46 protein-coding genes, 2 tRNA genes and 1 pseudogene are annotated in these 44,909 nt (G+C 27.3%); 25 read left to right on the top strand and 24 right to left on the bottom strand.

All coding sequences use genetic code 11. The features are described from left to right. The 3 genes and pseudogenes from O6B72_RS07960 to O6B72_RS07950 form a co-directional block, all read right to left on the bottom strand. A pseudogene (locus tag O6B72_RS07960) lies at positions 1–251 on the bottom strand (relaxase/mobilization nuclease domain-containing protein); the annotation flags it as partial. 411 nt (positions 252–662) lie between these two features. Beyond that, positions 663–1,664, bottom strand: a complete 1,002-nt coding sequence (locus O6B72_RS07955) for an AAA family ATPase (protein ID WP_269492782.1) — start codon at positions 1,662–1,664, stop codon at positions 663–665. Between the two features lies 1 nt (position 1,665). Then, a complete protein-coding gene (locus O6B72_RS07950; RefSeq protein WP_269492781.1) occupies positions 1,666–1,899 on the bottom strand; it encodes a helix-turn-helix domain-containing protein in 234 nt (77 codons plus the stop codon). 832 nt (positions 1,900–2,731) lie between these two features. On the opposite strand from O6B72_RS07950, the gene O6B72_RS07945 reads away from it, so the two are divergent. Further along, positions 2,732–3,106 (top strand): hypothetical protein, encoded by a 375-nt coding sequence (locus O6B72_RS07945; protein ID WP_269492780.1) that lies wholly within the window; start codon positions 2,732–2,734, stop codon positions 3,104–3,106. Then, positions 3,081–3,587, top strand: coding sequence for a hypothetical protein (locus tag O6B72_RS07940; protein WP_269492779.1), 507 nt, complete (start codon positions 3,081–3,083; stop codon positions 3,585–3,587). Before O6B72_RS07945 ends, O6B72_RS07940 begins: the two co-directional genes overlap by 26 nt. A 253-nt stretch (positions 3,588–3,840) precedes the next feature. On the opposite strand, the gene O6B72_RS07935 is transcribed toward O6B72_RS07940, so the two are convergent. Together O6B72_RS07935 and O6B72_RS07930 are read right to left on the bottom strand one after the other, a co-directional pair. Further along, a complete protein-coding gene (locus tag O6B72_RS07935; RefSeq protein WP_269492778.1) occupies positions 3,841–4,407 on the bottom strand; it encodes a hypothetical protein in 567 nt (188 codons plus the stop codon). After that, the gene (locus tag O6B72_RS07930; RefSeq protein ID WP_269492777.1) at positions 4,407–5,030 is read right to left on the bottom strand and encodes an IMPACT family protein; all 624 of its coding nucleotides are present in this window, start codon (positions 5,028–5,030) and stop codon (positions 4,407–4,409) included. The genes O6B72_RS07935 and O6B72_RS07930 overlap by 1 nt, the downstream gene beginning before the upstream one ends. Before the next feature lie 248 nt (positions 5,031–5,278). Between O6B72_RS07930 and O6B72_RS07925 the strand changes: the two genes are divergently transcribed. The 4 genes from O6B72_RS07925 (at position 5,279) to O6B72_RS07910 (ending at position 9,950) form a co-directional block, all read left to right on the top strand. After that, on the top strand, positions 5,279–6,070 hold the full coding sequence (locus tag O6B72_RS07925) for an HrcA family transcriptional regulator (RefSeq protein WP_114675221.1): 792 nt from the start codon (positions 5,279–5,281) through the stop codon (positions 6,068–6,070). After that, positions 6,067–6,642 carry a nucleotide exchange factor GrpE gene (gene grpE, locus O6B72_RS07920; protein WP_018713209.1) on the top strand — a complete coding sequence of 192 codons (576 nt, stop codon included), beginning with the start codon at positions 6,067–6,069 and terminating at the stop codon, positions 6,640–6,642. The genes O6B72_RS07925 and grpE overlap by 4 nt, the downstream gene beginning before the upstream one ends. Before the next feature lie 28 nt (positions 6,643–6,670). Next, positions 6,671–8,560: a molecular chaperone DnaK gene (gene dnaK, locus O6B72_RS07915; RefSeq protein WP_050334403.1), complete on the top strand. Its 1,890-nt coding sequence runs from the start codon at positions 6,671–6,673 to the stop codon at positions 8,558–8,560. 223 nt (positions 8,561–8,783) lie between these two features. Then, positions 8,784–9,950: an ankyrin repeat domain-containing protein gene (locus O6B72_RS07910; protein ID WP_269492776.1), complete on the top strand. Its 1,167-nt coding sequence runs from the start codon at positions 8,784–8,786 to the stop codon at positions 9,948–9,950. Between the two features lie 70 nt (positions 9,951–10,020). Here the strand turns inward: O6B72_RS07910 and ybeY are convergent, their stop codons facing one another. Further along, entirely contained in the window at positions 10,021–10,422 is a 402-nt protein-coding gene (gene ybeY, locus O6B72_RS07905) for an rRNA maturation RNase YbeY (protein ID WP_269492775.1), read from the bottom strand. Positions 10,423–10,489: 67 nt separating this feature from the next. Here ybeY and queC point away from each other — a divergent pair, with 67 nt between their 5' ends. Continuing rightward, positions 10,490–11,155 carry a 7-cyano-7-deazaguanine synthase QueC gene (queC, locus tag O6B72_RS07900; protein ID WP_269492774.1) on the top strand — a complete coding sequence of 222 codons (666 nt, stop codon included), beginning with the start codon at positions 10,490–10,492 and terminating at the stop codon, positions 11,153–11,155. Between the two features lie 3 nt (positions 11,156–11,158). Here queC and O6B72_RS07895 read toward each other — a convergent pair whose 3' ends face one another. The 4 genes from O6B72_RS07895 to O6B72_RS07880 all read right to left on the bottom strand — a co-directional run bounded on the left by O6B72_RS07895 (position 11,159) and on the right by O6B72_RS07880 (position 14,638). Beyond that, complete coding sequence (locus O6B72_RS07895; RefSeq protein ID WP_269492773.1) at positions 11,159–12,994, bottom strand: primosomal protein N'; 1,836 nt, start codon at positions 12,992–12,994, stop codon at positions 11,159–11,161. After that, positions 12,995–13,414, bottom strand: a complete 420-nt coding sequence (locus O6B72_RS07890) for a type II secretion system protein (RefSeq protein ID WP_269492772.1) — start codon at positions 13,412–13,414, stop codon at positions 12,995–12,997. 57 nt (positions 13,415–13,471) lie between these two features. Continuing rightward, positions 13,472–13,921, bottom strand: a complete 450-nt coding sequence (locus O6B72_RS07885; RefSeq protein WP_394803128.1) for a type II secretion system protein — start codon at positions 13,919–13,921, stop codon at positions 13,472–13,474. Between the two features lie 78 nt (positions 13,922–13,999). Next, on the bottom strand, positions 14,000–14,638 hold the full coding sequence (locus tag O6B72_RS07880; protein ID WP_269492770.1) for a Crp/Fnr family transcriptional regulator: 639 nt from the start codon (positions 14,636–14,638) through the stop codon (positions 14,000–14,002). Between the two features lie 128 nt (positions 14,639–14,766). Between O6B72_RS07880 and gltX the strand changes: the two genes are divergently transcribed. The 3 genes from gltX to O6B72_RS07865 are packed head-to-tail and all read left to right on the top strand — an operon-like array spanning position 14,767 to position 17,988. After that, positions 14,767–16,068, top strand: a complete 1,302-nt coding sequence (gene gltX / locus O6B72_RS07875; RefSeq protein ID WP_269492769.1) for a glutamate--tRNA ligase — start codon at positions 14,767–14,769, stop codon at positions 16,066–16,068. Continuing rightward, a complete protein-coding gene (locus tag O6B72_RS07870) occupies positions 16,062–16,358 on the top strand; it encodes a YggT family protein (protein ID WP_269492768.1) in 297 nt (98 codons plus the stop codon). Before gltX ends, O6B72_RS07870 begins: the two co-directional genes overlap by 7 nt. A 46-nt stretch (positions 16,359–16,404) precedes the next feature. Next, complete coding sequence (locus O6B72_RS07865; protein ID WP_269492767.1) at positions 16,405–17,988, top strand: lytic transglycosylase domain-containing protein; 1,584 nt, start codon at positions 16,405–16,407, stop codon at positions 17,986–17,988. A 9-nt stretch (positions 17,989–17,997) separates the two neighbouring features. On the opposite strand, the gene O6B72_RS07860 is transcribed toward O6B72_RS07865, so the two are convergent. After that, entirely contained in the window at positions 17,998–18,480 is a 483-nt protein-coding gene (locus O6B72_RS07860; protein ID WP_101637403.1) for a hypothetical protein, read from the bottom strand. A gap of 95 nt (positions 18,481–18,575) precedes the next feature. Between O6B72_RS07860 and mobB the strand changes: the two genes are divergently transcribed. The 7 genes from mobB (at position 18,576) to O6B72_RS07825 (ending at position 24,480) form a co-directional block, all read left to right on the top strand. Next, the gene (mobB, locus tag O6B72_RS07855; RefSeq protein WP_269492766.1) at positions 18,576–19,055 is read left to right on the top strand and encodes a molybdopterin-guanine dinucleotide biosynthesis protein B; all 480 of its coding nucleotides are present in this window, start codon (positions 18,576–18,578) and stop codon (positions 19,053–19,055) included. A 22-nt stretch (positions 19,056–19,077) separates the two neighbouring features. After that, a complete protein-coding gene (locus O6B72_RS07850) occupies positions 19,078–19,929 on the top strand; it encodes a class 1 fructose-bisphosphatase (RefSeq protein ID WP_269492765.1) in 852 nt (283 codons plus the stop codon). Beyond that, entirely contained in the window at positions 19,922–20,104 is a 183-nt protein-coding gene (locus O6B72_RS07845; RefSeq protein WP_258298394.1) for a hypothetical protein, read from the top strand. The genes O6B72_RS07850 and O6B72_RS07845 overlap by 8 nt, the downstream gene beginning before the upstream one ends. 20 nt (positions 20,105–20,124) lie before the next feature. Further along, positions 20,125–22,011: a methionine--tRNA ligase gene (metG, locus tag O6B72_RS07840; protein WP_269487581.1), complete on the top strand. Its 1,887-nt coding sequence runs from the start codon at positions 20,125–20,127 to the stop codon at positions 22,009–22,011. Beyond that, complete coding sequence (locus tag O6B72_RS07835) at positions 22,008–22,976, top strand: hypothetical protein (RefSeq protein ID WP_269492764.1); 969 nt, start codon at positions 22,008–22,010, stop codon at positions 22,974–22,976. Before metG ends, O6B72_RS07835 begins: the two co-directional genes overlap by 4 nt. Positions 22,977–22,991: 15 nt before the next feature. After that, a complete protein-coding gene (locus O6B72_RS07830; protein ID WP_269492763.1) occupies positions 22,992–23,594 on the top strand; it encodes a DedA family protein in 603 nt (200 codons plus the stop codon). Positions 23,595–23,673: 79 nt separating this feature from the next. After that, complete coding sequence (locus tag O6B72_RS07825; protein WP_269487579.1) at positions 23,674–24,480, top strand: transporter substrate-binding domain-containing protein; 807 nt, start codon at positions 23,674–23,676, stop codon at positions 24,478–24,480. A 33-nt stretch (positions 24,481–24,513) separates the two neighbouring features. Here the strand turns inward: O6B72_RS07825 and O6B72_RS07820 are convergent, their stop codons facing one another. Both O6B72_RS07820 and O6B72_RS07815 read right to left on the bottom strand, forming a co-directional pair. Beyond that, positions 24,514–25,287 carry a MetQ/NlpA family ABC transporter substrate-binding protein gene (locus O6B72_RS07820; RefSeq protein ID WP_258298398.1) on the bottom strand — a complete coding sequence of 258 codons (774 nt, stop codon included), beginning with the start codon at positions 25,285–25,287 and terminating at the stop codon, positions 24,514–24,516. Between the two features lie 198 nt (positions 25,288–25,485). Beyond that, complete coding sequence (locus tag O6B72_RS07815; RefSeq protein ID WP_269492762.1) at positions 25,486–25,734, bottom strand: TetR/AcrR family transcriptional regulator; 249 nt, start codon at positions 25,732–25,734, stop codon at positions 25,486–25,488. 311 nt (positions 25,735–26,045) lie between these two features. On the opposite strand from O6B72_RS07815, the gene O6B72_RS07810 reads away from it, so the two are divergent. From O6B72_RS07810 to O6B72_RS07795, 4 genes are all read left to right on the top strand, one after another. After that, complete coding sequence (locus O6B72_RS07810) at positions 26,046–27,359, top strand: anaerobic C4-dicarboxylate transporter (protein ID WP_269492761.1); 1,314 nt, start codon at positions 26,046–26,048, stop codon at positions 27,357–27,359. 23 nt (positions 27,360–27,382) lie between these two features. Continuing rightward, the gene (locus O6B72_RS07805; protein WP_269492760.1) at positions 27,383–28,321 is read left to right on the top strand and encodes an agmatinase; all 939 of its coding nucleotides are present in this window, start codon (positions 27,383–27,385) and stop codon (positions 28,319–28,321) included. A 247-nt stretch (positions 28,322–28,568) separates the two neighbouring features. After that, positions 28,569–28,793, top strand: a complete 225-nt coding sequence (locus tag O6B72_RS07800; RefSeq protein WP_269492759.1) for a hypothetical protein — start codon at positions 28,569–28,571, stop codon at positions 28,791–28,793. Further along, positions 28,786–29,058, top strand: coding sequence for a type II toxin-antitoxin system YafQ family toxin (locus tag O6B72_RS07795; RefSeq protein WP_269492758.1), 273 nt, complete (start codon positions 28,786–28,788; stop codon positions 29,056–29,058). The genes O6B72_RS07800 and O6B72_RS07795 overlap by 8 nt, the downstream gene beginning before the upstream one ends. Positions 29,059–29,085: 27 nt before the next feature. On the opposite strand, the gene O6B72_RS09585 is transcribed toward O6B72_RS07795, so the two are convergent. From O6B72_RS09585 to O6B72_RS07785, 3 genes are all read right to left on the bottom strand, one after another. After that, positions 29,086–29,394: a restriction endonuclease gene (locus O6B72_RS09585; RefSeq protein WP_415271063.1), complete on the bottom strand. Its 309-nt coding sequence runs from the start codon at positions 29,392–29,394 to the stop codon at positions 29,086–29,088. Between the two features lie 232 nt (positions 29,395–29,626). Then, a tRNA-Met gene (locus O6B72_RS07790) sits at positions 29,627–29,701 on the bottom strand. An 11-nt stretch (positions 29,702–29,712) separates the two neighbouring features. Then, positions 29,713–29,787: transfer RNA gene (locus tag O6B72_RS07785), tRNA-Gln, on the bottom strand. 159 nt (positions 29,788–29,946) lie between these two features. On the opposite strand from O6B72_RS07785, the gene O6B72_RS07780 reads away from it, so the two are divergent. Then, the gene (locus O6B72_RS07780) at positions 29,947–31,974 is read left to right on the top strand and encodes an ATP-dependent helicase (RefSeq protein ID WP_269492757.1); all 2,028 of its coding nucleotides are present in this window, start codon (positions 29,947–29,949) and stop codon (positions 31,972–31,974) included. Positions 31,975–32,188: 214 nt separating this feature from the next. Here the strand turns inward: O6B72_RS07780 and truA are convergent, their stop codons facing one another. The 7 genes from truA to O6B72_RS07745 all read right to left on the bottom strand — a co-directional run bounded on the left by truA (position 32,189) and on the right by O6B72_RS07745 (position 38,829). Then, complete coding sequence (gene truA / locus O6B72_RS07775) at positions 32,189–32,890, bottom strand: tRNA pseudouridine(38-40) synthase TruA (protein WP_269492783.1); 702 nt, start codon at positions 32,888–32,890, stop codon at positions 32,189–32,191. After that, the gene (locus O6B72_RS07770) at positions 32,887–33,915 is read right to left on the bottom strand and encodes an LptF/LptG family permease (RefSeq protein ID WP_156847353.1); all 1,029 of its coding nucleotides are present in this window, start codon (positions 33,913–33,915) and stop codon (positions 32,887–32,889) included. Before O6B72_RS07770 ends, truA begins: the two co-directional genes overlap by 4 nt. 23 nt (positions 33,916–33,938) lie before the next feature. Then, on the bottom strand, positions 33,939–34,715 hold the full coding sequence (locus O6B72_RS07765) for a prepilin peptidase (protein WP_269480127.1): 777 nt from the start codon (positions 34,713–34,715) through the stop codon (positions 33,939–33,941). Continuing rightward, the gene (uppS, locus tag O6B72_RS07760; RefSeq protein WP_269492756.1) at positions 34,715–35,392 is read right to left on the bottom strand and encodes a polyprenyl diphosphate synthase; all 678 of its coding nucleotides are present in this window, start codon (positions 35,390–35,392) and stop codon (positions 34,715–34,717) included. The genes O6B72_RS07765 and uppS overlap by 1 nt, the downstream gene beginning before the upstream one ends. Continuing rightward, complete coding sequence (gene coaBC / locus O6B72_RS07755) at positions 35,385–36,569, bottom strand: bifunctional phosphopantothenoylcysteine decarboxylase/phosphopantothenate--cysteine ligase CoaBC (protein ID WP_269492755.1); 1,185 nt, start codon at positions 36,567–36,569, stop codon at positions 35,385–35,387. Before coaBC ends, uppS begins: the two co-directional genes overlap by 8 nt. Further along, positions 36,566–37,867 (bottom strand): bifunctional UDP-N-acetylglucosamine diphosphorylase/glucosamine-1-phosphate N-acetyltransferase GlmU, encoded by a 1,302-nt coding sequence (gene glmU / locus O6B72_RS07750; protein ID WP_269492754.1) that lies wholly within the window; start codon positions 37,865–37,867, stop codon positions 36,566–36,568. The genes coaBC and glmU overlap by 4 nt, the downstream gene beginning before the upstream one ends. Before the next feature lie 83 nt (positions 37,868–37,950). Continuing rightward, the gene (locus O6B72_RS07745) at positions 37,951–38,829 is read right to left on the bottom strand and encodes a WYL domain-containing transcriptional regulator (RefSeq protein WP_269492753.1); all 879 of its coding nucleotides are present in this window, start codon (positions 38,827–38,829) and stop codon (positions 37,951–37,953) included. An 82-nt stretch (positions 38,830–38,911) separates the two neighbouring features. On the opposite strand from O6B72_RS07745, the gene O6B72_RS07740 reads away from it, so the two are divergent. The 3 genes from O6B72_RS07740 (at position 38,912) to O6B72_RS07730 (ending at position 44,169) form a co-directional block, all read left to right on the top strand. Then, on the top strand, positions 38,912–40,879 hold the full coding sequence (locus tag O6B72_RS07740) for an AAA family ATPase (protein WP_269492752.1): 1,968 nt from the start codon (positions 38,912–38,914) through the stop codon (positions 40,877–40,879). A gap of 70 nt (positions 40,880–40,949) precedes the next feature. After that, positions 40,950–42,248: a DUF262 domain-containing protein gene (locus tag O6B72_RS07735; RefSeq protein WP_269492751.1), complete on the top strand. Its 1,299-nt coding sequence runs from the start codon at positions 40,950–40,952 to the stop codon at positions 42,246–42,248. Next, positions 42,238–44,169: a DUF262 domain-containing protein gene (locus tag O6B72_RS07730; protein WP_269492750.1), complete on the top strand. Its 1,932-nt coding sequence runs from the start codon at positions 42,238–42,240 to the stop codon at positions 44,167–44,169. Before O6B72_RS07735 ends, O6B72_RS07730 begins: the two co-directional genes overlap by 11 nt. 38 nt (positions 44,170–44,207) lie before the next feature. Here O6B72_RS07730 and O6B72_RS07725 read toward each other — a convergent pair whose 3' ends face one another. Continuing rightward, complete coding sequence (locus O6B72_RS07725; protein ID WP_269492749.1) at positions 44,208–44,645, bottom strand: hypothetical protein; 438 nt, start codon at positions 44,643–44,645, stop codon at positions 44,208–44,210. Positions 44,646–44,909 lie beyond the last annotated feature (264 nt).

Raw genomic sequence — 44,909 nt, 5'->3', positions numbered from 1 at the left:
ATAGCAAGTCCATCAATAGAATTTTTTAAAGTATAATCAATACATCTTTTAATGGAAGTTTGTGGCAAATTTGAAATCATTTTTATAACTGATTGCTTTGAAAAATTATTTTTTGAAAAAGAAGTCCCAGCTTTTGAAAATCCACCATCACTAAAAGAAATATACTTGTGTTGACTTTTTGTGTATTTAGTTCGTCCAGCTCTAACTTTTTTTAGATTATCAAAAAACTCATCCCAATTAATATTGCTCACAATAAAAACTCCTAAAAATTTATAAAAAAATTAAAAAATTAAAAAATAAATTCTAAAAAAATAAAATCTTTTTAAAAAATATTTTTATCCCTTTTAAAAAAATCTTTGTAAATGTTAGTGTAGATAAGATTAAAAAAAGATTATGCGAGAAGTTAGGCAGGATAACCCCTTTTATATATAGTTTTTAGCCTTAAATACCGATATAATCAGCATTTAAGAGCAATTTTTAATATTTTAGCAAATATCAAAAATAAAAATAAAAATGAATTTTTATTTTTTTAGATAATGCTGGAAATTTTTTAAAAATTTGAAAAAAGTTTCGAAAAAAAAGAAATTTAGAAAAATATTTATAGAAAAGAAAAGGGAGAGAAAATTATTTTTATGTTGTATAATAATTTTCTCTAATTAAGGTCAAATTTTATAAAAAATTTTTTGATTTTTATGGCTATCTTTTGTGATTTTAAACAAAATGTTATTAAAATCATCAAGTAAACGCCATAAGGAATTTTTACCTATTATGTCGTAGGCTCTCTCATTTGCAAGTTGATTTAATTTTTTTGATAGATTGCTTTGATTTATTTCTTTTTGTAAATTAATAATTTCACAAACAAGGTCAATAGTTATTTTTTCTTTTTGATTTAGGTTTAAAATTTTAATATTTTTTTCATCCTTTATTGTTAAATTTAACTCGTTTGCGTTTAACTCAAAACAGTTTATTTTAGTTTCATCTCGGCGTTTTTGTGGCTCTAAACATAATATAAAATTTTGTGTTTTATCGCTTATGTTATTTAGCCAATACGCTTCATCTACGCTATCAATAAAACTAGTTGAGCCTTTATAAAGTTTGTTATTTTCGCCATCAACTTGCTTTGGTTGATGATGTAAAAATATAATCGTAGCTCCATTATTTCTCATTTCTTGCAAATCGCTTAAAAAAGCAAGAACCTCTTTATCAGAGTTAAAATTTACATTACTCATAAAGTTGCGAATACTATCAATTATGAATAATCTATTTGAAAGGTTATAAGATTTTAATTTATTAAATATATCATAATCTTTAACGCCATTTATTAGCCAGTGCGTAAATTTTACATTATCTAAAATTTTACTAATATTTCTATTTTTTAGAGTTACTTTGCCATTGTCGGCATCTAAGTAAATGATTTCTTCAAAATTTGAATTATTTTTTAAAATATAATTTGATAAAGAATATGCAAACCAGCTTTTACCACTTCCAGCAGATGAGTAAATCATCACAAGACTATTTTTGTATAAAAAATTAGGAATTACCCATTCATTTTCAAACAAATTTAATTCTTTTTTTGTGGTCTTGATTGCACTTTTGGATATTTGTGATATAATGTCACTGATACTCTTTTTTGGGGCATTAGCCCCTTCTTTATTTTTAAGCATTTTATTCCCCTTTTAGCTCTTTATTTTCATTTTTATCCAACCATTCCAAAATAGAACTTTTCTTATAAAAAACTCTACCACCTAATTTTATAAAAGGTAGTGGATTTGGATCATTTGCAAAGCAACCTTTTCTATATCTCATCTTAGCTTGAGTTGGAATACTAAGTCCTAAAAAATTTTTTAAATCCAAAGGACTCATAAACTCATTATTTATGTTATTTAAAACATTTTGCATTTTTTCTCCTTTTTAAAATTTGTTTCATATATTTTTAAAATTTTAAAAGCAATGTTAGCTTGGATAAGCTTATTGTTTGCTGTGCTGATAAAAAAAGTTGTTTTTAAAGATCTTTTCTCTCACCTTTTTTTATTAAAAAAAAATAAAAATAAAAAAATAATATTTTAATAAAGTGATTGAAATATTTAAAAACTTAAAAAAGTATTTAAATATTGATTTTATCGGACTTTTATAGATATTTTTTAAAAGTCTACGTCTATATTTAAAAAATACACAGAATTTTCTTTATATAATTATATTTAAACCCATAAAATAGGGCATTATTTAGTTTTTTATTCCAACTAAAAAACTGTAAAAAACTGTAAAAAACTGTAAAAAACTGTAAAAAACTGTAAAAAACTGTAAAAAACTGTAAAAAATACCATTGTAGCGATATTTTAAAGGCATTACAGTGCTATATATTTATTATTTATTTACTTTATTTTTTTTAAGCAAAATATAACCTTAATTATGTAGTTTTATTAATGTAGTTAGTAATTATTTTAAATAAAATAACGATAGTATCAAAGCTTGAGCTTATAAAAATTGAGTTGCACACCTCCACCAAGTGATAATATTAAGGCTTTGCTATTTTTAAGTTAAATTTATAAAATATGCCTCATATCACATCTAGCGTTATGCAAAAACATAAGTTATCAATATGTTTTGAAACTATAAAAAATTTCTAAATTTAAAAATTAATATGTTTTAATATAAACAATATTTTAAATCCAAATTTGATGCAATATCCCAAAATTTAAGATTTAGGTTTTATTTGCAAAAAGGCTAAAATTTGAGTGATGATAAAAGAGAAGAACTTAGAGAGTATTTAGGAAATAATCGACCTAAGAATAGAGTAAATTTAGGCAATAACTCTAATAATAAAGAAAATTATAATAAAAATTTGAAAAATAATTTAAATTTAGATAATGAAACAAATTCAAGCAAAAGAGATTATGATAAAGAACCATTAATCTTAAAAGATTACACAGAGCATATGTCTATGCACTTAGGATTATGTTTGATAGTTGGATTTTTTATGTTTTTAAATTTTTCTAGTTTTTTTGAAGAATATGGCTACGGAAATATAAATTTAATTTTTTTATTTGTTAACATACTATTATTTATTGTATTTTTATTTATTGATATTTTTTTGTTTATTTTTTAATTCAGCTAATCGTCTTGTAGTTCTTTATAATTCATACGCCATATTTTATAAAGAAAATAAAATCAAAAAAGAGTTTTTTCTTAAAGGTAAAAATATTGGAGTTAATTCCTTTTTTCATATGGTAAAAAGCATTAGTTTTTTTATTATTCCAGTTCTTATTGTTTTAATGATTTTGGAATCAATGGAAAAAGGTTTTCTATTTGGCTTTTGTTCATTATTTATCTTCATAGTTTCATTTATTGCAATTATTTGCTATGATTTTTTATTTAGAAAAATTATTTATAAAAATATAAATGTTAATTTAAATGGATTCTATGACAACTGGCTAAAACTTCACATAGAAATTGGTTGGGAAATAATGAGTGACCTTGTTACCAAAAGAGGAATTTCGCTATTTTTCTTTAGCGAAAAAGACTATAAAGACCTAAAGGAATATATTCAAATAGTTTTCGATAAAAATTTAGATAAAGATATCAAATAAGTTTCGGAATAAGAAGGAAATTATAAATAGAGAAAGCGTTGTAAAAATAATACTTAGATATAAAATATAATGAAATATTAAAAGCTCTAACAAAATGTTAAAAAAAGATAAATAATTTTGATTTTAACAACGCAAAAAGAAGTTTCGTAAAAAATGCCATTTATTAGATATAGCACATAATAAAGCATATTTATTGCAAAAGAACTATAAATGAAAATGTAAAATTTATAAAAAGCCTAGACAAATAATTAATTTATTTGCCATTTGTATTTTTTATACTATTTTTTATTTCTAGCATTATAATATTCAAAGCTTTTTTATAAATTTCATCACTAGAGTTTTCTTTTAAATTAACAATATTTGAAATTTCTTTTTCTTTAAACTCTTTTTTATTCAAATGGTTTGTAATTTTATATTTTATTACAAATTCAAACTCTGTTTTAGAGTCTTTTTTTCTCACATTAAAGGCAAAAATTTCATAACTAAGTGAATTTTCAAACTCTTTAAATTTATCATTTTGAAACTCTTCTTTTAAAATATCATTTAAATTATCTATAATTTTTTTAGAGTCTATAAATTTATTTAAAACTAAAAATTTATTTTTTACAGTATTTCCACCATGTATAAAAACCTCACCTTTTTTTAAGTCTGATTTTGTAATATTATGATCTAATAGATTTTTATCTCTTTGGCAAAAATCTATTTGTGGATGTTTAAATTCGCTTTTTTCACCAAAAAACTCTTTAAAATTTGAACTATTTGTCTCGTTAGAAAACAAAAAAGACAATACAAAACATGCTAAAACCAACTTTTTAATCATTAAAAATCCTTTAAAATATCTTTTGCAAAAAGCGGAATAGATAAAAATTTAAATTCATCTATCAAAAAAACTTTACAAAAATCATAAAATTTTATAAACTCATCCTTATTTACTGAAATTTCAATACAAACGCCAAAATTTCCAAATTCTTTTTGGCATTTTAAGTCCTCTTTATCTAAAAAATACTCAAACCTTGATATTAAACTAAATGGGACAAAAAATGAACAGCTATCTTTTATCTCAAAGTCTATTAAATTAGCTTGGCCAATAGCTAAATTTACACTTGAACTATATGCCCTTACAAGTCCGCCCGTTCCAAGCTTTATGCCGCCAAAATATCTTACTATAAAAACTCCAGCATTTATAATATCAGCACCTCTTAAAGAATTTAGTGCCGGCGGTCCGCTTGTGCCTTTTGGCTCTCCATCATCGCTTTGGTTTTCAACAATTTGAAGATATTTATTATAAAACCTATAAGCCCAAACTATATGAACTGCTTTTGGATGCTCAGCCTTCAATCTCTCATGAGTTTTATCAAAAAGTTCATACGGAACTAAAAAAGACAAAAAAGTTGATTTTTTTATTTCTTGTTTTGCGTAATATTTGCTATTTACTGTTTGCAAAAATTTCCCTTTATTGTTTTAATCTCTATTTTATCTAAAAAATATAAATTAAAAGTATTATTTAGTCTTTAAAAGTTGAGTGTTAAAGGCTAAATAAAATTAAATTAATAAATTTATATAAAATACTTGACATTGTAACGCTCACATTGTATAATACCACTTAGCAATTTAAAATATAGAGTGCTAATATTAAAAGCCAATTTAAAATGGATTTTTAGATTTGGCAAGTTTATTTGAGGTTTTATGGGATGAAGATAAATAAAAGAGATTTAATACTTAATTACATAATAGAGGCTTATTTGGATGAAAATACTCCAATTGGCTCTGTTGATTTAGGTCTTAGAATGGATGGCTTAATCCCAGCTTCAACTATTAGAGTTTATTTTAAAAAGCTAAGCGATGAGGGTGCTTTAAAGCAGCTTCACATAAGTGGTGGTAGAATGCCAACTGTTTCAACTATGAAAAACTATTGGGAAAAGAAACTTGGCAATTTAGATAAAAAGCTTATTATAAATGAGCAAGTTTTAGAGCAAGTTTTAGATAAATTTAGTATTTATTGTATGATTTTTAGCTCAGATAATGAAATTTTAAATGAGGTGATAAATTATAGAGATAGGTTTATTATACTTTGTTTTTCAAGAAGTGAAATTGTTTTGAAATTTGATTATAGAGTTTATGATTTACTTTTAAATTTGGTTGGAACAGAGCTTAAAGATTTGGAGAGAATTTCTATTCAAGTTGGATTAAGTGATCTTAGAACCAAGCTAAAGGAGCTTAAAAGATCTGAAATTAAGTTTATGGCAAATGAAGTAATTGCATATAAAATATTTGAAGATGAAAGATTTAAAATGCTTTTTGAGCCAAGCATAACAACAAAATTTAGTAAAAATTTACTCTTTTATCCGATTTTTGAACAAGGATTTATGGGTATAAAAACAGATGTTGTTTATAAAGACAGTGATGCTACTATGCTTTGTGCAGGAAGTGTTTATGAAGATTATGAAAAATTTTTTAATATTATAGGAATGGAGGCAGCATGAATCAAGATGAATTAAAAAATGGTTTTTGTGCTGATGATAAGTGCGAAAATATAAACAATCAAGCTGATTGTACAGATAACAAAGAATGTGAGTGTGAAGAAAAATCAGATAAAAACTCACAAAATGATGAGGTTATAAAGCTTCAAAATGAGCTTAGTGAACTAACTGATAAATTTTATAGAGCAAATGCAGATTTTGAAAATATTAAAAAACGTCTTGAAAAAGAAAAGCTTACCGCAGTTGCCTATGCAAGCGAGAGTTTTGCAAAGGATATTTTACCAGTAATTGATGCTTTAGAAGAGGCTTTAAAAATACAAACACAAGGTGATGACTTGGCAAGCAAGATAAAAGATGGCGTAAAACAATGTCTTGATATGATGCTAAGAAGTCTTGAAAAACAAGGTATTAAGCAGATTAAAACTGATGGTAAATTTGATCATAATATCCACAATGCGATAAATCAAGTTGAAGATGAGTCAAAAGAAAGTGGAGATATCCATCAAGTTTATCAAAAAGGATATTTGTATAAAGATAGAGTTTTAAGACCAGCAATGGTTGTAGTAGTAAAATAAAAAATAAATTTAATAAAAAGGATAAAAAATGAGTAAAGTTATAGGAATTGACTTAGGAACAACAAATTCAGCAGTTGCAATATTTGAAAGAGGCGAAAGTAAAATTATCCCAAATAAAGAGGGAAAAAATACAACTCCTTCAATTGTTGCTTTTACAGATAAGGGTGAGGTTTTAGTAGGTGATACTGCAAAGCGTCAAGCTGTTACAAATCCATCAAAAACAATTTATTCTATAAAAAGAATAATGGGCTTGATGATGAATGAGAACAATGCTAAAGAAGCTCAAAAAAGACTTCCTTATAAAATAGTTGATAGAAACGGTGCAGCAGCTGTTGAGATTGATGGTAAAGTTTATACACCACAAGAAATTTCAGCAAAAGTTTTGATGAAATTAAAAGAAGATGCTGAAAGCTATCTAGGCGGAAGCGTTGTAGATGCTGTTATTACAGTTCCAGCATATTTTAACGATAGTCAAAGAAAAGCTACAAAAGAAGCCGGAACTATCGCAGGTTTAAATGTTTTAAGAATAGTAAATGAGCCAACTGCGGCAGCTTTGGCTTATGGACTTGATAAAAAAGAGAGTGAAAAAATCGTAGTTTATGATTTAGGTGGTGGAACATTTGATGTCACAGTTCTAGAAACTGGAGATAATGTCGTTGAGGTTTTAGCAACTGGTGGAGATGCGTTTTTAGGTGGAGATGACTTTGATAATAAATTAATTGATTGGCTTTTAGCAGAGTTTAAAAGTGAAAGTGGAATTGATTTAAAAAATGATGTTATGGCTATGCAAAGACTTAAAGAAGCTGCTGAAAATGCTAAAAAAGAGTTAAGTTCAGCAATGGAAACAACTGTAAATTTGCCATTTATTACAGCTGATCAAACAGGACCAAAACACTTAACAAAAACTTTAACAAGAGCTAAATTTGAAAGTATGATTGAGGATTTAGTAGCAAGTACAATTAAAACACTTAAAAATGTTATGAATGATGCTGGAGTATCTAACTCAGATATCGCTGAAATAGTAATGGTAGGTGGCTCAACAAGAGTTCCTTTAGTTCAAGATGAAGTTAAAAAAGCATTTGGTGGAAAAGAGTTAAATAAATCTGTTAATCCTGATGAGGTTGTAGCAATTGGTGCTGCTATCCAAGGTGCTGTTATAAAAGGTGATGTAAAAGATGTACTTTTACTTGATGTTACACCTCTTAGCCTTGGAATTGAAACACTTGGTGGCGTTATGACAAAAGTTATTGAAAAGGGCACAACAATACCAACTAAAAAATCTCAAGTTTTCTCAACCGCAGAAGACAACCAAACTGCAGTTACTATAAATGTACTTCAAGGTGAGAGAGAGTTTGCAAAAGATAACAAAACTTTGGGTAATTTTAATCTTGAGGGCATTATGCCAGCTCAACGCGGTATTCCACAAATCGAAGTTCAATTTGATATCGACGCAAACGGTATTTTAACAGTTTCAGCCAAAGATAAAGCAACTGGAAAAGCAACTGATATAAGAATTACAGGATCAAGCGGACTAAGTGAGGCAGAGATTGATAAAATGGTAAAAGATGCCGAGCTTCACAAAGAAGAGGACTCAAAGAGAAAAGAGCTTATTGAAACAAGAAATCAAGCCGATGGTATAGCTCATCAAACTGAAAAAACTCTAAATGAAATGGGCGAAAAAATCCCTAGTGATGTTAGAGCAAAAATTGAAAGTGCCTTAAATGATCTTAAAGCTACTTTAAAAGATGAAAGTGCTACAAAAGAGGCAATTGATAGCAAGGTTCAAGCTTTAAGTAAAGTTGCTGAAGATATGTATAAAGCAGCAGCAAGTCAAAATGCTGGTGCTAATAACGCTGGTGCTGACAATAAGAGTGGCAAGAAAAACGATGATGATGTAATAGATGCTGAAGTTGAGTAAAACTTATCTTTAAAGTGGCTTAAATTTAGTTTAGGTCACTTAAACATTCGCGCAAAATTTATATAAATCAATTAAGGTGCTAAATTTAGCACCTTAAATTTTTATCTCTTTTTAAAATATTATCTATAATATATTTATTGTTATCATTAAAAATAAAACTTTTCTAAAATTGATTTTAAGCAACAAAGTTATATAATTTCTTCATTACATTTAAAGGTTAAATTTGAAAAACAAATTTTTAAATTCATTTATAATTATAACTTTAATTTTATTTGCTTTTATAGTTTATAATAAATTTAAACTCTCTGAAAATTCTCATTTGACAGTTACAGCTGATACAGTTATAAAACCAGGTTCTAAAATTTCAAAGTATGTTACACAAGAAGAAGTTGATAGTTTTAGTTTTAGATATTCCGATATTCATTGTGATAAAGAAACAAACTCCACTCTTATACCTTTAAGAAAAGCTTTAATGGATAAAGATACAAATAAAGTATTGAATTTCATAAAAGACAATAATCTCTCAGCAGATGTAACAATGCTTGATAAAAGAACTCCTTTAATGTATTCAAGTTTTTATAATGATACAAATACTACAAAAGAGTTAATTAAACTTGGAGCTGATGTTCATAAAAAAGACAGATATAAACTAAATGCTCTAGCTTATGCTATAAGCATAAACTCAGCCAACACTGTAAAAATACTGCTTGATAATAATTTAACCGTAGAAGAAACTCCTGTAGTACAAATGTATGGCAGTAAAACCAACTTTTACAGGCAGCTTGATAAAATCATAATAAACGGTGATGATATTGAAATGATATATAGCAAGGAGTTAACTTTGTTTAAATGTGGCGAGGGAAGATATGGTGATGGTTTGGATCCATTTTTATATGTGGTTAGATCTAATCTATATGATACCGCAAAAGTTATATTAGAAAGTGGATATATTCCTACAAAATGCAAATCAAATTCAAATAAATACGGAGCTGATTGCTATGATAATATATCAAAATATGAAAACTACGAACCTATGCTAAATCTTCTACTTAAACACAATGTCTCAGGACAACCTTCAAAAGAACTTATGAAAAAGGTGCATGATGAGTGTTATAATGATTATAATATATTTTTAGCTACAAAAAATAAATTTTTAAAAGGTGATTTAAACTTAATATTGGAAGAAAAAATTAGTTTAAACGGAACGTTAAAAACTTATGAAAAATATTGCAATAAACCTAATTCCAATTTTTTGAATACAAAGTCATATATAAGCTGGAAAAATAATTATAATAAAAATTATGAGCTTTATGGATTTTTAATGGCAAATAAAGATGATAAAAGCAAGGTGATTTATCTTGATAAAAATCAAAATAAATCTGGTAATTAAAAAAGTAATATACAACCAAATATAAAAGGATAAAACAACGGGCGAAGCAACATTTAAAAATAATAGTAATCTATGAATTTCTTATAATCAAGCTTTTTGGAAGATTAAATTTATTTATAATTTTTTCTTCCATTTTTCTCATTTCTCCATTGTCTATTTCGTGATCATATCCTAAAATATGAAGCAATCCATGTGTAAAAAGTAGGGCGATTTCATCATCTAAGTTGTGTTTAAATTCCTTTGATTTTTCATCTGCAAGATCTAAATTTATAACAACTGAACCAAGTGGAAAATTTGGTATTTTAGCATAAGGAAAGCTCAAAACATCAGTTGTTTTATCTATGTTTCTTTCTTTTTTATTAAGATCATGCATTTCACTAGAGTTTAAAAAAATAAGCTCAATCTCAGCATCTGTTAATTCGCTAGCTATTAAATCTAAAATTTTAGGATATTTCTCATCGCAACTTATCAAATTAAATCCTTTTTTTAGTTAAATTTGGCTAAGATTATACCAAAATTTATAATATAAAAGGGTGAAAATGAAAAAAGCACTTTGTATAATAAGTGGTGGAATGGATAGTGCAACATCAGCATATATCGCAAAAAATGAAGGCTACGATATAGTTGCACTTCATTTTGATTATAATCAAAGAACTATGAATAAAGAAAAAGAGTGTTTTAATAAAATTTGTGATGAGTTAAAGGTTGTAAAAAAAGAGATTTTAGATGTTAGTTTTATTTCTCAAATCGGGGCCAATGCTTTAACTGATTGGAGTCTAGAAATTCCAAAAGATGGACTAATTGATGAGGTGCCAATAACTTATGTTCCTTTTAGAAATGGTATATTTTTAAGCATTGCAGCAGCTTTAGCCGAGCGTGAAAAGTGCGAGGCGATATTTATAGGAGTAGTTGAAGAAGATAGTAGTGGATATCCTGATTGTTCCCAGAATTTTATAAAAAGCATGGAAAAATCAATTAACCTAGGACGGGAAACAAGCATCAAAACAAAAATCCTAACTCCATTAGTTCATTTAAGTAAAGCTCAGATTGTTCAAAAGGCATTTAGTTTAAAAGTCCCTTTGCAATATACTTGGAGTTGCTATGAAAGGGAAGATTTGGCGTGTGGAGTTTGTGATAGTTGCAGACTTAGACTAAAAGGTTTTAAAGAAGCAGATAAAAAAGATCTAATAAAATACGCCAATTAAAGTTTAGCTAAAAAATATCGCATCCATATCAACTTCAACATTTGGAATTTTTTCAAGCACATGAGAAAGCATTACTAAATTCTTGTAAGTGTTTGAACGAAGCAGTATTTCATATCTAAATTTTGAAGCAATGTATTCAATTACAGCTTTTCCGTGTCCAATAACTTCGATATCTTTAAATTTAGGTATGATTTCTAAACATTTTTGTGTAATTTTATTTGCAGTTTTTTCATCTTTATGTGATATTAAAACTCTTAAAATTTTAGTAAAAGGTGGATATAAATCTTCTCTAAACTCAGTTTCATCTTCTAAAAACTCATCATATTTATCTAGATAACTTTTAAAAAAATCAGCTTGTTTTGTTTGTATTAATACTTTTGCATTGCCGACTCTTCCAGCTCTTCCAGCTATTTGCATACATAAAGCCAAGGTTTTTTCTCTAGCTCTAAAATCAGCATACGCTAGTCCCGTATCAATACCCATTATCACAGCTAGTTTAACATTGTGATAATCATGCCCTTTACTAAGCATTTGAGTGCCTACTAGAATATCTATTTTTCTATCATTAAAGTCTTTTAATAAATTTGTAAGTTTTCTTTGCGTTGTTATTTCATCTTTATCAAATTTAGCAATTTTTGCTTCTTTAAAGACATTTTGAAGAGTTTCTAAAACCTCACTTGTTCCCATTCTTTTGGCTTCAAAAGTATCTCCGCCGCATTTTTGGCAAGTTGTATTTTTATGAGTTGTATATCCGCAATAGTGGCAAATCAAGGCATTTTTATTTTTATGGATGCTCATTCCAACACTACAGAATGGGCATTTTATTATTTCGCCACATTTTGTGCATTGTTTATATTTGAAATTTGCTCTTGTGGGTAAAAAAACAATGGCTTGATTTTTGTTTTCAAGACAAGTTTTTATCTCTTTTAAAATTTTTGGTGAAATTTCAGTTTCGTTTTCATCATAAATTATTTCCTTACTACTTTTAAAAAATGTTCCTTTTAATCTAAAAAAAGGTTGTTTTTTATAAGTTGTAAGTGAAGGCGTAGCTGAGCCAAGCACTACTTTTATATCAAATTTACTGGCTAAAAAAATAGCTAAATCTCTTGCATTATATCGTGGTTTTGTGGCTGATTTATAACTATCATCATGCTCTTCATCAACAACTATAAGGCTTAAATTTGTAAATGGTAAAAAAAGAGCCGATCTAGCTCCTGCAATTAATTTTATTTTTCCATCTTCAAAATTTTTAAGTAAAATCTCTTTTTTTTTAGGTGTTATTTTAGAGTGCCAAACACCTACAAAATCACCAAAATACTCTTTTAGTCTTTTTTCCATTTGTGGAGTTAAGGAAATTTCAGGCATTAAAAAAAGTACTTGTTTTCCTAAGTTTAACTCTTTTACTATTAGTGAGATATAAATTTCACTTTTCCCGCTTCCAGTATCACCAAATATAAGGCTTGTTTTATGTTCTGTTGTAAAATTTAAAGCCTCATTTTGAAGTGGGCTTAATGTTGGAGTTTTATCAAAATTGTGATTTATAAAATTTGACCTTTTAAATGGTGTAAAAATTTTAAAAACCATACCCAAATTACAAGCATAATAATAATTTATAAACTTAGCTAGAGTTTTTTGAATATCGCTAAATTTTTCATCACAAATACTTAAAATTTCTAAAGTTTGAAATTTTGGCTTTTCAACTTCTCTTAAAACTATAGCTCGTTTTGTGTTTTTTGTAATAGGGGCTAAAACTAAGCTATAAGTTTCAAGCTTAGTTTTAGAATGATATGTTAGAGGTCTTAAATTTAGACCTAAAATAAAGACTTCATAGTAAAACATTTATTCAAAAAGATTACAGTTATCGCCTTTACAATTAAAGTCTCCTGTATTGCTTCCTGTTGTCACAAGCTCAAACTCAGCACATTTTTTAGCAATGCAAGCTTTATAGGTACCATTATCACTTATAGTCCAACCGTTTCTTTCATTTCCTTTTTTTATGCCACCTTGGACAACACCAGAGAAGTTATTGCCAACTAGAGTTTTAATATTATTTCTCCAACCACTTATATTTCCTTCCATCATATATTTACTTTTTTGAAGTGCTATACCACTTCTTATGGAAGATACATCTGCTCTCATTTTTGCTGTTGTAGCATCATCTCTTGTAACTGAAAGTCTTGGTATAGCAACTCCTGCTAAAATTCCCAAAATAACAATAACAAAAACTAGCTCAATCATAGTAAAAGCTTTTTTATTCATATTTTCTCCTTTTTTCATACATATATGAAATTCTAGTAATTATATCAAAAAAACCTGTTAAAGACTAGGCTTTTCACCTAAAAATATTTTGCTTCCACTTTGCAAATATGATTTTATAGCAGGTAATTCAATTGCTCTTTTGCAGAGTTTTTCATTGTTATTCACTGTTTTTATTTCAAACATCCCAGCTCTTATGTTGTTTGCATTATCATCTTGATTATAAACAATTATTTCAATACAAGGTTTTTTTCTTATATTAAGCGTTGCTTTGTAATCTTGTTCATCTTTAACATCCACATAGGTCATATTAGATATTTTTTTATCATAATTTGCCTGAGATGTTTGATAAGCTGCAATATCAGTTATCAAAGTAGATAAATTTTGAGCAAATTTTGCAACTTCTGCATCATCTCTAGTAGCGGCAAGTCTTGGTAGTGCAAAAGCAGCTAGAATTCCTAAAATAACAATGACAAAAATTAGTTCTACCATTGTAAAACCTTTTTTCATATTACTTTTTCTCATAAAATGGTCTTCTCCTTTCTTAAAATTTGATATTATTTTATTTAAAAATATCTTTAAAGATAGTTAAGATTTAAAATATTTTAAAAGTTCTTTTTTATTAAAATTTATAATTTTTCCATTTTTATCTGTTTTTAAAAGATTAAGCTTTTTAAATTTTGTAATTATTCTTGAAAATGTTTCAGGGGATATGTTTAGAATTTTAGCTATATTTGAATATTTTAGTGTTTGAAAAGCTTCAAAATTTTCACATATGAAATTTGCAACTTTGCCATCACTATCCCAAATAATTTCTTTCATTATCACTTTATTCATGGCTTTTATTTTGGCAGAAAATGACTTTAATAAGGCAAAAGCAACTTGTGATTTTTTTAAAAACATCTCTTCAAATTTTAAATAATCTATCCTTAAAACTGTGCTATCTTCACTAAAAGATGAGCTTGCTGGATAAGTTATGTTTTCAAAATTTGCCAATTCGGCTACAAAATTTATTGGTAGTATTTCATGGATAAATATTTCCTTTCCCTTTGGGGAAGTTTTATAAATTTTTAATTTTCCATCTAAAAGTATACTTAGGAAAAGTGGTTTTTCTCCTTCTAAAAAAAATATTTCACCTTTTTTATAGTGTTTTACAATACTTATATTTTCTATTTTATCAAGTTCTTTATCGGTCAAATCTTTGAAAATTGGGATATTTTTTAACATTTTCTTCTTCTTTTTTTAAAAAAATCATATTTTAGATTATATCAATGTTAAATTAACAAACTGTTTTAAACTGAAATTTTGAAAATTATTATATAATCTTAAAAATATTTTTAAAAAAGGAAGAATTTATGTATCGTTTCGCACCATCACCAACTGGTGATATGCATATAGGAAATTTAAGAGCTGCAATATTTAATTATATTGTTGCAAAACAAAAAGATGAAGGTTACATTTTACGTATTGAAGATACGGATAAAGAGAGAAACATAGATGGAAAAGATGAAGATATAAAAGAAATTTTAACAAAATTTGGTATAAAGTGGGATAAGCTTTATTATCAAAGTAAGAATTTAAAATTTCACAGAGAATTTGCAAATAAACTTTTGATTGATAAAAAAGCATTTTGTTGTTTTTGTAGTGAAGAAGAACTTGCAGCAAAAAAACAAAAAGCTAAAGATGAAGGCGTGGCTTATAGATATGATGGAACTTGTGAAAAGCTTAGTGATGTTGAAGTTTTAGATACAACAAAACCTTTTGTTATAAGGATGAAAAAGCCATCTCATGCTATGAAATTTACAGATGATATAAAAGGTGAGCTTATTTTTGAACCTGAAAATATAGATAACTTTGTGATAATGAGAAGAGATAAAACTCCAACTTATAACTTTGCTTGTAGTATTGATGATATGCTTATGGATGTAAGCTATGTAATAAGAGGTGAAGATCATGTAAGTAATACTCCAAAACAGGACTTAATAAGACAAGCGCTTGGATATAATAAAAAAATAGGCTACGCACATCTTCCAATTATTTTAAATCAAAAGGGTAAAAAGATGGGCAAAAGAGAAAAAGATTCATCGGTTAAATTTTTACTTGATAGTGGATATTTACCTGAAGCAATACTTAATTATCTAGTTCTTTTAGGAAATAAAACTCCATATGAAATTTTTACTTTAGATGATGCAATTAAGTGGTTTGATATAAAAAATGTCTCTAAAAGTCCTGCTAAATTTGATATAGAAAAGTTAACTCAAATAAATAGAGAGCATATTAAAATAGCAAGTAGTAAAAGACTTAGCGAGCTTTTTGAAATGGATATTAAATTTGCTGATTTAATACGATTTTATACTCAAGAAGGAAGCTTAATACCTGAAATTAAAAATAAAATTTCTCAAATTTATTCCAAAAAAACTATTCCAAGTGAATATAAGGAATATGTAGATTTGATAAAAAATGCAATTTCAAAAGTAGAAATTTCTGAAGATTTCAATGAATTTAAACAAAATTTAATGAAATTAACTAATCTTAAAGGAAAAAACTTTTTTATGAGCTTAAGGATATTGCTTACAAACCAAACTCATGGACCAGAACTTAGCGAGCTTTATCCACTTATAAAAGATGATATAAAGGAGATAGTAAGTAAATGTTAATATTAAAAACTTTTTTACTAGCTCTTGCTAATATTTTACATATTATAATCTTTGCTTATACGCTTGTTATTATAGTTGCCGCCGTTATAAGCTTTACAAATCCAGATCCGTACAACAAACTGGTTCAAGTTGTTTTTAGATTAACTGAACCAGTTTATGGATATATAAGAAAGGTTATTCCAACTTCATTTGGTGGGCTTGATTTTGCACCGATGATAGTTTTATTGGCCCTTACTTTTATAGATAAATTCTTTATAAAATTGGTTGAAATTTATGCCTATAAGATGTAAGTTTATACTACTTTTGTTTTTAAGTTTTACCTTTTTAAATGCAAATGTGAAAAGTTACGATGAAATTAAAAACGAGCCTAAATCTTTGGCAAAAGACTATTATATTTATCGTTATATTACAGAAGGAAATTATAAAAAAGATGAGGTAAGGGCTTTAAGTAAACAGATTTATAGAAATAGAGGAAAACTTAACAAAGAAATTTATAAAGTTATTCCAAAGCCAAAACCATACGATGAGTGTAAAAATTTTTGGGTTAAAAATATAAATGATGCAAACTTAACTTGTAAGCTTAAAAGATCAACTCCAGCTTTTTTAAAAAAATTAAACAAGCAAACATTAAAGTATTTGGAAAAAGACTTTGCAAATTTTCCAGATAAATTAAGACTTTTAAAAGGTATGAGTTCTGAGAATCCAGCTGTTTATTTTGCTAATAATTTAGATATAAAAAATTTTTTTAGCTATTATAACTCACTTTCTCAAAGCCAAAAAAATATTGATTTCAATATTGTTTTAAGTAAAGAATTTGCAAATGAGATAGGTAAAGAAAAAGCTTTTAATTCTTTTATAACAGATATTATTATAAATAAAAGATATGCAAATTTAAGAAAGTCTTTTTTAGATGCAAATGCTTCAAAATTTAATTCTTTAGGTGCTTTTTATCTAGGGATTAATGCGGTTTTATATGATGATTTAAATAAAGCTTATGAGTTTTTTAAAGTTGCAAATTCAACATTTAAATCTAGTATTGATAAAGACAAAGCAAATTTATGGGCATATTTAGTAAGCAGTAATGAATCTGATCTTTTAAACACAGCAAAAAGTGACAATATAAATATATATTCTTTATATGCAAAAGAGCTTACTGGACTTAATAAAACATTAAATTTGGTTATTCCAAATCCAACTAAAAATGAAGCTCCAAAAGGCTATGATCCAACTGATCCTTTTAGTTGGGTAAGACTAAAAAATAAAATCTCTAAAATGGATAAAGAAAGTCTAAAGAATGAAGCCAATAAATTTGATACTAAGCAAACTCTTGGTGAGTATATTTATATCTCAAATATTTTATCAGGCTATAAAGATAACTTTTATCCACTTCCTTTTTTGGATTATTTAAATGAACAAAATTTACATAGAAAAGCTATGATTTTATCTCTTGCAAGACAAGAAAGTAGATTTGTACAAAGTGCCATTTCTATTTCTTATGCACTTGGAATGATGCAATTTATGCCTTTTGTAGCAAATGACTGGGCAAAAAAAAGTGGCTTAAAAGATTTTGATCAAGATGATATGTTTAATCCAAAAACGGCTTATAATATGGCAAATGTTCATCTAGACTGGCTTGAAAAACTTGTTTATAGTCCTGTTTTTATAGCTTATGCATATAATGGCGGCATTGGTTTTACTAAGAAAATGCTGACAAGAGGAGATTTATTTAACGCTGGTAAATTTGAACCATTTTTATCAATGGAATTAGTTTATTATGAGGAAAGCAGAGAATATGCAAAAAGAGTTTTATCAAATTATTTTATCTATTCTCAAATTTTAGAACCTAAGAAAAATATCTCTATTATTGAACTTTTAGGAGATTTGTTAGTTCCAGCTAAAAGTGACAGCTTCCGAAAATAAGGAAGCTGTTTATTTATTAAATTTTATTTGTGGATTCCAATACATTGATTTTGAAACTTTTAGAAATTTTAAATTTGCATTTATCCCACTTTGAGTTTTATAGCTTAATGTTAAATAATCATTATCTTTAATATGAGATGTGATTTTATAGTGATTGCTCCAAGGAATATTTATATTTACCATTTTTAAAAGCTCATCTTCAAAATCAAGTTTTGTGATATTTAAGTCAAAATCATTATTTATGTTTACTGAATCCAATAAAATACTCTCTTCTTTTGGATAAGATGAGAGTATAAAAATTTCTTTATCGCTATTTTTTAAAACAGGATTTAAGTATGTTGAAACTGCCAAATAGCGTTTTTCTTCATTAATACTTTCAAATTTTTGCGTATAGGCTAAAAGCTCATTTTTAACTGGATCTAAATCACTTTTTTTTTCAGCACAGCCAGTTAAAAAAATAAGTACTAAAATAAATAAATTTAGTTTTTTCATGCAATGCCTTTAATAAATTTTTAGATATTTTATCAAATTTAGCCTTTTTATAGCCTAAAATAGATATAATTAAAAACTTTTTTTAAGGAAAATTAATGAAAAGATTAGGCATTGCATTTTCAGGGCCTTCAAATTCTGGAAAAACAACTTTGATTCTAAAGGTTGCTAAGCGCTTTTTAGAAAGTAATTTAAAAGTAGCTATTGTAAAACATGATCCAGGTGATAAGGCTAAATTTGATGTCGAGGGAAAAGATAGTTATAAATTTTCAAGTCTTGGTGTAGATGTAGTTGTTGCAAGTCCTACAAGAACGACTTATTTTAATAAGTCACAAAAAAATTTAAGCGATATTGTAAAAATGATAGATGATTTTGATATTTTGATAGTTGAGGGTTTGAAAACACTCCCACTTCCTAGAATTTCTATTTTTAGAGATAGTATTGAAGAAAGTTATTTAAAATTTTCAAACGCTATTGCGACAAATAATCTCAAATATAGTGGAGAGTTAAAGCATTTTGATGTAAATGATGATTTAAATATTTCAAAATGGATTTTAGAAAATGCTAAAAAACTGTAAAATAAACTTATAAAGGAACAATATGGATATTTTAATAAATTCAATAAAAGAAGCTGTTTTAGAAATTAGTAAAGCTTTAAAATACGCTGATTTATCATATAGCAATCATCAAAATAAAACCGGTGATACCCAACTAAAGCTTGATGTTTTAAGTGATGAAATTATAACAAAAAAATTATCAAAATTAAATTGTGTTAAAGCTTTAGTTAGTGAAGAAAAAGATGAGGCTTTAAATTTAAATAAAAATGGTGAGTTTATCGTAGCTTACGATCCACTTGATGGATCAAGTTTAGTTGATGTGAATTTCGCTGTTGGAAGTATTTTTGGAATTTATAAAAATGAAATAAAATCTGAAAATTTGATACTTTCACTTTATAGTCTTTATGGTCCAAGACTTGAAATGGTGATTTGTGATAAAACGCCTATTTTATATAGACTTGATGAAAATAGTGAGTTTAAAAAAGTTAGAGAGTTAAAATTAAAAGAAAAAGGAAATCTAAATGCCACAGGTGCTAGTCAATGGGCATGGAGTAAAACTCATGCAGAATTTGTAAAAAGCCTTTTTGATGAAAAATATAGGCTTAGATATAGTGGTGCCATGGTTGCTGACTTACATCAAATTTTATTAAAAGGCGGTGGGCTTTTTAGCTATCCCGCAACAAGTGATCATATAAATGGAAAATTAAGAGTTGTTTTTGAAGTGCTTCCTTTTGCTAAAATTTATGAAAGTGCAGGTGGAAAAACAAGCGATGGATTTTCAAAATCTCTTTTTGAGATAAAGATAGATAAAATTCATCAAACAACACCTTGTTTTTTTGGATCATCTTATGAGATAGAAAAAATGCACACATTTTATGGAAAAAATAATGAATAACTATGAAGAAATTCAACAAGAAATGCTCAAAAAAGTGCAAACTTGCCAAAAAGATCATGATTTAAAAACTTGTTTCGATTGTGATAAATTATTAGATTGTGAACTTAGAGATGAGTATGTAAAAGCTACATATGAGTATTTAAGCGAAGGCAAGCAGGGCGATTTTGATTTTTAAATTTAAGATTAAGGACAACAATGAAAAGATTTATAACAACACCAATTTATTATGTAAATGATATTCCACATATTGGACATGCTTATACAACAATTATAGCTGATACAATTGCTAGATTTTATAGATTAAAAGGCGATGAGGTATTTTTTATGACCGGAACAGATGAACATGGTCAAAAAATAGAAGAAGCAGCTAAAAAAAGAGGTTTTAAACCACAAGAATATGCAGATGAAGTTAGTATGAAATTTAAAAATCTTTGGGATTATTTTGAAATAAGTTATGATAAATATTTTAGAACTACTGATAAAGATCACATTAAAACTGTTCAAAGTGCGTTTTCAAAAATGCTTGAAAAAGGTGATATTTATAAAGGTAAATATGAAGGACATTACTGTGTAAGTTGCGAGAGTTTTTTCCCTGAAAATCAGCTTGTTGATGGTGAGTGCTGTCCAGATTGTGGGAAGCAAACTAGAATTTTAGAAGAAGAAAGTTATTTTTTTAAACTTTCAAAATATGAAGATAAGCTTTTAAAATGGTATGAACAAGACTGCATTTTGCCAAAATATAGAAAAAACGAAGTTATAAATTTTGTAAAAAGTGGCTTAAAAGATCTTTCCATCACAAGAACAAGTTTTGATTGGGGTATTAGGTTGCCTGCAAATTTAAATGAAGCAAAACATGTTATTTATGTTTGGCTTGATGCTCTTTTGATATATCCATCAGCTCTTGGATATTTAAGAGATGAAAAAAATATGGATTTTTGGCAAAACACTTTGCATTTGGTTGGTAAAGATATTTTAAGATTTCATGCGATTTATTGGCCTGCTTTTTTAATGAGCCTTGATATGCCTTTGCCAAAAATTATTGCAGCTCATGGTTGGTGGACAAGAGATGGTAAAAAAATGAGCAAATCTCTTGGAAATGTAATAAATCCAAAAGAAGTAGCAGATGCATACGGGTTAGAGCAGTTTAGATATTTTTTACTTAGAGAGGTTCCTTTTGGACAAGATGGTGATTTTTCTCAAAAGGCATTAATTACAAGAATAAATAGTGAGCTTTGTAATGATTTAGGAAATTTATTAAATAGAATTATTGGAATGAGTAAGAAATATTCAGATTTTATTATTGATAGTAGTAATGTTATGGAGTATTTTAAAGATGAAATTAATGAAAGTGAAATATTTATAAAAAATGCCTTAAAAGAAATTAGTGAAATTTCAACAAGTAGATATTTAGATGAAATTTGGAAAATTTTAAATTTAGCAAATTTAAGCATTGCAAAATATGAGCCATGGAATCTAATAAAAAATGGTGAATATAAAAAAGCTTTTGCTTTAGTTTCAATGGTTGCAAATTTGCTTGCAAGAGCAACTATTTTATTAAGTCCAGCTATGCCAAAAACAGCTTTAAAAATTGCTTCGAATTTAAATTTTGAAATTTCAACAAAAACATATAATGAAGTAATTAATGAAAATAAGCTTTTAGATTTTAAAGCAAGTGAGTGTGAGCCGTTATTTACTAAGATTGAAGAGCCTTTAATGCAAACTCCTGTTGGTGTTGAGACAAAAGAAGATAAGACAATAAACTTAATAACTCTTGATGATTTTAAAAATATAGTTATAAAAGTTGGTGAAGTTTTAGAGTGTGAAAACATAGAAGGTAGTGATAAATTACTAAAATTTAAGATCGATTTAGGAGAAGAAAAACCTCGTCAAATAATTTCAGGGATAGCTAAATACTATAATCCTAAAGATTTAATAGGAAAACAAGTCTGTGTTTTGGCGAATCTAAAACCTGCTAAAATTTTTAAACATCTAAGTGAGGGTATGATTTTAAGTGCTGAAGATGGTAAATTAACCTTGCTTTCAACTCTTGCAAAGGTTAAAAATGGAGCAATAGTTGGATGAGAATAGAAAATCTTGTAAGGTTAATAAATGCAAAGTTGGTTGCAAAACCACAAATTTCAAGTGTTGATAACTTTGCTATAAACCTTAAAGATGTAAGTTTGGGAAGTGCGTTTTTAAGCAATGATGAAAAAGAAATTAATGAAGCGATAGAAAATGGTGCTTATGCTGTTATTTTCGATAAAAAGTGTGAAGTTAAAAATAGTGAAATCGCATATATAAAAGTTGATAACTTAAACAAAGCAAAACTTAGAATAGCACAGTTTTTTGCTGTTTCAAACTCCATCAAAAATCTATTTTTAAAACCAGTTGAAAAAGAGATTTTAAAAAATTCAACTCTTAGTAGAAATGCTAAATTTTTAAGTAAAAATTTAGATGAAGTTTTTATTAATTTTATAAATTCAAAAAAAGGTGATATTTTTTTATATGATGATTTAGAATTTTTAAAAGAAATCTCACCTATTTACGAGACTTTGAATTTGAAAAATAATGCTAAAATTTTAATTGATGGATCTTTGTTTTTTCTAAATTTTGAATATAACGATAGAATTTTTAATTTAAATTTACCACAAATTTTTCTACCAGAAGTTTATTCTATTTTAGATTTTGCAGATAAAAATAATATTTTTATAAAATTTAAAGATTTAAGAAATATTGGGCATTTTGAAAGTATTTTTATAGATAAATTTTATAATATAAAAGCTTTTGGAGAAAGCTATAGAGCTTTTATAATCGAGAGTGATGCCGAGCTTTTTTTAAGAGAAGTTGAGTTTTTAAAAGATAAATTTGGAAAAGAGATAATTTCAATGTCATCAAAAAAACTAAATTTAAAAAGCGATATTGAATATGATACTTTAGAAGAGATAAAGACAAGCTATGATTTTAAGTATGCAGTTGTTTTGGCAAATAAACAAGATGTCATAGATATGCTAAATAGCAAGAAAAAAGAGCTATCGCTTTTTGATTAAAAACAAGGGTAAAATTTGAGTGAAATAATTACATTTATAGTAAATTTGGTTGAAAGCTGGGGATATTTAGGTATATTTTGTATGATGTTTTTAGAAAGCTCATTTTTCCCATTTCCAAGTGAAGTTGCGATGATACCAGCTGGATATCTTGTTTTTCAAGGCAAGATGAATATTTTTTTAGCTTTTTTTGCTGGGACATTTGGATCACTTATAGGCGCTATTTTTAATTACTATTTATGTTATTTTTTTGGTAGAGGCTTGATTGAAAAATATGGCAAATATGTGGGTATTGATGATGATAAAATGCAAAAATTTGAAAGTTTTTTTAAACGTCATGGTGAAATTTCAACTTTTAATTGCCGCTTAATTCCAGGAATTAGACAATATATAAGTCTTCCAGCAGGCTTAGCAAAGATGAATATTTTTAGATTTTCTTTATTTACAACTTTGGGTGCTGGAATTTGGGTAGCTATTTTGCTTGGACTTGGATATTTTTTAGGTCAGAATGAAACTATTTTAAAAGAAAAACTTCATATTGTAACAATTATACTTCTATTTTTTGTAATCTTAACTTTTATTATATATTTTTATTTTTATAAAAAAAACAGTAATAAATAATATTATATATATTAAAATAGTAAAATATAAAATATTTGTTAAGATTAATGAGATATAATTTACATTGAAGGAGAAAAAAATGAAAAAAATTTTATTAAGCTCAATGTTGCTTATAGGCAGCCTGTTCGCAAATTCACTTTCAGAAATAAAAGACAAAGGTGTTTTAAGAGTTGGTGTTTTTACAGAGCAGCCTCCGTTTGGTCAGTTAGTCGACGGTACTTTTACTGGTTTTGAAGTTGATTTTGCTAATGCTATAGCTAAAAATCTTTTTAAAGATAAAGGTGGTAAAGTTGAATTTGTTGCCACAAGAGCTGATCAAAGACTTGATTTTGTAGAAAAAAATAAGGTTGATATTTTACTTGCTACTTTTACAATTACTGATGAGAGATTGAAAAAAATTGATTTTTCTTTACCTTATTTTTCAGTAAATATCGGTGTTTTAACCAAAAAAAGCGATGGCATAAAAAAAGAATCGGATCTTAGAGGTAAAAAGGTTTTAGTTGAAAATGGTACAACTGGCCAAGCTTACTTTGTTTCAAAAGGTTTTGATACTGTAGGCTGTCCTAACTCTAATGAGTGTTATAAAATGCTAAGAGATGGGGCAGGTGATGCGTATGCAAACGATAACTTGATAGTTTTAGCTTATCCTGTCGTTGATAGAAGTATGGAAGTTAATATTAAAAACTTAGGTGCATCTGATTTCTTGGGTGTTGGTGTTGCAAAAGGAAATAAAGATTTATTAAATTTTGTTAATGATACTTTAGTTAAATTAAGTAAAGATGGTTTCTTTAGAAAAACATTTAAAGATACAATAGATCCATTTTATAAAGGAACTGCTGAACAAAAATACTTCTTACTAGAAGATATTTATAAAATCTTTGGTTAGAAAATAAAGACGGATTTTCCGTCTTTATAATCATTAAAATGCTGGTAAAATTGCCCCATTATATTTTTTTTCAATAAAATCTTTTACTGTTTGACTTGTAATAGCCTCATCTAAAACTTTTATTTTTTCACTATTTTCATTGCCTTTTTTTACAGCTATGATATTTGCATAAGGACTATCTTTGCTTTCTAATTGTAAAGCATCTTTTAAAGGGTTGAATCCTGCATTTAAAGCAAAATTAGTATTAATAACAGCAATATCAACATCATCTAAAGTTCTTGGAACGCTTGCTGCATCAATTTCAATAAAGTTTAAATTTTTAGGATTTTTTGTTATATCAAGTGGTGTTTTAAGCTCTACTTTGCTATCAAGTTCTATAAGACCAGCATCAGCTAAAACATCCAAGGCTCTACTTTCATTTGTTGGATCATTTGGAACAGAAACTTTTGCTTTGTTTTTAAGCTCATTTAGATTTTTTATTTTTTTACTATAGATACCCATTGGTTCCAAGTGAACAGCTACTGTTTTTACTAAATTTGTACCTTTGTTTTTATTGAATTCTTCAAGGTATGGAATGTGTTGGAAGAAATTTGCATCAATTTCACCATCATTTGTAGCTAAATTTGGAATAACATAATCATTAAATTCTTTTATCTCAAGATCAAATCCAGCTTTTTTAAGTTCAGGTTTTATGGCTTCTAGGATTTCAGCATGTGGGACAGGTGTAGCGCCAACTGTAATTTTCTCAGCAAATAAAGATGTAGCTAAGCTTACAGCCACCAAAGAACTAATTAAACTTTTTTTCATATTTTCTCCTTAGTTTCAAAATATATTAAAGATAATACAATAATTTTTATAAATATAAATATAATAAAATTATTTTAATTTTTTAGTGATTTGTTTTTTGCTTACATTAAATATCTTTAAACTCTAAATACAAGAAATAAAAAATTGTGCTACAAATTTATATACTATAACATATAATAAATTATATTAAATATAAATTCAGTCTTGTTTATTTTTTATTTCTTTTTCTAAAACAGCTATTTTTATAATACTTAAGTAATATTCTTTTTCTTTTTCGTCTAGTTTTTGAAAATAGTTCAATAATTCATCAGTATTTGAATTTTTTTCATTATTTTTATAAAAATTATCAACTATAAAATTATATAGCTTAACTCTTTTATTTTCCCAGTTATATAGTGTTCTAAGCTCTATTTCTAAAGCTTTTGCTATCTCTTTTTTATCTATCATTTTGAAATTAATTCACTTTTAATTGATTTTTAAGGTTTATTTTGAAATAATTTCATAAAGATTTTGAAATTATTCAAGTTGCATTGTAATTGTATCAAAATCTTTCAAAATATCAAATTAAAAGCTAGCTTACTCCTCAAAGTATGAAAGCTATAACCTAATAATAGGAGAAATTTAAAATCTATTTTAGATAGGTAGCGTATTAAAGCCTTTGTTGGAGTTTTGTTTTTTTATGCCTTAGTTTGGCTGTAAATTTTAAAGATTATATCTACTTTAAAATTTAAAATAACATTATGTAAAAGGAGGCTTGTATGCTATCCGTAGAGTTGCTCGTAGTTCTTGGTGCTATATTTTTTGGTGCTAGACTTGGTAGTATAGGCATAGGTTTTGCTGGTGGTGCTGGAGTTTTAATTCTTACGTTATTTTTAGGGATTGCAGCTAAAGCACAAAATATTCCGATAGATGTTATATTGATTATGATGTCTGTTATTTCCTGTATAGCAGCCATGCAGGTTGCAGGTGGATTGGACTACTTAGTTCATATCGCTGAAAAAATTCTTAGAAAGCACCCTGAAAGAATAACTTTTTTAGCTCCTATTGTAACTTATATTTTAACTTTTTTTGCAGGAACTGGACATACAGCATTTTCAACATTGCCTGTTATAGCAGAAGTGGCAAAAGAACAAGGCATTAGACCATCAAGACCACTAAGTATAGCAGTTGTGGCTTCGCAAGTTGCAATTACAGCTTCTCCTATTTCAGCTGCTGTAGTTTTTACTAGTGGATTATTGGAGCCGTTAGGGGTCGGCTATTTACAGTTGTTAGCATGTATGGTACCTTCTACTTTTTTAGCCTGTATGATAGGTGCTTTCGTAGCAAATTTTATTGGAAAAGAGTTGGATGATGATCCTATATATCAAGAAAGACTAAAACAAGGATTAGTTAAAATCAAAGGTGTTGGAAACTATATTCCAAAGCCTAGTGCAAAACGCTCAGTTATTATATTTATATTTGCTATTCTTGTGGTTGCTTTTTATGCTACCGCAATTAGTGATAAAGTAGGTCTTATTCCTGCTGATAAAATAACTGTTCCAAGAAATGAAGCCATTGTTTTATTTATGTTAACAGCTGCAACAATAATTATTGCTACTACTAAAAGTAATGCTGCTGAAGTTCTAAATACTTCTACATTCAAATCAGGTATGAGCGCGGCTGTTTGTGTTTTGGGTGTTGCATGGTTGGGAACTACTTTTGTAAACCATCATGTTGATGGATTAAAGTTATTAGTTGGTGACTTGTTAAGTGATTATCCATGGACACTTGCTGTAATGCTATTTTTTGCAAGTATGTTGCTTTATTCTCAAGCAGCTACAGCAAAGGTATTATTTCCTGTTGCTTTGGCAATAGGTGTTTCGCCTTCTGCACTAGTTGCATGCTTTGGTGCTGTAAGTGTTATGTTTGTTTTACCTACATATCCAACCTTGATAGCTGCAGTAGAGATGGATGATACTGGCTCAACTAGAATAGGTAAATATGTTTTTAACCATCCATTTATAGTGCCTGGAGTTACAACAATAGTAACTTCTGTTATATTTGGCTTTGTATTTACCAGTATAATACTATAATATTTTTTTAAAAGGAGAAAAATATGAAAAGAAAATTTAATCAACCTATAACAGGTATTTGCTCTTTTGCAAAATATCCTATTTGCGAGGATATTGATGAATTAGAAGCAGATATTGCTGTTTTAGGTGTTCCATACGACATGGGAGTTGGTTATTTATCAGGCTGTAGATTAGGACCTAGAAGAATCAGAGAAGTTTCAACTCATTATGCAAGAGGCGGTGTTGGATTCTATGATATAGACAATGATGAGCAGCTTCTAGAGGCCCCTATAAAAATAGTTGATTGCGGTGATGTTGATATACTTCATGGTGATTTAGAATATTGTTTTAATAGTATAGAAGAATATGTTAGAAGAATTATTCAAAGAGGGGCAATACCTGCAATAATGGGTGGTGATCACTCTATAACTATTCCAATTGGTAGAGCATTGTCAGAAGTTGGTAGAAAGATAAATGTAATTCAATTTGATGCTCATTTAGATTGGACAGATAGTGTTGGACCACAAAGACTTGCAAATGGAAGTCCTATGAGAAGACTTTCAGAGATGGATTATATAGATAAAATGTGTCAAATTGGATTAAGAGGTCTTGGCTCAAGTAGAAGAGAAGATTTTATGGATGCAAAGGCTTACGGTAGTGTTTTAATATCGGCAAAAGAAGCTCATGAAATAGGAGTAGAAGGTGTCTTAGCTAAGATACCAAAAGGAGAAGACTATTATTTATCAATAGATATAGATGGATATGATATATCCATAGCACCAGGAGTTGGGTCACCATCACCAGGCGGATTATATTTTAATCAAGTAACTGACATAATCACAGGTATTTGCAAGATGGGAAATGTTGTAGGATTTGATTTGGTCGAAACAGCACCACAGTACGATCCGACAAATACAACAGTTAGAGTTGCTGCTATGACTATGCTTCATACTATGGCAATGATAATGAAGTATAAAAAATAACTAAATTAAAAAAGACTAGATACTTTATCTAGTCTTTTATGTTGCTAAAAACTAAGTCTTAAGTCTTAAATTGCAAGATATAAATTCAAAAAATTAAAACTTATGAAATATCTACTTTAATTAATAAATCTAAAAGAAATATGATTTATCTTATGAGTTATGAACAAAAAATCATCTTTCAAATACCGTTTTATAGTGCTTTAAGTCTAAATTTGTTAATATTTTTAAAAATTTAAAAGGAGCTACAATGACTGTTAATCTAACCCTTAACAATATAGATGATAAAATATTAGATATAGTAAAATCTATTGTTAATCTTCGCCATAATAGTTCTGTTGATATAGAAGAAATTTACACTGAAAAATTTATTAAAAATATGAAAGAATGTGAAGAAGAATTTAAAAACGGTAAATTTGAAAAATATGAAACTTTTGAAGATTACAAAAAGGCTATGGATAGTTTAGATGGCTAAATTTTCTATTTATGTATCGTCAAAATTTAAAAATCAGTTTAAAAAACTTTCTAAATTTGATAGAGACTTATCAAATAAGGTAATTTTTAAACTATCAAATTGCGAAACATTGGATACAAAATATAAAGATCATCAACTAAAAGGTAAATTTAAAGAATTTAGAGAGTGTCATATAAAATCTGATTTGCTTTTAATATATAAAATTATTGATGATGAATTGGTTCTTTATCTTTTTCAGATTGGCTCTCATTCTGATTTATTTTAAAAAAATAGGCACATTTGAAAATTCAATTTAGTTATTTATTCTTTTTAAAAATCTTTCTATCTCTGGATTTTTAATTTCGTTTGATATTGCAAATATTTTTTTTATGTATCTATTATTTAATTTTTTATAGTTATATTTTTCATAATCTTTACAACTATTGTAAAATTTAGTTATATTTTTAAGTTCAGCTTTAGATTTCCAATTTTTACACTGTATTAGTATAGTTTCTTTTCCTTTGTGCGCTAGTAAATCAATTCCGCCATCTTTAAAGTCTTCTATATATTCATTTGGAAAAACTTTATAGCCTTCATTCTCATAAAATTTTTTATATAATATTTATAGTCATCACATTTTTCCTTTTTCCAGTTTTTGCCATTTTTTAATTTTTCTTTTTAAAACTCTTGTATTAATTTCTGAAATATAAAATCTGTTATAAATTTTCTAATTATCTAAATAATTTTAATAATGTTTATTTTTTTGTTTAAACTTAAATAGAGATAAAAGTAATTAAAATTTAAATGTTAAGAATGATTTAAGTATGCTTTAAAACATCGATAAAATGGTGATTTGGTTGCAGAGGAAGGACTTGAACCTCCGACCTTCGGGTTATGAGCCCGACGAGCTACCACTGCTCCACTCTGCGATAAAAGTAAGTGGATGGGGTAGGAGGATTCGAACCTCCGAATGATTGGACCAAAACCAATTGCCTTGCCGCTTGGCGATACCCCATTACTTAAAAATGAAATCAAATTATAATATAAAATAAGTTTATTGTCAAGCTTTTTATAAAAAATATTTTAATTTATATTTTTTTTCTTAAAAATAAAGACAAATTTACCCCTCTTTTATTCTTTATAAGTATAATCTACAGTTTTTAAGGAGATAAATTTGCCACTTTCAAAACTTAATAATGAACAACTAGCAGCTGCCACTGCACCACTTGGAAGAAATTTAGTGATTGCAAGTGCAGGAACCGGAAAGACTTCTACAATTGTAGCAAGAATTGCACATCTTTTAAATAGCGGTACAAATCCCAAAAAAATACTTCTTTTAACTTTTACAAATAAGGCTTCAAAAGAGATGATTGCGAGACTAGAGCGATATTTTGATAAAAAAATAACCGGAGATATTACAGCTGGTACATTTCACTCAGTTTCTTACACGCTTTTAAAATCTCTTGGAAAAAATATTGTTTTAAAACAACCAAGCGAGCTTAAAATTTTACTTAAATCATTGGTTGATAAACGTAAATTTAGCAATATTAGTGATATTAAGCCTTATTCTGGAGCTTATCTATACGATATATATTCACTTTTTCAAAATAAAATAATAGATGGAAATTTTTATAATTGGTTTGTTGAAAATTATGGAGAACAAAGTGTTTATGTTGAAATTTATGAAGATATTTTAAATGAATTTGAAGAAGAAAAAGAAAAATTTGGATATGTTGATTTTAATGATTTGCTTTTAAAAATGAAACGTGAGCTTAAAAAAGGAGCTCCTTTAAATTTTAATGAAATATTAGTTGATGAATATCAAGATACAAATTCTCTTCAGGGAAGCTTAATAGATTCCTTTAACACGAAAAGTTTATTTTGTGTTGGAGATTACGATCAAAGTATTTATGCATTTAATGGGGCAAATATTGATATAATTGCTTCATTTAAGACTCGTTATGAAAATGCTAAAATTTATGCTTTAAATATTAATTATCGCTCTACGAAAGGCATTTTAGCACTCGCAAATAAGGTAATTGAAAACAATCCGAGACTTTACGAAAAACATTTAAGCGTAAATAGAAATGGAGAGTTTAAAAATCCTCGACTTTTAATATTTGATGAAATTTATGCTCAATACTCAAAAATTGCTGATATAATAAAATCTTCTAAATTTGAAAAAACAAATATTGCTGTTATTTTTAGAAATAATTCAAGTGCCGATGGTATTGAGGCTAGCTTAAGAGAAAGAGGCATTGCTTCAAAAAGAAAAGGAGGTGTTAGTTTTTTTGAGAACAGGGAAATAAAGTCTTTAATAAATTTTATAGGAATTTTAATAAATCCAAAAGATATTATGGCTTTTATGCAGATTTTTGAATATGCAAAGGGTGTTGGTGCAGCCGTTTCAAAGGAAGTTTATGATGCACTAAATTCTCTTGGAAAAGGAAATATAATAAGAGGGTTTTTAAATCCAGATAAGGAAGCAAAAATTTATGAAACTAAAAAGAAAAACTATCAACTTGGACTTTTTGATGATTTAGATATTTTTGATGAAGTTTCAAGGTTTGATGAAGTAAAAATAAATCAAAATTTTATAAAAAATCCAGTACTTAAATATGCAAAATTAAGTAATAGTGCAGCTTATATGTTAAGTGAAATTTATAATCTCTTGTTAAAAACAACAAATATAAACTCATCAAGAGAAATTCTAAAAGATATAGTTTATTCTAATGCTTTTGCCATAATTGTAGATGATATTGCTACAAAAAGAGCAACCTTAAAAAGTGGCAAGGTTGATGAAGGGTTAAAAAAAGAAAATATTCAAAAAATTTACCAAAAATGTGAAATTTTGGCAAGTTTAACTAAAAATTATAAAGACATAGAGAGTTTTTATAGTTTCTTAACACTTGGGGCTGGAGAGATGAGTGAAGGTGAGGGTGTAAATTTGCTAAGTATTCACGCAAGTAAGGGCTTGGAATTTGCTCAAGTCTTTGTGGTAGATCTTGCACAAAACCGTTTTCCAAATTTAAAGCTTATGGCAAGTGGTGGCAGTATGGAAGAAGAAAGAAGGCTCTTTTATGTAGCTGTTACAAGGGCTAGAGATGAACTTATTTTAAGCTATGCAAAATATGATAAAATAAGAAAAATTGAGTATAAACCAAGCCAGTTCTTAATAGAGGCTGGAATGATAAAAGAATAAATTATATAAAATAAAAAAAATGAGCAAAAATTAAAATAAATAATAGAGTCAAGAAAATTTAAAAAGACTATATTGAAAAAGAAGTAAAAGATAATTATTTTTAAAAACAAAAATAAAATTAAAAAATTATATTACTTAATTATGGTTTAAAAGCGAAATAAATATTTATCTAAATTCATAAGTAATAATAACAAAATTAGTGAAGATATAAATTTTAATAGAAAATTCTTTCTAAATAAAGAGCATTGGGAGGGGCTGGAATTCGTGTAATTGACTTTTCTAAAGTAAATTTTTGGTTTGAAATTTGCTCTTTTAAGACATTTGCTACCATTAGGCGAACTTGTGATCTTAAAAAGCCATTTGCTTCAAATTTGATAATCGTAAGATTATTATATGAAAACGCATAAGCTTTATAAATCTCTCTAATGCTATCTTTTATATCACTTCCTGTTTTCATAAAGTTTTTAAAATCATGTTTTCCAATAAATTTACTAAGGCTTAAATTAAGTTTCTCTATATCAATTTTATCATAAAAAAGGCATAAATTTTCTAAAAAAGGACTAAAATTTGAATGATTTAAAATATACCTATAGCTTCTTTTTTTAGCGCTAAATCTTGGGTGAAACTCACTAGATACTTTTTCAATTTTTTTTATATATATAAAAGGTCTTGCGTGACGATTTAGCTGTTCTTTTAGTTTATTTAAGTCCCAAAATTCCCCACAATTTGTAGTGCTTACTTGATTTAGTGCATGAACTCCTTTGTCTGTTCTTGAGGCAGTTGTAAGTTTTTCAAATATTCCTACTCTAAAAAGTGCCATTTTTAATCTATCCTCAACTGAGTTTTTATGTGGTTGAGACTGTGAGCCACTAAAATTTGAACCATTATAAGAGTATATTAATTTTATTTTCATCAGTATTTTTTAGATATTTTTTGATAAAAAGCAAACAATGAGGTTATAAAAAATAGACTAAAAACAACAGGAATCGCAATAAGTGGTTTTTTTGCTAAAAGCATAATGCTTGCAAAATAGACAAATAAAACTCCAAAAACTCCAACATAGACAAATCCTTTTTCATATCTATAAGTAACAATTCCAAGACTTATTGCGAATAAAACACTAGCTAATGGAAATAGTGCAACAAGTGTGTAAATACTTAAATCTTTTGCTCTTTTTTTATCAGTTTTTGCACTCATCCAATAATTAATTGCTGAGTTTGCATCTCTTATCTCGCCTGTTGGTTTTGAACGAATTATCATATTTTTAAATGAAGTTATGTGAATATTTTTATCAATTGTGTAAATAAGTCCATTGCTTAAAATCATTTTAAAAACACTATCTTCGCTTTTAAACTCGCCTTTTTTTGCTAAGATAATTTTTTCTTTTTCATCAGTTTTTTTTGGTGCATACATTATTAGATCATTATAAATTGTATTTTTATCAAGTTTTTCATCGCTTTGTATAAAAATAAGCCATTCGCCAAATTTTTGTCCAAGTTCGCTTGATTTAAGGTTTAAAGTTGCTTGTGTTTTTTTATAATCGACAAAATTATCTTTTAAATTTTCTGCATAAGGCATCATTATAAGTGAAGTAAAAAGTAAAACTATGGATAAAATAGTTGAAAGAAACAAAAAAAATCTAGCTATTTTTTTAGATGGGTAGCCAAAAGTAAATATAACAATACTTTCATTTTCTCTTGAAAGCCTAAAAAGAGAAACAGCTAGAGCAACAAAAAAGGCAATTGGTGTTGTAAAAATTAAAATTCTAGGCAGCATAAACAAATATAATTTAAAAAGCTCAGAACTATTTATCTCTATAAAAGAAGTAATTTTTGCAATTTGTATAAAAAAAACAATCGACATTATTAAAAATAAAACACTAAAAAGTGAGGCAAAACTACTTATAAAACTTGATAGTAAATATCTATTTATTTTATTCATACTGGGCTCGTTTTATCTATTATTTATGCATACATTACAAAATTTAAAAACTTTAAAGAGTAAACATTAAAGCAATAAACCACAAAAAGTCCTATTGATAAAAATGGAAAAAATGGCATTTCATAGTCTTTTTGCCTTACTGCTGCATAGAATGGCAAAGTTAAAATTGCACCTATAAATATAGCAAAAAATCCTAAATTTAGACCCAAAACAGCACCCATACAAGCAAATAGGTAAATATCAGCTAGTCCCATAGCTTCCATTTTTTTAAGCTTGCTTAAAATAAATCTTATTGCATAAAATATTGCTGCAAATATTAAAGCATTTTTAACTCCATCAAAACTAAATGAATAAAGTAAGGAAATAACTACAGATGAGTTTAAAAGAGCATCAGGAACGGCAGTGTAACGGAAATCAACTACACTTGAAGCAAGTAAAATTATAAATAATAATCCTATCATCAAGGCTTTAAAAAGCATAAGATATTCATTTTGTGAAAAATTAAAGCCACTAAATTCAAACTCTTTATATAAAGCAATTAGCATAAAAACTCCACCCATAAGCTCTATTAGTGGATATTGAGGGCTTATTTTACTTTTGCAAAATGCACATTTTCCACCCAAAAAAATCCAAGAAAAAAGTGGAATATTATGGTACCATTTTAAAGGAGTTTTACAACTTTGGCAGTGTGATGCTGGAAAATTTATACTTTCATTTTTTGGAAGCCTATAAATTAATACATTGCTAAAAGACGCTACACAAATGCCAATTATAAAATAAAAAATTGATAAAATTATCATTACAGTCCCCCAAATTTTCTATGAATTTTTGTGTATTTTTCTACTATTTTTTCAAGCTCATTATATGAAAAATCAGGCCACAAAGTAGGAGTAAAAAATAGCTCAGCATAGCTTGTTTGCCATAGTAAAAAATTTGATAGTCTTTGTTCTCCGCCTGTTCGAATTAGCAAATCAACATCACCTATTTTTGCTGTATCAAGATTTTGGCTAATTGTTGCTTCGCTTATTTCATCACCTTTTGATATTAGCTTTTTAACCGCTCTTACTATCTCATCTTTTGAGCCATAATTTACAGCTAAGGTTAAAGTTAATTTATTAAAAATAGTAGTTTTTTCTTTTATGTTTGCGATTAAATTTAAAAGTTCATCATCAAATTTATTTAGATTACCAATTGTTTCAAATTTAATCTCATTTTTTATGAAAATTTCCTCTTTTTTTATTAAAAATTCTTTAAAAAGCTTAATTAAATACTCAACTTCACTTTTTGGTCTAGCCCAGTTTTCAGTGCTAAAAGCATACAAAGTTAGATTTTTTATATCTTTATCTATACAAAATTTAGCCACATTTTCAACCACATTTGCACCACTATCATGACCTTTTGTTCGAATAAATCCTCTTTTTTTTGCCCATCTACCATTTCCATCCATTATAATGGCAAGGTGATTTAGTTTATTCATTAAAGAGTCTTTTTATAAGTTCGGCTAATTTAAATGCAACATTTTGTTTTGAACCTTCAATAGTTTCAATATTTTCATCTTTTGCTATAAATCTTATCTTTGTATTTTCGCTACCAAAAGTTAAAACATCATTTAGTACATTTAGACAAATTGCATCAAGTCCTTTATCTTTTAATGCTTGTTTTGCCAAATCAATTGATGAGTTTTGCTTTACTTCAAGTTTAAATCCTATTTTTTTAACTCCTGGAGTTGTGACTTTAGAGATGATATCTTCATTTTTTCTAAAATTTAGAGTTAAAACACCATCAACATCATCTTTGCTTATTTTACCTTTTACTTTATTTGGGATAAAATCACTCACAGCAGCTGTCATTAGCACGATATCTCCAGCATTCATTTTCTGTGTTAGAAGAGCACTTTGAAGCCCAAAAGAGCTATCAAATTTAAGTAGCTTGTATGGCACATTATAGTCATAGCTACTTATAAAAACAACATTTGCTCCAAACAAGTAAAAAGCATCAGCTAAAGCTTTGCTAGTTTTTCCACTTGATAGATTTGTTATTACTCTTACATCATCTATTTTTTCACTTGTTGATCCGCCTGTAATAATAACTGTTCTTCCAACATAAAAATCATCTTTTAAAAACTCTTTTTTTATACCATTTATAATACTTTCAATTTCTGCAAGAGCTCCTTTTCCAACATCTCCACAAGCTAAAGTTTTGGTGACTGGCTCAATAAATTTAACACCTTTTTCTTTTAATGTTTTTATAGAATCTTTTGTTATTTCATTTTCAAGCATATTTGTATTTGCAGCTGGAGCTATAATAATAGGAGCTTTTGAGGCTATTAGTGTTTCAATGAAAATATTATCACAAAAGCCATGAGCTAGTTTATTTATAGAATTTACACTAGCTGGTGCTAAAACTATAAGATCCATTTTAGAATACTCAATGTGGTTTATTCCCTCTTGCCAATTTTCAGTTTTAGTGCATAATACTTTATGATTGCTTAATGCTTCAAATGCCTCGTAATTTACAAATTTTAAAGCCCCATCACTTAGCATTACATAAACATCAGCACCAAGTTTTTTTAAACTTGATAAAATTTCAAAAGCCTTATAAAAACTTATGCTCCCACAAACTCCAAGAAGTATTTTTTTATCTTTTAATATCATTTTTTTTCTCCAAAAAATTTATAGTAAAATCCACTTTTATTAGTTTGTTTTACTCGATTTATTACTAAATCCCCGCTTTTAGCATCTTTTGTAACAGTTGAGCCAGCGGCGATTATCACATCATCAGCGATATTTACAGGTGCAACTAATTGCGTATCGCTTCCTACAAACACATTTTTTCCAATTATAGTTTTGAATTTATTTTTTCCATCATAATTACAAGTTATAGTTCCACAACCGATATTTGTGCCACTATCAATTTCGCAATCACCTAAATAGCTTAAATGCCCGGCTTTTATATCATTGACTTTTGCATTTTTAAGTTCTACAAAATTTCCAATATGAGAGTTTTTTATATCACATTTTGGACGAATATGTGCAAGTGGTCCAATATCAGAGCTGTAAATTTTAGAGCTTTCTATAACGCTTCCACTTTTTATAATACTGTCTTTTATATCGCATTTTCCTATTATACTTACATTTTCTTCAAGCTCACATTCTCCTTGAAATTTCGCTTGGCAATCTATGTAAATAGTTTTTGGAAGTCTCATCTTAACACCACTTTTCATTAAATTTTCTTTTATGTTATCTTGCATTATCTCTTCTGCAATACTTAAAGCAAATTTATCATTTACTCCCATAAAATTTTTCTCATCAACCTCAATAGCTTGGCAAGTTAAATTCATACTTTTAGTTATTTCTATGCTGTCTGTTAGATAGTATTCGTTTTGAGCGTTATTATTTTTTATAAGTGGTAAAATTTTAGCTAAAACTTCGCTTTTAAAAGCGTAGCATCCAGCATTTACTAAATTTATGCCTTTTTCATTTTCATTTGCATCTTTTTCTTCAACTATTTTTAGAATTTCATTATTGGAATTTGTTATAACTCGTCCATAGCCTTTTGGGTTTTTTGCCCTAAATACGCTTAGTGCAGCATCACTTTTAAAACTAGCAAGCTTTTTTATATCATCAAGTTTTATTAAAGGCATATCACCACATAAAATAATAGTTTTTTTTGAATTTAGCTTAACATCTTTTAGTGCTCCAGCAGTTCCAGGGAAATTTTCAACATCTTGTTTATAAATTTTTGTATTTGGAAAGCTGTCTAAAACTACTTTTTTGACTTCATCAAATTGATAATTTAATATTACACTTACATCATTACTTAATTCATAAGCCTTTTGCAATATATGACAAATCATAGGCTTTCCAGATAGTTCAAAAAGTACTTTTGCTTTGTTTGATTTCATTCTAGTTCCAAAACCAGCAGCTAAAATCACAACTGAAATCTCACTCATTTATTAACCTTTTAAAATCATATAATTTGGCTATTTTACCTTAATTTATATAAAAGATTAATTTAATAAGTTCTATTTTGGATCTAAATTGACTTTAAATACTCACTTAGTAAGTTTTTTAAATACTCATTTAGGTCATTTGGGGCAATGACTTTGATAAATGGTATAAATTGTAAGATAAATGGCACGATTTCATAGTAGTTTGAGACTTTTAAATGTACTTCGCTCTCATCTTGCTTGTGGATTATTGCTTGCGTTTTTAGTGGAATTCTTTCTAAAAATTTTAAAATAGAGTTATCAACCAAAAGTTCAACTATAAAGCCTTTTTTATCTATATCAAACCAGATTGAGTTGGCATTTTTAAGTTTTGTTTCAATATCTTTTGCATTTGTAAATTTTTCATTTAAAATAGTTAAGTTTTTTATACTTTTTAGGTGAAACTTTTTAAATTTATCCTCTTTATTTGTATCTAAACAAAGCAGATACCAAAAACCATCAAAATTTGCAATCTTAAGCGGTTTGACTCTAAATTTATAGTTATTGTAAGTAAAATTTATCATCTCTTTATTCTCAATAGCAGAGGCCAAGCTTTTAAAAAACTCCAGGTCGTTACTATCTAAATTTTCGTTTTTTAGCTGTATGAAAAAAGCATTTTTATACTCTTTATTGATCTCTTTAAATAGACTTTTTGATTTTTTATAAATTTCATACCCTTGGTTTTGAGTGAAGTTTTTTACAAGGCTAAAAACAACATCATTTTCATCTTTTTTTAGATCTGTTATGCTATAAATTTTATTGTTTAGCCTTATATTTATCCCATCATCTTTTAAAATTTTTATATATCTTGCAATAGTTCTTTTGTCTTTATTAAATATTTTGCATAGATGATCCTCGCTAACTGGTGATTTTGTAAGTAGCTCATAAATTTTTGCCACTTTTTCTAAAGTTGCTTGCGTTGCCATTTTTATCCTTTTTTACATGATGACAAAAAAATGTCCTTGAAAGACTTTATAATTTTATCATAAATTTATCAAGGAGGGCTTTATGAGTTATTATCAAAAGATCATAAGATTAATGGAACTTAGAGTGGCTGTTCATTTGGATACTATTTTGAAGCTTATGGATGGTAGAGTGGCTGTTTTATATGAGTATTTGGATAAAGATATAAAGCTTGAAAAAGATCAAATTCCTCTGATTTTAAACAAACTAAAAGAAAAACTTGATATTTATGAAAAAGAGTTTAAGATAGATGAAGATGATATTTTGGAAAAAAATCTAAATTTCTTGCAAAATACCTTAAGTCTTACAAACACACAAGTAAGTATTATTAGAATGGGTGCTGTTGTGTTAAATTATAATTCTTATATATTAGATCAAATGACATCATCTTATAAAAGCGAGTTAGAAATTTATACCTTTTTTTCTAGGATATTAAACGAGTCAATAGAAAATATAAAAGAAGCATTTGAATTAAAAAATTCTTTTAGATATATGGTAAAACTTTATGGTGGTTCTGGGTACCGTGCAAATATAATAGATACAAAGGATGATTTTTTAAAATATCTACTTGTTGAAAATGGCATATATAAATTTATCAAACACTACACTTATGAACTATCTTCTAGCAATCTGAAATTTAGTGATTTTGACCATATAAAGCAAGATTTAGATATTTTAATTCCGTATTTAAAATACTCCATTGAAAATGAGCTTAAAGGCGTTAATATTTTATTTTATGGAAAGCCAGGTGTTGGAAAAAGCGAAATTTGCTCACTAATAGCAAACAAATGCGGTGTTTTAGGGCTTGGCATAAAATCATATTTTGATGATTATAATATTCTTTATTCTATGTCAAGGATATCAAGTATAGATTTTATATCAAATTTCGTTAGCAAAGATACAATTTTTATCTACGATGAGGCTGAGGATATTTTCAATCTCAACTCCCGTGACAAACAAGACAACAAAGCTTTTGTAAATTACGCTCTTGAAAATAATAAAAGAGTTGTTATTTATATCACAAATGATGTTGGATGTATCGATGAGGCTATTTTGAGAAGATTTGACTTCATAATGGAATTTAAAGATATCCCTAAAAACCAAAAACTTAAAATCATCAATAAATACTCCAAAAATTTAGTAGATGATAAAACAAAAGAGCTTTTTAGTGGATCACCCGATCTACAACCAGCTACTATTGCTAAGGTTAGCAAAGTCATAGAAACTCTAAATTTAAAAGATGCTTCAAGTGAGTTTAAACTTCTTGCAAACAACACTCTAAATGCTTTTGGATATGGCGGTATGGAGTTTAAAAAAGAGATAAAATACGCCCCAAAAGAGTATGATATTTCACTTTTAAACTCTGATTATGATCTTGAAAACCTAGCTAATAAAGTAAAAAATGATGTAAGAATTTGTCTTTATGGAGTAAGTGGAAGTGGTAAAAGTGCTTATGCTTTTTATTTGGCTGATAAGCTTAAAAAAGAGCTTATTATAAAGACTGGAAGTGATCTGTTGTCACCTTATATCGGCGAGAATGAGAGAAATATAAAAAACGCCTTTTTACTAGCTAAGCAAAAAGATGCGATTTTGCTAATCGATGAGATAGAGGGCTTTTTATTTAGTAGAAATAGAGCTACTAAAAGCTGGGAGCTAACTATGGTAAATGAGTTTTTAACCTCAATGCAAAGTTTTGATGGCATTTTTATATCAACTTCAAATTTGTTTGAACTAATAGACAGTGCGGTTTTAAGAAGATTTGATTTTATGGTGGAGTTAAGACCTTTAAATTTCATACAGGCTAAAGATATCTTTCAAAATAGATGTGAAAATTTAGGCTTTAAGCCAAAAGAAGAGCTTTTAAACTCATTTTTAGAACTAAGTAATATAACAATTGGTGATTTTGAATCAGTAAAAAGAAGTATGAAATTTTTAGATGTAAATAGCGCAGATGAGTATTTTGACCTCTTAAAACAGAGATGTTTGTTAAAGACTAACTTTAAAAATATATAATTACAAATAAATTTTAAATTTAAGGAGGAGATGATGAGCGGTAGTTTAAATTTAGCTAAAAGGAGTTTTTATGAGTGAGTTAGAAAAATTAAATGTTGGTGTTGCAAACATTGGAGAAATTTTTAATTTGCTTGACGGTGATGAAAATACCAAATTTTCACCGCAAAAGCCAAATTTTGAAAATTTAAGAATTCCAAATTATCAACGCCCATATCGTTGGACTACTAAAAATGCAAATGAGCTAATAGATGATATTTTAGAAGCTATGGATAATAAAAAAAGTGAGTATTTGATTGGAAATATAATACTTCATAAAAATAAAGATGGCGATAAAGAGTATTTTGATATTGTCGATGGACAGCAAAGACTTACAACTTTGGCGCTTATTATTTATGCAAAGGAAAATAAAGAGGAAAATAAAAAGATAAGCTTATTAGAAAATGAAATTAATCCAAATTCTGTCGCTGCTCTTAAAAATAATCTTAATATTATAAAAAAATCTAAAAAAATCGATGAAAAATTTTTAGAATTTTTAAAAGAAAAAGTTATTATTACATATACTATAACTAATGATTTAGATCAAGCTTTTATACTTTTTAGTTCTCAAAATACTCGTGGAAAACCACTTGATGATAAAGATTTATTAAAAGGTCATCATATAAGATTTATAAATAGAAAAAGAACTCAACAAGAGTGTGCAAAAGAGTTTGAAAAAACACTTCGAGAAAAAAGAAATAATAGTGATGTATTTAGCATAGTTTTAACACTTTTGAGCATTATAAAATCAGGCTCAAAATCTGAACTACAAGGAGTTGATTTATTAAGTCCTAATATTTATGAAAATTTTAAAAGTGAGTTTTTGAGTGATGATATAATTTTTAATAATTATCACAATAATTTTATAGCAACTTCATCAGTTCAAGGCGGAGAAGCATTTTTTAAATATCTTAAAAAATATACAGAGCTTTATAATGGTCTTACGCAAGATGAAATTTTTACTTGTTATGATGGGCTTTGGGGTGGTAATTATTATTTATCTGTGATTTATCAAGCTATTGTTTTATTTTATAGAGATAAATTCAACGATGACAGTTATGATATAGAAAAGGCTTTGCAAATTTTACTTTTAAATTTTAGACTAGAAAAAGATTCAGTCAGAAAAGAAGGTGTGGCTAGTGAGTTTGAAAAATGGTTTAAAGATATAGAGTTTGCTTCCAATAAAGAAGTTTTTAAAAATAAGCTAAAAGAATATATAAGAAACAATATATTGTTTAAAAACGGTTTTTCTGCAGATGGACAAAGAAAAAAATTCGAGGAAAAAACATACTTTATAAATGAAATAAAAAAGGAATTTACAAATGAAAAGTAATATTATAGAATCATTAAGCATAAAAGATTTAAAAAAATTTGAATCTACATTTCCAGTTTATCAAAATTCAGATAGAACTTGGTATGATAAAACTTATGTCGAGCCAAAATTTATAATTCCACTATATCAAAGAGAATATGTTTGGCAAAAAGAAGAGGTTGAAACTCTTATTAATGATTTAGAAAAAAGTGAAGGTGCTTATTATATAGGCAATATTGTAGTTGATGAAAACTATAATGTTATAGATGGGCAACAAAGACTTACAACTCTTTATCTCATGCAGATGGTTTTAAGTCCTAATGAGTGCTTTGATTTATCATATGAAATAAGACAAAGTGATAATGAGTTTTTAAAAAGTAAAAATTTAGATAATTTAGAAAAATGTGAAAACGAAAAAATAAGAGAAAATTTAATTTTTATAAAGTCTAAAAAAGATATTTTAGAAAAAGAAAGACTTTTAGATAAAGTTCGTATAACTTTGACAAAGCTTCCGCATGACACAGATATAACAAGATATTTTGAGCTTATAAATTCTCGTGGCCTTCAGCTTGAAAAACATCAAATTTTAAAAGCTAAATTTTTAGACATTTTTAAAAATGATGAGAGTAAAAATGATGAGAGTAAAAATGATGAGAGTAAAAATGATGAGAGTAATATAGATTGGGCTAAAATTTGGGACTATTGTTCTAGTATGGATTGTTTTATAGAAGATATTATCGTTTATAAAAATCAAAAAGAAAAAGTAGAAGATATCAGAGATAATTTTTTAGAGTTTTTAAGAAGTGGTAATATTGGCACTCTTTCTTATTTTAAAAAAGAAAATACAGAGAGTAAAAATAAAAAAGTTAAAATTCGAGATGTTTTAAATGGTGAAGTTGATAACAATAAAAACGATGAGTTAAATATAGGCGGATTATTAGAGTATAAAAGTATCATAAGATTTGATTATTTACTTCTTAATGTTTTAAAATTTAATGCAGAAAGTTATGGAATTAAAAAAGATATTGTGATGTCAAATGCGGACTTGTTAAAAGAATTTAGAGAATTTGACATTAATTTTGCTAAAGATTTTATTAAAGATATGCTCAAATTTAGACTTATTTTTGATTATTTTGTTTTTAAAAGAGATGTTTTGGATGAGCCTTATTTTAGAGATATGAGAGATAAAGAAAACTTTTTTAATATAAAGGATAGTAAAGCTCTGCAAATGATAGAACTTTTATTTAACCATACAGCACAAAACTACAAAGCACAAGAGTGGGTGCAAGAAGTTGTAAGATATGTTGAAAAATATGCTAAAGATAATTTGCTAAATAATAAAAATTTTGATTTGATATCAGAGTTGGAAAATAAAGACAAAGAAAGAATGTTAAATCTATTATTTAAGAATAAAGAAAAAACATTAAATCAAGAAATTTTAGATGAAAAATTCAAAGAAATATTAAATAATGGAACTGGCACACCTCACTATTTTTTCTACAAGCTTGACTATCTTTTGTGGAAAAATTTTGATAACTATTTTAAAGATGAGAAATATCAAACTGTAAAAGAGAGATATTATTTAACAAGACTAAATTCAATTGAGCATATACAGCCACAAAGTGAAGCTATCGGTGACTTTAAGGGCTTTTATGATGATGACAAAAATAATGATGACAAAAAGAAGAGGAGAATAGATCATTTTGGAAATTTAGCCTTAATTTCTGGTGGTAGAAATTCATCTTTGGGAAATAAAAGTGTTGGGATGAAAAAAGAAGCCATAAAAGACTGGATAGCAAAAGGCGATTCTATCCAAAGCCTTAAAATGCTTTTAGCATTGCATGATGTTGACGACCAAAACACTTGGGATTTTGAAAAGGCAAAAAATCACGGTGATGAGATGAAAGAATTATTATTTAAAGATTTAGAAAATAAAAACTAACAATAATCTATCCTAGTTTTTCTAGGATAGATTAAATTTCACCTCTCCAGATACTTTAAAAAATCAGACTCCAACCTTCTTTGTAAAATTTGCAAAGTTATATTAGAGCTCATTGAACAGACTTGTGAGACTGAGTATCTACTTTCTTTTAGCATTTCAGCAAGAAGTCCTATCTCTTTTTGACATAGCCAATGAAGATCTGTTTGATATGCTCCATGTTTTGCTACAATATTTCCATTTCTAAAATCTTTTGGATTTTTAGGAACTCTAGGGGTTAAATTTATAAATTTATACTGCTCTTTTAAATCAAAATAATCATCATATAGATCATTTGTATTGTAAGATTTTTTACGATTTTTATCATCAATTTCCTCTCTCCAGTTTTCATTATGTGCGTATTCTATCCTTAGATGAGCAAGTGTTATTGGTATAGAGATAGATAAAAACAAGATCATTTTAGGATTTATAAACTCCACCAACTTTTCATCATCAAAAAGCCCATCAAGACTTACTAAATGACTTACATCATTTTTTACAATCTCATCATAAATTTTTATTTTTAACTCATAAATTTCTTTATAAGTTCTGAAATTTAGAGCATTATTTGCTTTTGCCGTTCCTACAAACCTATAAAATTCTATAAATATATATAAAACTATACTAATAGAATTTTTGTTGTATTCCTACTTCAACCTTGCTGGTTACTATTTGATTTATTGCTAAATCATCTAGCAGAGCCG

The sequence above is a fragment of the Campylobacter ureolyticus genome, from assembly GCF_027277485.1.
GTDB lineage: Bacteria > Campylobacterota > Campylobacteria > Campylobacterales > Campylobacteraceae > Campylobacter_B > Campylobacter_B ureolyticus_B.
The sequence above is the reverse complement of the archived record's forward strand: the minus strand, read 5'-3'. Positions and strand labels throughout refer to the sequence as shown.

Coding starts and splice junctions, on each gene's coding strand:
- O6B72_RS07955 (WP_269492782.1), bottom strand. CDS start 1,664: ATGCTTAAAAATAAAGAAGGGGCTAATGCCCCAAAAAAGAGTATCAGT.
- O6B72_RS07950 (WP_269492781.1), bottom strand. CDS start 1,899: ATGCAAAATGTTTTAAATAACATAAATAATGAGTTTATGAGTCCTTTG.
- O6B72_RS07935 (WP_269492778.1), bottom strand. CDS start 4,407: ATGATTAAAAAGTTGGTTTTAGCATGTTTTGTATTGTCTTTTTTGTTT.
- O6B72_RS07925 (WP_114675221.1), top strand. CDS start 5,279: ATGAAGATAAATAAAAGAGATTTAATACTTAATTACATAATAGAGGCT.
- grpE (WP_018713209.1), top strand. CDS start 6,067: ATGAATCAAGATGAATTAAAAAATGGTTTTTGTGCTGATGATAAGTGC.
- dnaK (WP_050334403.1), top strand. CDS start 6,671: ATGAGTAAAGTTATAGGAATTGACTTAGGAACAACAAATTCAGCAGTT.
- queC (WP_269492774.1), top strand. CDS start 10,490: ATGAAAAAAGCACTTTGTATAATAAGTGGTGGAATGGATAGTGCAACA.
- O6B72_RS07895 (WP_269492773.1), bottom strand. CDS start 12,994: ATGTTTTACTATGAAGTCTTTATTTTAGGTCTAAATTTAAGACCTCTA.
- O6B72_RS07890 (WP_269492772.1), bottom strand. CDS start 13,414: ATGAATAAAAAAGCTTTTACTATGATTGAGCTAGTTTTTGTTATTGTT.
- O6B72_RS07885 (WP_394803128.1), bottom strand. CDS start 13,921: ATGAAAAAAGGTTTTACAATGGTAGAACTAATTTTTGTCATTGTTATT.
- O6B72_RS07880 (WP_269492770.1), bottom strand. CDS start 14,638: ATGTTAAAAAATATCCCAATTTTCAAAGATTTGACCGATAAAGAACTT.
- gltX (WP_269492769.1), top strand. CDS start 14,767: ATGTATCGTTTCGCACCATCACCAACTGGTGATATGCATATAGGAAAT.
- O6B72_RS07870 (WP_269492768.1), top strand. CDS start 16,062: ATGTTAATATTAAAAACTTTTTTACTAGCTCTTGCTAATATTTTACAT.
- O6B72_RS07860 (WP_101637403.1), bottom strand. CDS start 18,480: ATGAAAAAACTAAATTTATTTATTTTAGTACTTATTTTTTTAACTGGC.
- mobB (WP_269492766.1), top strand. CDS start 18,576: ATGAAAAGATTAGGCATTGCATTTTCAGGGCCTTCAAATTCTGGAAAA.
- O6B72_RS07850 (WP_269492765.1), top strand. CDS start 19,078: ATGGATATTTTAATAAATTCAATAAAAGAAGCTGTTTTAGAAATTAGT.
- O6B72_RS07845 (WP_258298394.1), top strand. CDS start 19,922: ATGAATAACTATGAAGAAATTCAACAAGAAATGCTCAAAAAAGTGCAA.
- metG (WP_269487581.1), top strand. CDS start 20,125: ATGAAAAGATTTATAACAACACCAATTTATTATGTAAATGATATTCCA.
- O6B72_RS07835 (WP_269492764.1), top strand. CDS start 22,008: ATGAGAATAGAAAATCTTGTAAGGTTAATAAATGCAAAGTTGGTTGCA.
- O6B72_RS07825 (WP_269487579.1), top strand. CDS start 23,674: ATGAAAAAAATTTTATTAAGCTCAATGTTGCTTATAGGCAGCCTGTTC.
- O6B72_RS07820 (WP_258298398.1), bottom strand. CDS start 25,287: ATGAAAAAAAGTTTAATTAGTTCTTTGGTGGCTGTAAGCTTAGCTACA.
- O6B72_RS07815 (WP_269492762.1), bottom strand. CDS start 25,734: ATGATAGATAAAAAAGAGATAGCAAAAGCTTTAGAAATAGAGCTTAGA.
- O6B72_RS07810 (WP_269492761.1), top strand. CDS start 26,046: ATGCTATCCGTAGAGTTGCTCGTAGTTCTTGGTGCTATATTTTTTGGT.
- O6B72_RS07805 (WP_269492760.1), top strand. CDS start 27,383: ATGAAAAGAAAATTTAATCAACCTATAACAGGTATTTGCTCTTTTGCA.
- O6B72_RS07800 (WP_269492759.1), top strand. CDS start 28,569: ATGACTGTTAATCTAACCCTTAACAATATAGATGATAAAATATTAGAT.
- O6B72_RS07795 (WP_269492758.1), top strand. CDS start 28,786: ATGGCTAAATTTTCTATTTATGTATCGTCAAAATTTAAAAATCAGTTT.
- O6B72_RS07770 (WP_156847353.1), bottom strand. CDS start 33,915: ATGAATAAAATAAATAGATATTTACTATCAAGTTTTATAAGTAGTTTT.
- O6B72_RS07765 (WP_269480127.1), bottom strand. CDS start 34,715: ATGATAATTTTATCAATTTTTTATTTTATAATTGGCATTTGTGTAGCG.
- uppS (WP_269492756.1), bottom strand. CDS start 35,392: ATGAATAAACTAAATCACCTTGCCATTATAATGGATGGAAATGGTAGA.
- coaBC (WP_269492755.1), bottom strand. CDS start 36,569: ATGATATTAAAAGATAAAAAAATACTTCTTGGAGTTTGTGGGAGCATA.
- glmU (WP_269492754.1), bottom strand. CDS start 37,867: ATGAGTGAGATTTCAGTTGTGATTTTAGCTGCTGGTTTTGGAACTAGA.
- O6B72_RS07745 (WP_269492753.1), bottom strand. CDS start 38,829: ATGGCAACGCAAGCAACTTTAGAAAAAGTGGCAAAAATTTATGAGCTA.
- O6B72_RS07740 (WP_269492752.1), top strand. CDS start 38,912: ATGAGTTATTATCAAAAGATCATAAGATTAATGGAACTTAGAGTGGCT.
- O6B72_RS07735 (WP_269492751.1), top strand. CDS start 40,950: ATGAGTGAGTTAGAAAAATTAAATGTTGGTGTTGCAAACATTGGAGAA.
- O6B72_RS07730 (WP_269492750.1), top strand. CDS start 42,238: ATGAAAAGTAATATTATAGAATCATTAAGCATAAAAGATTTAAAAAAA.